This is a genomic window from Dyella terrae, from assembly GCF_022394535.1.
Classification (GTDB): Bacteria; Pseudomonadota; Gammaproteobacteria; order Xanthomonadales; family Rhodanobacteraceae; genus Dyella.
On the sequence record NZ_CP089414.1, the window covers coordinates 2,243,190 to 2,300,860 of the forward strand.

Here is a 57,671-nt window from a genome sequence, read left to right on the forward strand (position 1 = left end):
TCCGCCGGAGAGCCATGGAACGCCAGCATGTGCTCCTATAACAAGCAGTACTGCGACCGCCCGCAGGCCTTCTATATCGCCGCGATAGCCCAGCCGATATTCATCCGACTTCATGAAAACGTCATCCTCTCCCCCATTCAGTATCGAATAGTACCGATAGGGCGACGCACTCTGCCCAAAAGAGGCACTCTGCCAAAAATCGGTCCGCACTTTTCAATTGCCCCCAGGCTTCCGACAAGGCCATCATGAACACCATGACCGCCCCTCATGCCCTTCCCTCGACATCGTCCACCCCCGCAGACCCCATGGTCGTCAACTGCGTGGCTTATCGCTTCGATGGGCAGCGCATCGGCGACACCAGCCTCGATGACATCAGCGAAGTGCTTAAAGAACCCGACACCTTCGTGTGGGTGGGGCTGCACGAGCCGGACGAGACCTTGCTGCAGAAGCTCCAGGAAGAGTTCGATCTTCATGATCTTGCGATCGAGGATGCCCAGCACGCCCACCAACGCACCAAGATCGAAGCCTATGGTGATTCGCTCTTTGTCGTCGTGCAGACTGCACAGCTTGTCGGCGGGCATATCGCCTTCGGCGAGACGCACGTTTTTCTGGGGCCCCGCTATCTGGTCACAGTACGCCACGGCGCGTCGCTGTCCTACGCTCCAGCCCGACGTAACTGCGAGCATACGCCCGAACTCCTGGCACTCGGCCCCGCCTACGGTCTGTATGGCGTGCTCGACTTCATTGTCGACAACCTGCTCCCCATCGTGCGCGACTTCCGCGAAGAGCTGCAGGAGCTGGAGAAAGACATCTTCTCCGACACCTTCAAGCGCAGCACCATTCGTCGTCTGTACGACATGCAGCGTGACCTGATGACGTTGCGGCTAGCGGTGGCCCCTATGCAGGACATCATCAGCCAGTTGGTACGCCAGCACCCGCAACTCATTCCTGACGAACTGCGCGCCTATTTTCGCGACGTATACGACCACGTATTCCGCGTCAACGAATCGATCAGCGCCATGCGCGAAATGCTCGCCGCCGCCATCAACGTAAACCTATCCCTGGTCACCTTCGGCCAGAACGAGGTGATGAAACGACTGGCCGGCTACGCAGCCATGTTGGCCGCCCCTACTCTGATCACCAGCTGGTACGGCATGAACTTCACGCATATGCCCGAACTGGCTGAGCCATGGGCTTACCCAGTAATCATCGGCGTGGTGACTACATTGGTGGCCAGTATTTATTACGTTCTCAAGCGGGCGAAGTGGTTGTGAGTCTAACGAATACGCGGCACCGACTGACCTATGGGCTAGCCGCCATCACCTTGCTAGTGACCAGCCTCCTCTATGGGCCTGTCATCCACTTCAATTTCGTGTGGGATGATTGGCTGAGCTTTCACGATACACCTTGGTTGACCCAGGGTGATCAGTGGAAGCATTACATCCTGCGCGACTTCAACAACTGGGCGTACTACTTTAGGCCGCTCGTTGTAGGCTTCTTTACCCTGCAGGTTCGACTGTTCCATGACCTGCCCGGACCTATGCATGCTGTATCGCTTGCCCTGCACCTGATCGGCATAACCTTGGTTGGAGTTCTAGCGTGGCGCTGCGCCACGCTATCTGGCATGAACGCAACGCGCCGGACGTGGCTCGTTCCGCTTTGCATGGCAATTTACGGCCTACATCCAGCGCTTATCGAGACCGTCGCGTGGATCGGGTGCCAGTTCGAACTTGTATTGATAGTGCTTGTCCTTCTCAGCCTGATCGCAAATCTTGACATCCAGCACCCCGGACTACGCGCAGGCACAGTCGCGCTGACCTTCTTTCTCGCCGCATGCACGAAAGAGGCAGCCTTTTCGCTTCCACTTCTGCTGGTCTTGTTCGATTGGATCCTGTTCTCAGGCGGAGCGGGACAGCGCTTTGTCGCAAGCGTCGAGACCGTCATTCGACGCAACTGGCTCACCTATCTCAGGGATCATGCTTGCGGGCATCGGCTACCTGATTTTTCGGTCCTGGGCGCTCGGCACAGTTACAACGAATTTCCAATCGATATCCGCTACACCCTCAGACCATCTTTGGGAAATCAGCACCGTCTATCTTCGCTATGTGAAGATCATCCTCTGGCCGGTCTCCGGCATGGGGCCTATTCACCCCTATATCCCGCAGGTATTCCAGGGAACACCTTCCCCTGCCGACCTGCTGGTCATTGCCGTGGCGTTTGTCATTGTCGGAAGCGGGCTGTATTTCACCCTCCGACACAAATCGCCGACCGGCGCCATCATTGTCGGCGCTACAGCAGCGTTGCTTCCCGTTCTTCACATCATCCCAGTGGCATTCGATAAGAGCCTTTATCACGAACGCTATGCCGCTCTGTCGCTAGCCATCATGTGCGCCATGCTTCCCCTTATGCGCCGGCCTGCATGGCTGAAGCGGGCCAAACATGGAAGCGTTGCGAAATCCCTGATCGTCATCGTCATGTTCTTCTGGCTGACCTTTTCGATCATCGGTATACGCACCCTGCTTCCGAATTGGACAAACGATGAAACTCTATGGCGATGGGCGCTTTCATCCAATCCGCATGACGCCGATGCCAAGTTCAATCTTCTTTCGACCTATATAAGGAACAAGGATTACTCTGCTGCCCACAAGCTTGGCGACAAAGTGCTAGCTGACTCGTCCTCCTGCGACGAATGTATGCTCAAAATCGCAGAACTGGCGATCTTTCAGCACGAGCCCACCGGGGCCGCCATTGCACTCGAGCGTGTCCGTCATTCGCCCTCTATCGCGAAGAACAAAGACACGCTTCATACTTACTACCTGCTGACGGGTGAAATGCTTGCTCAACAAGGCAGCCTGGAGGATGCGGAAAACATCCTCCACGCTGCATTGTCACTGGCACCTCAGGACGCCGAAACAATAAACGCGCTGAACCTGGTTCTATCGCTGAGGAACCGAGCAACGCAAGCTAACCAATAAAAAGGAGTGGCGACCAGCGTCCGCCACTCCTTTGTCACGACCGTAGATTAGCAAGTCCGGATCAATGAGCCGAAGACGAACCTTCCGCCGTCCACTCCTTCAGCCACGCATTCACCGTCTCATGCCACTGCACGCTGTTCTGCGGCTTGAGCACCCAATGATTCTCGTCGGGGAAATGCAGCAGTTTGCTGGGAATGCCGCGACGCTGCAGCGCAGTGAATGCGCCAAGGCCCTGTGTATCGGGGATGCGGAAATCCTTGGCCGAGTGAACGACCAACATTGGTACGCGCCAATCCTTGACGTGGTTGACGGGGTTGAACTTCTCGTAGTTCTCGGGGTGCTCGTACTGCGTGCCGCCGTTCTCGCGTTCCTCGAACCACAGCTCTTCGGTGTCGTAGTACATGGCGCGCGCATCGAACACGCCGTCATGATCGACCAGACACTTCCACGGCTGGTTCCACACGCCAGCGATCCAGTAAATCATATAGCCACCGTAGCTGGCGCCCAGTGCGCAGGCGCGATCGCCATCGAGGAAGCCGTACTTGGACAGCGCGGCGCTCCAGCCGGCCTTGAGGTCTTCCAACGGCTTGCCACCCCAGTCACCCGAGATCGAATCGGTGAACGCCTGGCCGTAACCGGTTGAACCATGGAAGTTAATGGTGACCACGGCGAAGCCCTGGCCCGCGTAAGTCTGCGGGTTCCAGCGATAGCTCCACGCATTGTTCATGGCGCCCTGCGGGCCGCCATGGATGATGAAGGCGACCGGATACTTCTTGCCGGACTTGTAACCGACTGGCTTAACCACGTAGCCCTGCACGGTTTCGTTGTTCCAGCCCTTGAACGTGAAGAACTCGGGCTCACCCATCTGCGTCTTCTTGAGGCGCTCGACGTTGTAATGCGTCACCTGCTTGAGGCCCTTGCCCTGCAGGTCAGCCGTGTAGAGATCAGCCGAACGCTTCAGATCGTCACGCTGCACCAGCAACGACGACTTACCTAAGGAGTAGGCACCCACTTCGCCATTGGTGACGAGCGTGGTGACTTTGCCGCTGACAGCGTCCACGGCGAACAGAGGATGCTGGCCATTGTCGTCGGCAGTCACATAAAGCGTCTTGCCGTCCGCCGAAACCTGCATGCCGCCTGCAGAGCGATCCCAATTGGGCGCTACTTCGTGCTTCTGGCCGCTGGCAAGATCCAGCGCCATGATGCGGAAGCGGTCAGCTTCGGACACCGGCACCTTCATGGCCAGGTAGTACAGCGTCTTGCCATCCGGCGATGGCACCGGGAACGCATCCCAAGCCGGGTTGTCCGCTGTCAGGTTGCGCGGTGCTGCCGAACCATCCGCCGGCACACTGTAAACGTCAAAGTTGGTCGACCACGGCTCGCTGTTGCCTGCAATCCGCACATCGAAGTACACCGTCTTGCCGTCCGGCGAGAAGCTGAATTCGCCGTCGTCGCCGAACGGCTTGCTCGGCACGTCACCGTCGATGCCACGCGTGAGCAGCACCGGCTGTTCGGACGGGGCATCCATGTCCGCGATGAAGAGCTGGGCGCGCCGGCCATCGGCCCACGTATCCCAGTGGCGCACGAAGAGCTTGTCGTAAACTGTGCCCGAGGCCTTGTCTTTCTCGCGGCCGTCCAAACGCTCCTTGGTACAGGCAAGATCGGCGCAGTCGGTGAACACGCCAAAGGTGAGCAGTGCCTTCTTGCCATCCGGCGAGAGCTTGTAGCTGTCGACGTCGATCGGCGTATGCGTCACCTGCGTGGCGGTGGCTGATATACCTAGCGGGCGACGCCAGAGCTGTGACACACCGTCCTTCTCGGCTACGTAGTAGATCGCCGAGCCATCGGGCGCCCAACGCGGCGAAGAGGCCTTCTCCACCAGCTTGATCGGCGAGCCGCCCTTGGCGAGATCAAGCACATAGATAGAGGTGATGCCCTTGTTCGCGGCGTAGTCGGTGGCGCGCACGGTATAGAGCACCAGGTGGCCATCGGGCGAGAGCTGCGGATCGCCGACGCGATCCATCATCACCAGATCGCGGATACCGAAAGGATGGGTGCCATGGTTTTCGACCTCGGCCGCCACAGCAGAAGTACCGGCCAGCGCAAGCGCCAGCGCGACAAACAGGGGTTTCATGGGTAGGTTCCTGAGTGTTGCGAAAACATTGACGTTAAGAGCCCACGCCCCGCAGCGCAAGCACGCCGAAAGTACCCGGCAAACCCATCGAGTTCACGCGCATCCGGCCGATGGCAGCGTCCAATGTCGTGATGAGATCGCCTCGATCTCACAAAAAAACGAGAAAATCCCAGGTGCTAGTATCTCCCAGCCACCATCAACCCTCCCGGGTTGGCTGATTCAGCGTAACGGCTTCAAGGGGACAAGGATGAGCACGTCTACAACCGCCAACGCGCGGCGCTACTGGCTGATCGCATGGATTGGCGTCACCCTTTTGGCCCTTGGGCTACGCTGGGCTTATCTGTCACGCATGGAGGTCGATGGCCCCCTTCGAGGCGACGCGGGCCAGTACGTTTCCTATGCCTGGAATCTGGTCCACCACGGGGTGTTCTCGAAGAACGCCCCCGGTAGCGCGAACGTGGTACCCGACAGCTTTCGGGATCCCGGGTATCCCAGCCTTCTCGCTGCGCTGATGCTTGTCTCCGACGACTTCAGCCCTTGGTATCACCACGTCCTTCTGTTCCAGGGGCTGCTGGGCGCACTGACAGTCGCACTGCTGATGGCAGCAGCGCGACCCTGGCTAGGCATGAAGGGCGCCGTAGTCGCGGGTCTGTTGATGGCTATCTGGCCTCACAGCATCACGTTCACTGGCTATCTGCTGTCCGAGACAGCGACTGCCTTTTGGGTTGCCTTGGGGCTTTTTTTGCTGCAAAGAACCGCTACGCGGAACAGCTTGCCGATCATGGTCGGCTGCGGCATCGCCTTCGGTATCGCCGCGCTGACCAACGCCGTCATGATTCCGTTTGCGGCGATCTTGGCGAGCATCTTCTGGTGGCGGGGCAACTTCACACGCTCCATGGCGCTCGCACTGGCCATCGCCTCGCTGCTGCTGCCGATTGCATGGGGCGTGCGCAATGCACAGTTGCCGCCCGCCGAAAGCTCTTCGGGACGTGCCCTGTTGAATGCGATACAGGGTTCCTGGCCGGAGTACCACGCAAGCTATATCGCCAGCATCGAGGGTGACCCGAATGCCCAACGCGTTCAGGGCTCCATCCAGCACGAATACGATGTCGCGATGACGTCCCGATCCGCTGGCATGGCGCTTGTATCCGCCAGGATGGGAGAGCACCCGCTACGTTATCTCGGATGGTACGCGAGCAAACCCGCACTCTTATGGGACTGGGCCATCCGCATGGGCCAGGGAAATATCTATCAGTATGCAGCGCTCCACTCTCTGCTCAACGAACAACCGATACTCAAAGCACTTGTTGCGCTGTGCTGGGTGCTCAATCCATTGATCATGTGCCTGGCACTGGCGGGCGTGCTACTGGTGTGGATGAAAGAGCGGGGGCGCTCACCACTATCGCTGGCCGTCGCCGTTCTTGCGGTCTACGTCACTGTCGTCTACTCCCTGCTACAGGCCGAACCTCGCTACTCCATCCCGTTCCGGGGCATCGAACTCATACTCGCTGTCGAAGCCGTGAGGCAATGTCTCTGCTGGCGCGCGGCCCGAAACCGACGAGCCGGACTGTCAAATTGGTCGAGAACGGCTACCGACGATCCAACCACGATGTGACCCTCCAGAGCACTTCGAGACGGGGGTCTCAGAACGCACTGACGCGCAACGTCACTTTTTGCCCTTCACGAGCAAGCGGCACATTCGCACCGAGACGGGCTCGACAATCCTGCAAGAACGTCAGCTTTGTGAGGTTGCCCGGTCTCGTGACCGTATGCACAATCCTCACACCCGCAACATTGTGGGTCACCGCCAAAAGGCATCCGTGGCATGTAACGTGCTGCGGATGTCGGGAGCTTCCTGGTCGTTCCAGACCGCAGTAAGGGGGTCCGTTCCCGCCTAGGGGGAATCGGGACCGGGGCTCAGGGGGCACTACCGGTTAGCTAACCAAAACAGAGGAACCACCATGAAGAACGTGCAGAAGGGCTTTACCCTGATCGAACTGATGATCGTCGTGGCGATCATCGCGATCCTGGCCGCCATCGCCATCCCGCAGTACCAGAACTACATCACCAAGTCCCAGTTCTCCGAGTCGCAGACCATTGCTGACGGCCTGAAGACGCCGATCGTGGAGTACTACAACCAGACCGGCATCTGCCCCACCAACAGCACCACGGGCTTCGTTACGGCTGCCAGCTACAGCGGCAAGTACGTGCAGCAGGCCTCGCTTAGCGGCTCGGGCTCCGGCGCAACCCAGGCTTGCATCGTCACGGTTACCTTCAAGTCGACCGCCGGCTCGGTGTCCTCCCCGCTCATCGGCGAGACTGTCGCGATCACTGGCCAGGTCGGCAACGGCGGCGCCGTCACCTGGGCCTGCGCAAGCACCACCATCCTCGGCAAGTACATGCCCCAGGTCTGCCAGGGCAAGTAATCCGTCCGCAGATAGCTATCACATGCTGTACCAAAAACCCCTCCGTACGGAGGGGTTTTTTGTGTCCACATCTCGGAAGACTCGCCTTAATGCCTTTTACCTGCTCATGACAGCCCGACGCACCAGCTTCCTGCTCGTCGTCACCCTGCTTGCCTGCGCTGCGTTGTACTGGCCGGCCTTGCATGGCCCCTTTCTTTCGACGACTTCCCCAACCTCGCCGCCATGAACAGCATCGACCACCTGTCGAGCTGGCGCGAGTTGGGAATCTACCTGTCGCAACCACGAGAATTCCCCGGCCGCCCGCTAGCCATGCTGAGCTTTCTCCTTCAGCGAGGTGACTGGCCAGGCTCACCCTTCCCGTTCAAGTTGGTAAACCTTGGGCTGCACCTTATGTGCGGCTTACTCGTGTTCCAACTGACCCGGCGCTTGTCCCGATCATTTGGCAAGGACAATGACACGCCACCTCACGTGCGACAGCATGAAATAGCCGCACTTCTCGCCACGGCGGCCTGGCTGCTGAACCCGATGGAACTTTCCGGCGTGGTGTCGGTGATCCAGCGCATGACACTGCTGATGGCTTTGTTCGTGCTGCTGGGCCTGCTCGCGTACCTGCGAGGGATGCTGCGTGAGGATCTTTCGATATCGCGGCGCACCGCATGGATGATCATCGGTCTCGGACTCTGTACGTTGCTCGCCTTCCTATGCAAAGAGAATGGCGTCCTCCTGCCTGTCTATGCATTGACGCTAGACGCCACGGTGCTACGCAAGCCCGTAAATCGGCTGCCGAAACCACTGAAATGGCTACGACGCCTACTGATATGGCCCGCTACACTTTTCGTGCTGGGCTACCTCGCACACATAGGATTCATCGCCTGGGGCCAGCACTACGGTCGTGATTTCACGCTGGGCGAGCGCCTGCTCACCGAGCCACGTGTACTGGCCAGCTACTTGGTCAACACCTTCCTTCCCCGGTTTGGTATCTATGGGCTTTACCACGATGACTTCGCCGTTTCACACGGTCTGGCATCCACGCCGGCCACCCTTCCCTGCCTTGCATTGCTGATCGCGGCCCTTGTGGCCGCGTTCGCCTCATTGAAACGCCGGCCGCTACTGGCCATGGCTATCCTGTGGTACCTCGGCGGCCAGTTGATTGAAAGCACTACGGTGATGCTGGAGCTGTACTTCGAACATCGCAACTACGTACCACTGATCGGCCCGATGATGGCGATCGGCATGGGCTTGACACGGTTGCGCACACCGGTGCAACGCAAGCTCACCCAGTTGGCTTATGGCACTTGGCTCGCCGCTTGCTGCCTTGCGACGACCCTGAGTGCGCGGGTCTACGCATCTGAGAATCTGCTCGCCACGGCCTGGTCACATGCGCAACCGGGCTCTGCCCGTGCACAAATCTATCTTGCGGGCCGCCTGAGCCAGAACGGTCACTCGGCCAAGGCGCTAGAGATCATTTCAACCCTACAGACACGGGAGCCACAGAATGCCGGCCTCGCGGCCAACCGCGTCTACCTCCTCTGCCGCATGGGTACACTCAAGACCGGTGACCTGGACGAGTTGGATCATGTGCTGCGCCTCGCTACCTTCGACCGCGCCGCTTACGAGAACATCGAAACCCTGCGTGAACTGGCCACTACCAGACAATGCCCAGCCTTGGATGATGCTCGCTGGGTAAGCATGACTGGCATCATGCTGGATAACCCCGCCTATCGCGACAACAGCGTCTCCAACGGCTTTCTTCACTACCAGAGGCACCTCTGGGCCGTGCAGCACGGCGACCTGAACATGGCAATCAGCGAATTGGATGCCGTTTATCAGGCAGACCCTGATGCCAACATTCCCCGCCTACAGGCCAAATACTTGGTCAGCGCAGGCCTGCGTGCCCAGGCTATCGACGTGTTACGCGACACCGACGCTCGCCGCCTGCCTTTGCTGAGACGCCTGCTGGTGAACGACAAAGCTATCAATGAAGAGACCATCGTCGAGATAGAGCACATGAAATAGCGGCTGCCCCAACATCGTCTCTGGTAGTCCTGGCGCGCTTGCCAGGGCTACCGGATGCAGGACCATCTTCCGTCATCCATAATCGAAGCACTACAGGGGCTTCCAGCCCCAACCAACAGACAAGCAGATGGTCAACCAGGTAACTTCACCCTCTAACCATCGCCAGTGGCAAGGCTATGTGCTGCTTGCTCTAGCGCTTCTGCTCACCATCATCATCTATTGGCCAGGCCTCTCAGGTGGCTGGCTGTTCGACGACTTTCCCAACATCGTCAACAATCGCGGTGTGCAACCCAGCACGATCGATTTCAGGACTTTGGTTCATGCCGCCCTGTCGGCACCGGCCAGCGATTTAAAGCGGCCACTGGCATCGCTCAGCTTCGTTGCGAACTTTGTGGTCAGCGGGCTGGACCCGTGGAGCTGGAAAGTCACCAACTTAGCGATTCACCTGTCGAATGGCCTACTGGTGTTTGTTCTGGCGCGCATGCTGTTGCTTCGATCCGTAGCGTCCGTTCCCTCGAGCGTCAAACAGCAAACCACCACCGCAGCATGCATTGCCGGTGCATGGATGATCCTGCCCGTCAATCTCACTGCGGTGCTTTACGTTGTCCAACGCGAGGAAAGCCTGGCCAACCTCTTCGTCCTGCTGGGCCTTATCGGCTACATCGCAGGCCGGACGTCCATGCTGGCGCCAAATCCATCCGTCGCTCACACCGATCGATCGTGGCGTGGCATCGCCCTTTGCAGCCTCAGCATCATCGTGCCGACCTTTATCGGCGCACTGGCGAAGGAAACTGCCGTGATGCTCCCTCTGTATGCACTAGGCATCGAGTGGGTACTGTTTGCGTCGAAGCAGCAGCACGAGAATCCACCGCAGCATTCTCGTTTCGACTGGCGCATTGGCGCCCTGTTTATTGTCACGCTGCTGCTACCCATGGCTATCGGCTTAGCTTGGCTTGTACCCGGACTTCTAAACCCGGCTAACTGGGCAACACGTGACTTCACGCTTGGTACGCGCCTTTTGACGGAAGCACGCGTCGTTGTGTCTTACCTGCTGTGGACTGTGTTTCCAACGCCGCACATGCTGTCGTTCTATCACGACCAGTATCGTATCTCGTCCGGATTGCTGACTCCCTGGACCACCTTGGCCAGCATGCTGGCATTGACGGCATTGCTCGGGCTCGCCGTAGGTGTGCGCCGACGTTTTCCATGCGTTGCGCTGGGCATCCTGTGGTTTCTGAGTTGCCATCTTCTAACGGGCACCGTCCTTCCGTTGGAACTGGTCTATGAGCACCGGAACTATTTCGCCAGCGCCAGCGTCATGCTGGCTATCGTTCCGTTGTTGACCGCACCGGCTCCACCGAGGACGGGGAGTACCAGCAACCCCATCCCTTCAACAGGGGCACTGCCGCTCGCCCTGCCGCGCCATCTTCTGTTCGGCGGATTGGTCGTTTGCTGGGCGGCACTTACCTTAGTCACGTCCTATGCATGGGGAGACCCCTTGAGGCTGTCGCGCGACCTTGCTTCGCGCGGCCCTGACTCCCCTCGCGCCATGTATGAGCTTGGCCGCACTTACATCATCTACTCGAAATACGACCCTGCCTCGCCCTACACGAGCCTGGCCTACGACGCACTGGAAAAGGCCGCGGCTCTGCCCGAGTCGTCCATCCTTCCTCAGCAAGCGCTGATCTTCATGAACTCACGCATGCACCTTCCCCTGAAAGATCGGTGGTGGGACAGCATGATCACCAAGCTCAAGGCACGAAAGTCCACGGTACAGGATGAGAGCTCGCTGGAGGAATTGAGCTCTTGCCAGACCATCGGAGAATGCGACCTGCCCAAGCAGCGCATGCTGGAAGCCTATATGGCCGCCCTGTCCCACCCGAACCCGAGCGCCCGACTACTCAACATGTACGGTATGTACGCCTGGGAAGTACTGGACGATCACGCACTGGCTCTGCGGATGCTACAAGACGCTGTTGCTGCCAATCCGAAGGAACCAGCCTATCGCGTTACCCTGGTTCGCATGCTCACGGACATGAATCGCCTCGAAGAAGCTCGCCTGGCCCTAAACGACCTACAACCCTTCAACTTGGCAGGACATATGGACCAGGGCATCGGCAGGCTGAATGCTGCCATCGTGGCAAAAGAAAAAGGCAACACATCGCCTACGCAAAACGGCGCGGTCAAATAACACCCGACGAACGACGTTACCTCTTGCCCTTGTTCAGCCCTTCCAGCCGACATGACACCATTCGCAAACCATCTTGGCTCACCATGAAAACGATACGTACCAAAGCAGATCTTGCCCTGTACGGCGCCGAGCCAGCTTTCGCCCAACCGCTCCACGTGGGGCGCCCGAATATCGGCGACAGGACCGCTTTCATGAGTCGCCTGGATCAGGTATTGGACAATCAGTGGCTCACCAATAACGGTCCGATGGTGCAGGAATTCGAGCGGGAGATTGCCGAAAAACTGGGCGTGAAGCACTGCGTGGCCATGTGCAATGGCACCATTGCTCTAGAGATCGCCATTCGCGCGCTCCAGCTCGAAGGCGAAGTCATTGTGCCGTCGTGGACCTTCGTTGCCACCGCACACGCGCTGTATTGGCAAGGGATCACCCCCGTTTTCGCGGACATCGACCCCGCCACGCACAACCTGGACCCCGCTTCCGTACGATGCATGATCACACCACGCACGAGCGGCATCATCGGCGTGCATCTGTGGGGTCGGGCGGCACCGGTACGGGAACTGCAGGATATCGCCGACGAACACCGGCTCAAGCTGATGTTTGACGCTGCGCATGCCTTCGGCAGCACCTATCGCGGCGAAACCATCGGCCGATTCGGCGCTTGCGAAGTGCTGAGCTTCCATGCGACCAAGTCATTCAACACCTTCGAGGGTGGCGCCGTCGCCACCAACGACGACGAACTCGCCGACACCATGCGCCTGATGCGCAACTTCGGATTCTCTGGATACGACAACGTCATCCACCCGGGCACCAACGGAAAGATGGTCGAGGTATGCGCGGCCATGGGCTTGGCCAATCTCCTTAGCCACGAATCGGTGGTGGTGGCCAACCGGGAAAACTACGAGGCTTACCGACAGGCGCTCGCGAATATCCCAGGCGTGTCGTTGCTGCCCTATGACCCGACCGAACAGAACAGCTACCACTACGTGGTCATCGAGATAGCCCCCGAGTGTCCGGTCAGTCGGGATGATATCGTGGCAGCTCTGCACGCTGAGAACATCCTGGCCCGCAAATATTTCTGGCCCGGGGTGCACAAGATGCGACCCTATCGCGACCTGTTTCCCCATGCTCACCTAATGCTCTCGCAAACGGAGAAGGTGGCTGAATCTGTGATCATCCTTCCTACAGGCACCACCCTGCCCGAGTACGCCGTCAACACCGTTGCCGATATAATTCGAATCTGTATTTCGTCAGGCGTTACGGCCGCAAGCTCGGTCTCCTGAGCGTCGACGATGACACTATCGAAGTCATATCGGCGGGACCAGATACTTCGTTCTTGATCCGGCTCAGGGCCGCCAGCACCACAACCGACTGTCAGCGGGATACGTCCATGGAAAAGATTTCGCTCGTCGTCGTTGGTCCCGGGCTTATTGGCAAGCAGCACATCCGCCTGATCGGGGAGAACCCACGCTGCGAGCTCTGCGCCATTGTTGCCCCGGACCATGAAGCCAATCATGAGATCGCTCGCGCACAAGGCGTACCGATCTTCCAGTCACTCGAAGAATGTCTGCGCACTAAGGCCGTGGATGGAGTGATCATCGCCTCCCCCAACGAGTTCCATGCTGCACAGGCGGCTCTGTGCATCCAGGCCGACATTCCGGTACTCATTGAAAAGCCAATAACAGTGACGGTGGACGAAGGTGTGATCCTCGTCGATATGGCCGAACGCAGAAACGCCAAGGTAATGGTCGGTCATCATCGGGCGCATAGCCCGCTCCTGACGCTGGCGCGCGGCATCATTGAAGAAGGTCGCCTTGGACGCCTGGTAACCGTCATGGGCAGCGCCCAGTTTTACAAGCCTGCGCACTATTTCGAAGCAGGTCCTTGGCGTCGCGAGCCGGGTGGTGGCCCGATACTCATTAACCTGATTCATGAGATCGGCAATCTGCGCAGCCTGTGTGGAGAAATCACCGCAGTGCAAGCTATGTCGTCCTCGGCCGTGCGCCACTTTCCGGTCGAAGACACCGTGACGATCAACTTCGCTTTTGCCAACGGCGCACTCGGCACCTTCGTGCTCTCGGATACCGCCGCCACGGCGAAGAGCTGGGAGCAAACCTCGCGCGAGAATCCTGAGCTATCCGACCTACGCGGATGAAGATTGCTACATGATCGCTGGAACGGCGGGCTCCCTCGCCATACCCACGATGCGCCTCAAATCCTATGACAGCGACAAGGAGCCCTCATGGTGGGTTCCATTTCGCGAAGAGGTCCTGGACATTCGACGCGAAGACCCATTGACGCGCCAGCTTGAACATTTCGTGCAGGTCATTCAGGGACAATGCGCTCCGCTCGTTTCGGCGGCGGACGGTCTGCGCAATCTGATGGTGACGGAAGCGGTGCGCCATTCGGCCACAACACAAAAAACCGTATACCTCTGAGGCAATACACATGGCCAAGGTGCTGCTCGTTGACACCAACTTTTCTTCCGGACCGATCTACCGGGAACTCGCTTCTTTGGGGCATAACGTGCATGTCGTCGGGAACAACCCCAACGACTGTCTGGCCAAAGTTTCACCGAACTACCACAAACTGGACTACTCGAATCTCGACGCACTAAAGTCGCTGATCGACGGCGAGGGATTTGATTTCCTGGTACCCGGTTGCACCGACCGCTCGTACCTGTCCTGTGTAGCCGTCGGCAGCAACCAGTTCCCAGGGCTGGACCAGCCTGACAGCTGCGAAGCCATCTTCAACAAGAGCCGATTCCGCCAACTGGCGGAGCGCATCGGGCTTCCTGCGCCCCAGCGCTTCGCCGATGGCAGACACCCGCCGCATACCCCTGTCATCGTCAAACCTGTCGATGCATTCAGTGGAAAGGGGATCACCGTCCTGCGCGAGAATGACGAGCAGGGGTTCGAACGAGCGGTCGCATTAGCCCAGGTGGCATCCCCCAGTGGCGGGTATCTTGTTGAGGAATTTGTCGAGGGACAACTCCACAGTCATAGCGCATTTGTCCAGGGCGGCAAGGTCGTGCAGGATTTTCTGGTGTTGGAGGATGGCTCCGCCAACCCATTCGTCGTCGACACTAGCTGCGTTGTGCCAGATGCGCCCGCGGACATGCTGGCGCGTCTGCGCGCGTGCGCGGAAGACATGGCGGCCGAACTTGGCGCGGTCGATGGCCTGCTGCACACACAGTTCATCAGCCAGGGCAGCGATTTCAGGTTGATCGAAACGACACGACGCTGCCCGGGTGACCTGTACAGCCAGTTGATCGAGCTCAGTACAGGCTACCCATACGCACGAGCGTACATATTGCCCTTCCTTGGCCTGCCGATCGAGGAGCACTATGACAATCTGCGCTGGACCCCCATTCTGCGACACACCGTTACGCTGAAAGTAGCGCAAAGTTTCGCGTATCTGCATTTCAAAGCAGCCGTGCAGATCGAGCGCTGGGTACCCCTCAGCCTTGTCGGTGACCAGCTGAGCCCGAGCCCGCAAAGCCGCATTGGAGTGATGTTCTGCCGGGCCACCGACACACAAGAACTGGATCGCATTTATCAGACCGCCCTTCGGCGCGATCTGTACGAGATTCATGCCTGAGCGACCCTACAAATAACGGCCAGACACCCCGTGGCTCCCGTGGCCGGCTCGCGCAAGAGTGACACTCATAAGCTTCTCGCCCTGCTTCCCGGCTGATGCGCCAACCTGTCTGCGATACTAACCGCAACCATGATGCAGCACTCCCTGCTCAAGGCTGACCGGGTCGGCGTTGCTTTCTCTCAAGGTGACAACCGGTAGCCCTTCCCCGATGCCAAGCTGCTCCTATCCTTGCACCGGCCGGGGAGGTGAAAGGTTCGCCTTACGCAGGAACCACCAACAGCAACCCGCCATAAACACCTCCGTGGCCAGCAAGGACCAGGCAGCGCCTGCCGCCCCCATACGGGAATCCAGCAACAGATTGAGCACAATGATCAGCACAAATCCGAGGGCTTCTATACAGACTCGCGACATCTGTCGATCAAAAGCTGTCAGACCCGTCGCAGCGGCCTGATGCAACGCATACAAGACTGTCCAGGGTGCCAGCAACAGCAGGTAATGCGATGACTCTTCGAAGCTAGCCCCAAAAACCCGGGGCATCCAGGGTGAAACCAGCACGGCAAGCAAGGCGGCCATCACGGCGTAGCCCAGCCCGGACAGGGTGACAATAATCAGTGTTCTAGAGCCTGCCGGAGAACCGTGCTGCGCGAACAACCTCGGAAGTGCGGCACCTATCAGTGCAGACACCGGCAACACGAAGACGCTCATGACGCGGAAAGCTGCCGTGTAAGTGCCTGCCACCGTTGCACCGAGCATCTGCAGCAAAAGCACTTTGTCTACTTCCAGATAACTGGTGCTCACCAAGTTACCCACCGCATAACGAGAACCATCGCGCAACGTCGCGCGCATCGGCAACCGCCGCCGCCAGCTCGGCAAGCCACTTATGCTTACGATGACGCCATAGGCCACCAACGCGCCGATGACCGAGCCACCAAAATGCAAGCGCGCAACGTGTGTCGGCGTACCCTCTACGCCCAGCAGCAAACCCGCCACCACGCAAAGCAGCCTGGACACAGGTACCAGACACATGCATACGGCCCCTGCGGCGCCACGGTCCAGTGCAATGCAAAGACCGGTGGCTACCTGCGCTAGCGGCAACGCAACCAGCTCAGAGAGGGCCAACAAGCCCATTGAGGGGTAGTCAATGTGACCCGGCAATACAAGACTCACGCCGAGCATGAGCAGGCAGACCAACGCTGTTCCGGTCGTAAGCACCTGAAGGATAGCTTCTGCCCACGCGCCCTTGGATTCACTCGGGGTCCGAGCAACGCGCTGCGTCAGCACTACGGCAATGCCCCAGCCCGACAACGGTGAAATGAGAGTCGCAGCAGCCACGGATCCGGCAAATAGTCCGTAGCCACTCGCGCCCATCCAGTGGGAAAGTACGAGCAGGTAACCTGCTTGCACTACTGCACGTATGGCCAAGCCAATAGTGGACAAGAGCGCGTTACGCCCTAGCCGACCGACGCCCAGGCGGCCCAGTAGGCCTTTGAAGATTCCCACTTCCACTTAGTGGTCAACCCCTGGCATCAGCTGCTCGTCAGATGCAAGTCTTTGGCGACGCCATACCTTTCGGCGCAACCACATCGTTTGCCAACCGCCCTTGAGGAAAGCCAGAGGCCCAAAATGCGTCCGCATGTCGCGAAGGGCGAAGCGTGCCGTGCCGGCATCGCACGCACTGATGGCCCACAGTAGAAGCCCTACCGATACCTCCCAGCGATATGCCGTCGGATAGTCGGCCCTAGCACTGAAGAAATCACGCGCGTCGGTATCGAATTCGAGGCTCGATCGGAGAAAGTTCAGCCTAGCCTTTTTTCCCGAGCGTAGCGCAGAAAGTGGACTTTCCCGATAAACCGCCATCGCAGAAGGTACATAGGCCACCTTCCAGCGGGAGGTGACATAAGCCGCCAGTACCGTGTCGCCAAATCGATACTCGCGCCGAAACACGCCCGATGCCTTGCACGATACGACAGTACTGCGGCGCAGCAACACAGTGCACGTACGCAATATCTTGGGGAAGTGGAACGCACTAAAGAGACGCCCTTCCAGCAGCGTAAAAGGTACTCGGCGATGCACGGAATGGCGCCAATCTACCGTCCACCCGTTCGATCCGGGTCGACTGCGCAACCAGTCGGTATGCACGATGCCAACCTCCGGATCGTGGACGATGAGCGCCACCTGGCGAGCAAGCTTGTCACGGGCACACCAGTAGTCATCCCCTTCGCAGAACGCCACGAATTCGCCGCGCGCCGCATCGAAGGTACGCTGACCATTGGCGTTCATCCCAACATTAGCTGCAGAGTAAAGAATGCGGATAATGTGGGGATAACGGCGCTGGTACTCCAGCGCAATCGCGCGGGTGGCATCCTTTGACGCGTCCTCGCCGATGATTAGCTCGATAGGAAAGTCACACTGCTGTTTGACAACTCCTTCGATGGCCTCCGCTAGATAGTCAGCGTGGTTATAGGTGATCATCAAGACGCTCACCAGCGGCCTCGGAGGCAGCTTGTCGGCATCACTGATTTCCTCAACCTGATCGGGTGCTACTGCTGCCATGGAATCGAGTGGTATGCGTCAATGGAAGATGATACGCGCCGCGTGAGAACACTCGAGCCGTCGACATGAGAGGCATGGCTGACAACGGTAGGTACGGGCGAAAGCACCCGTCGATACGCCAGCATTGCCAAGCGCGAACCGCTCCTCATGCTGCCCCGCATTCTTTTGGCCGTCCATACTCAGCGAAGTAGTGGGCCATCGTGTACGAGGGACCTTCGTCATTCCAGACCATCGACGGCCTGCGCAAAGCCTTCACACTGTCCTCCAGCACGTATCGGAGTACGCCACCGGGTACGTCCTTCTCCATCAATGCATTAGCACCAAGCCCATCGGGTCGCTCCGTTCTGGCACGCATGACAATCGTGGGAATACCCAGCGCGGCAAGTTCCTCCTGGTTCGATCCACCATCGGTCAACACGCACGCCGACCCGGCAGCCATGCAGATGAAATCGCGATAGCCCATGCGTGGCAAGAGCTTGACTCGGCCAGATGCGGAAAGCCTGTCTAGATACCCTTCCGATATCAGTCGACCGCGCGTCGCTGGATGCAGCACGAAATTCACCGTGCGCACCTTCGCCAGGTTTTCCACCAGTTCTACCAAATGGCGCAATCGCCTGGATTCGTAGAGATTCTGGAAGCGGTGCAGTGATACAAGAACATAGGCATCGCTGGCGTCCTGCGCCATCGCCGATGCTCCTGTCAGACGCACGGCGTCAATGATAGAGTTTCCGCGCGTGTCGATCACTTCGCGATGGCCACGACGACGCATGAATTCGGCAGCCTCGGCGTTAGGACACATAGCGATATCCGTCATGCGAAACACCATGCGTCGCACCATTTCCTCGGGAAAGGGATCGAACACCCGTCCCGAGCTGAGGCCACTCTCGAGATGCACGACGGTAGCGCCACATCGCCTCGCCGCGTAGGCCGCGACTAGCGTCGAAAGGGTATCGCCATGGACCAGCACAAAAGCTCGGTCGGTGCTTTCCCTGATGAGTTCTCTAAGCTTGCGCTTCATGCCCAGGTAGGCCCGGGGGAGCCACCGCAACAGGGACAGAATGGTCGAATGCTCCTCCGCTTGCATGATCTGCTCCTGCGGCGAGCGAATACCAAACTCGTCGATCAGGTCTTGCATGGTCTCTCTGTGCTGTCCCGTCATAAGAAGCATCACCGGGAGCCCCTGTTTCTCGCAAGCAACGATCACAGGAGCAACTTTGATCAGCTGCGCCCTCGTGCCTACCGCAAAGATCAGCGACCTAGGCATGCTCAAGCGTCTCGACGGTAGGTCAGCGCCGTGATCTGCTCGGAGACAAGGCCAATCAGGAAGATGATGACCGCCGCGCTCCACATCAACGTGCTTCCGTTGGTGAGGCGCCCGTAGGCGAAGAAGGTGCGCAGGTAGTTGGCGCAGCCCAATGCGAAGAAGACTACGCTCGCGGGCGCGAACAACTTCAACGGCGAGTACAGGGTGGCGATTTTGAAGATGATGAGTAGGAAGCGGATACCATCCTTGAGCGGTTTGATATGGCTCTTGCCCACGCGCTGTGCGGCCTTGATCGGCACGTACGCCACGGCATAGGCACTGCGAAAAAATGCCATGGTGCTCGTCGTCGGATATGAAAAGCCGTTGGGAAGCAGGTGCAGGAATTCCCGGAACTTGCTGGCGCGGACCGCACGGTAGCCGGACGTCAAATCAGCTACTACGTGACCTGTCATGCGAGTGGCCAGCCAGTTGTAGATGGTATTGGCGACACCTCGTCCTACGCCCGCCTGACTACTCCAGTCGCGTGCACCCACCACCATGTCGTAGCCCTGCCCCAGCTTTTCCAGCAGGCGCGCAATGTCTGCCGGGTCATGCTGTCCATCGCCATCCATGAACACCAGCACGTCGCCGCTGGCAGCGCGGGTGCCACGCTTGATGGCGGCACCGTTGCCCATCGAATACGGCGAGGACAGACAGGTCACGCCTGCTGCCACGCAGATATTCCTTGTGTCGTCGGTCGAACCGTCATCCACCACGATGATCTCCGCTGCCGGCTGAGCCTGACGCAGGCATGGCAACAGATCCTTCAGCGCCGCCCCTTCGTTTTTGGCGGGCAGGATGATGCTTAGACGATTCAAGAGCGTGTCCCCGAGAGTGAGTCGGCATCATAACCTGAGCGCCGCGCCTGTCCGCGGGGCGTAGCTTCCCGCGCGAAATTGCGGGCACTGGGTCACATCACACCGTGCCTGACTTGACCAATGGAAAGGTCAGGTCACGATGACCGAATGAACAGCCTCGATAACCCGCTCGACGTCGCTGTCGGACATGGCGGGTGACGTAGGCAGGCTCACCGTCTGGCGCCCCAGGCGCATGGCCTCCGGCCACTGCTCCGGCCGCCAGCCGAAACGTTGCTGGTAATACGGGTGTTCCGGCACTGACAGATAGTGAACGCCTGTGCCGATGCGGCGTGTATTCATGGCATCCAGAAAGGCGTCGCGCTCCATGCCCGAGTGCTTGGCGTCGATCATCACCGTATAGAGATGATGGCCATGGCGGGTTCCTTCCTCGGGCGCCTCTGGCAGGCCAATCGGCAGAGAAACAAACGCTTCGTCGTAGCGCTGCCATATCTGGCGTCGGCGCTCCCAGCTCTTCTCCACCCGCGCCAGCTGGTGGATGCCAATCGCCGCCTGCAGATCCATCATGTTGTACTTGAAACCGCACTCGACCACTTGGTAGTGGCGATAGCCCTGGTCACCGAAACGATGCCACGCGTCCTTGCTCATGCCGTGCAGGGCGAGCACGCGGGCACGGGCGATGTGTTCCTCATCGCGGCCCAGGATCATGCCGCCTTCGCCGGTGACGACGTTCTTGGTGACGTAGAAGCTAAAGCAGCCGAAGTCCCCGAAGGTCCCAATGGGCTGGCCATGGAACTCCGCCTCGATGGCGTGCGCGCAGTCTTCGATGACCATCAAACGGTGCTTTCGGGCGATCGCCATGATCCGGTCCATGGCGCAGGGGCGGCCCGCGAAATGCACAGGGAGGATGGCACGCGTGCGCGGCGTGATGGCGGCCTCAATGGCATCCGGGTCGATGTTCTGGGTCACCGGGTCAACGTCAGCCAGCACCGGTGTTAGGCCCGCATGAAGAATGGCGTTGACCGTGGCGCAGAACGTCAGCGGGGTGGTGATGACCTCACTACCCGGCTCTAGGCCGGCAGCCACCATGCTCACGTGCAGGGCAGCCGTGCAGGAATTTACCGCCGCCACCTGAGAGGCCTGTACGCCACGCCATTGGGCAAAGTCCTTCTCAAACTGTGCTACGCGCGGCCCCGTGCCTAGCCAGCCTGAGCGCAGGCAAGCCTCGACCTCGGCGATCTCATCCTCTTCGATACGAGGGGCGCCAAAGACCAGAAAGGGCAAAGGGGTGTCAGGTTGCGTCACGAACGGTCCGGCTCTTCAAGGTGGCTGGTCTTTCTATCCCAAGCCCGCTGCGGCGTCCACGCCAACAGGCAGAAGGCACGCCCGTTGCATGCCCATGTTCTGGCGCCGGACCGCACGGTGATCTGTGCGCCCGATCACCCCCGGGGCCTATGCCCTGATCCTGGCGGGTGACCTACCCCCGCAACTGGGGTAAATTCCCTTCCTATCAGGGGGCTGGACCCGTATCGCTATGTCAACGCTAATGCAACCCTCGCTCGCGGGCCTCACCGGCCTTGCGCGCAGGCTGGTATCGGAAGACGTACTGCCCGAGGCGGACGTGCGCCGGGCGGTTGCCGAGTCAACCCAGAGCAAGACCTCGCTCGCGGCTTGGTTGCTGGACAACAGTCTGGTGGAGAGCGCGCGACTCACCCGTATCGCATCCGACGAGTTCGGCATGCCGATGATGGACGTCAGCGCGCTGGCCATCCCCAGCATGCCCGTGAACCTGATCAGCGAGGCGCTGATCAAGAAGCACCACGCCCTCCCCCTGTTCAAGCGCGGCAAGCGCCTGTTCGTCGGCATCGCCGATCCCATGCAGTCGCATGCACTGGACGAGATCAAGTTCCACTCCAATTGCATGGTGGAACCGATCCTCGTCGAACGTAGCCAACTGCTGAAGGTTATCGACACTGCTCTCACAGCCCTGAGCAACGCTGTACCCGACATGGGCAACAGCGAATTCGACGAGCTTTCGCTAGAAGGCGGCGACGAAGAAGCCGAATCCACCGGCATCGATGCCAACGCGAATGACGATGCACCCGTCGTCAAGTTCGTCAATAAAATCCTGGTCGATGCCATCAAGCGTGGCGCGTCCGATATCCACTTCGAACCGTTCGAAACGCAATACCGCGTGCGCCTGCGCATGGATGGCATGCTGCGCGCCGTCGCCAGCCCACCGATGAAGCTCGCCGCACGCATCTCGTCGCGCATCAAGGTGATGTCCGGCCTCGATATCGCGGAACGTCGCGTACCGCAGGACGGCCGCATCAAGCTCAACCTGTCCAAGAGCCGTTCGGTCGACTTCCGCGTGAGTACACTGCCCACGCTGTTCGGCGAGAAGATCGTGTTGCGTATTCTCGACGGCTCGGCAGCCAAGCTCGGCATCGACGTCCTGGGCTACGAGGACGCGCAGAAGCAGTTGTACGTTGACGCCATCCACAAGCCCTACGGCATGGTGTTAGTCACCGGCCCTACGGGCTCGGGTAAAACGGTATCGCTGTATACAGCACTCAACATCCTCAACACCAACGAGCGGAACATCTCGACGGTGGAGGACCCGGTGGAAATCCGCGTCGAGGGCATTAACCAGGTCCAGCAAAACGTCAAGCGCGGTATGACCTTCGCCGCCGCCCTGCGCTCCTTCCTGCGTCAGGATCCGGACGTGATCATGGTGGGCGAAATCCGTGACCTGGAAACCGCCGAGATCGCCATCAAGGCGGCGCAGACCGGCCATATGGTGCTGTCGACCCTGCACACCAACGATGCACCGCAGACGATCTCCCGCCTGATGAACATGGGTATCGCGCCCTACAACATCACCTCGTCAGTGACCCTAGTCATCGCCCAGCGACTGGCGCGCCGCCTGCACGACTGCAAGCGGCCGATCAACCTGCCGCCGCAGGTGCTGCTGGACGCCGGCTTTACCCAGGAAGAGATCGACGCCGGCCTAACCGTCTACGAGGCAGTAGGTTGCGACAACTGCAATGAGGGCTACAAAGGCCGCCTGGGTATCTACCAAGTGATGCCCATGCTGGAGGAAATCCAGAAGATCATCCTGCACGGCGGCAACACACTGCAGATCGGGGAGGCTGCCCGCAGGGCCGGCGTGAACGATCTGCGTGCCTCCGCCTTGCTCAAGGTCAAGAAAGGCGTGACCAGCCTGGCCGAGATCGACCGCGTCACCAAGGACTAAACACGCCGTCGGCGGCCATCTGCCACGTGGGATGGGCCGCCCATCGCACCGAAGTTGCGTCAGGTGCCACGAATTGGTCCAGGGGAATGACTTAAGCTGTATCGATTAGACGGTCGCCATCCTGAGGCGACCCGACCGTACCAGCAGGGGGAAATGCCATGGCTGCGGCCACCGCTAAGAACGTCAAGTCGCTTGGCGCCCAGCGCGCTGAGATCAGCAAGCTGACTACCTACGACTGGGTGGCGCTCGACAAGCGCGGCAAGCGCATGAAGGGCGACATGGCGGCCAAGAACGCCTCGCTCGTCAAAGCCGAGCTGCGCCGCCAGGGCATGAACCCGCAGACCGTGAAGGAACGGGGCAAGCCCCTGTTCGGTGCGGCCGGCAGCTCGGTCAAGCCTCGCGACGTCGCCATTTTCAGCCGCCAGATCGCCACCATGATGGCCTCCGGCGTGCCGATGGTGCAGGCATTCGAAATCATCGCGGACGGCCAGAAGAACATCCGCTTCAAGAACATGCTGACGGACGTCAAGCAGACCATTGAGGGCGGTTCCGCGCTCCATGAGGCGCTGGCCAAGTACCCCGTCCAGTTCGACGAGCTTTATCGAAATCTGGTCCATGCAGGCGAGGCGTCGGGTGTGCTCGACTCGGTGCTGGACACCGTGGCCACGTACAAGGAACGCACGGAAGCCATCAAAGCCAAGATCAAGAAGGCGCTTTTCTATCCGGTCATGGTGCTGGCCGTGGCACTGCTGGTCAGCATGATCATGCTGCTCTTTGTGGTGCCAGTGTTCGCTCAGACGTTCAAGGACGCCGGTGCGGAGCTTCCTGCACCGACGCAGATCGTGATCAGCGCCTCAAACTTCATGAAGTCTTACTGGTGGCTAGTGATTGGCGCCATTGTCGGCAGCATTGTCGCCCTGGTGATGGCCAAGAGCCGCTCGATCAAGTTCGCGCACTTCCTTGACCGCGTGATGCTGAAAGTGCCGGTCATCGGCAATATTCTCCGGCAGTCGGCCATTGCCCGCTTTGCGCGCACCCTCGGCGTGACCTTTCGCGCCGGCGTACCCCTGGTGGAAGCCATGGATGCCGTCGCGGGCGCCACGGGCAGCGTGGTCTACGGCGATGCGGTCAAGCAGATGCGCGAAGACGTGGCCGTCGGTCACCAGTTGCAGCTTTCGATGCGCCAGACAGGCCTGTTCCCGAACATGGTCGTGCAGATGACGGCCATCGGTGAAGAATCCGGTGCCCTCGATCACATGCTCTTCAAGGTGGCAGAGTTCTACGAGGAAGAAGTAAACAACGCGGTCGATACACTCTCCACCCTGCTCGAACCTCTGATCATGGTGATCCTGGGCGTGCTCGTCGGCGGCATGGTTATTTCGCTTTACCTGCCGATCTTCAAGCTCGCCAGCACCGTGTAAGCTCTCGTTGTCCGGGCCCCTCTCCCGCCGGGAGGGGGGCCTTTTTCATGCTCAGGCCTTCGGATTTACGCATGCTCGACATTCCTCTTTGGGGCTGGATCGCTGCCGCCGGTGTACTCGGCCTGGTGGTCGGCAGCTTTCTCAACGTCGTGATTCTTCGACTCCCCGAGCGCCTGATGGCGCAATGGCGATTGGATGCCTACGACACGCTTGCGATAGAACCCGAAAGCACTTCGCTGCCGCCGGGCGTCGTCCGCGAGCCGTCGCATTGCCCTCACTGCAAACACCCGCTCACAGCGAGGGACAACATCCCGCTCTTTGGCTGGCTTTTGCTGGGCGGACGTTGCCGCTACTGCAAGGCATCTATTTCGATTCAGTACCCGCTGGTCGAACTGTTGTGCGGCTTGGCCAGTGCGGTGATCGTGTGGAAGTTCGGGCCCGAGTGGACCGCGCTCGCCGGCTTGGTGTTCACGTGGATACTGATCGCGCTCGCCGGCATCGACTTTCGCACGCAATATCTGCCTGACCAGTTGAACTATCCGTTGCTCTGGCTGGGACTCCTGGCCAGTCTGCTGCCGCTGTTCGTGCCAGCAGGGTCCGCGATCATCGGTGCGGCGATCGGTTATCTGAGCCTTTGGAGCGTGTACTGGCTGTTCAAGCTGGTGACGGGCAAAGAGGGCATGGGATACGGAGACTTCAAGCTTCTGGCCGCACTGGGTGCGTGGATGGGGCCGGCGGCTCTGCTACCGGTGATCCTGCTCTCCTCACTTGTCGGCGCGCTGGTGGGTGGCGCATTGATCGCGTTCCGCAAGCACGATCGCGACGTTCCCATGCCGTTTGGTCCCTTCATCGCGATGGCCGGCTGGGTCTGGTTTGTCGGAGGACGCGAACTTACGGCTATCTATAGCCAGCTCACTGGGCTCCATTGAGACTCGATCAAATGACATTGTCGCGACGCATACCGTGGGCGCCGGCGGCGCTGATCCTGCTGCTCATGGCGCCCAATCTGGCGCGCTTAGGCTGGGAGCATGGCCCCGTGGTCTGGGTCAGTGCAATGGTGGTACCGGTGTTCTTGCTGGCCGCGCTTTTTGCGATCTTTGGTCGCTGGCCCTGGATCGCCTGTCTGTTACTTGCTCCCTTGGCGGCGCTGGCACCGGCCGAACTCTTCTATGTACTCAAGTACCACCATCCGAGCGTCTACAACGTCCTCGGCACCATAGCGGCCACCAACACCGCCGAAACCATTGGCTATTTCGGCATGCTGCTCGTTCCCGTCGCGCTATGCATGCTTGCTGCACTCGCATTGGCCGTGGTTGCTGCCATCCAAAGCTATCGACGCCAATGGCAGTGGCTTGGGTCCGTTCGCAACTGCATATTGCTCCTTTCGCTCGGGCTGCCTGCTGCGTTGTTTCTGTCCGGTGCACTGAAGCCGGGAAGCACTCGCCTGCAGGAGCGGGCCGAGCAGGGCTGGCAGGCTTTCCAGTCCCTCACGCCGACGGTGGAACCCGGCTATCCATTCGGTGCGATCGTTCGATTCGTGAAGTTTCGCCAGGATTGGGCATACGTTGCCGACTCAAGAGATCGACTGAAGGATTTTCGCTTCCATGCCGCACCCACGTCACGCACGACGCAAAGGCAGATCTATGTGCTGGTCATTGGCGAGAGCAGCTCACGGAGTCACTGGTCGCTGTTCGGTTATGAACGCCCGACCAACCCTGAACTCACGAAGCTGAGCCACGTCCTCCCTGTAACGAACATGCTCACCTCCTACGCAGCGACGCAGGAGGCCGTGCCCATCATTCTCACGCGCAAGCCTGTCACGAGTTTCCACGAGCTGGCGCAGGAGCCCACTATCCTCAAGGCCATGGCGGAAGCCGGCTTCGATACTTGGTGGATATCCAATCAGGTGGCGGTCGGCAAATACGAGTCGCCCGTGACCATCTATGCACTGGAGGCGAATCACACGGAGTACCTCAATCGTTCCACGTGGACATCCGACCAGAGCCTCGACGAAAAGCTCCTTCGCCCCCTGAGTCGGGCCATCGAGACGGGCACGAGCAACGAGTTCATCGTGCTGCACATGATGGGCAGCCATCTGCGCTATGACCTTCGCTACCCAGCTGACTTGGGCCAGTTTCACCCAACGCTGTCTGATCCACGTCCGAGCGGTGAACCAGACAACCGTAATATCAATAGTTACGACAACACCATCCTCTATACCGATCACGTCCTCGCACAGATCATCGGTATGCTGAAGAACAGCGGGGCGGTGACGGCACTCTGGTATGAGTCGGACCACGGCGAAGCCTTGGCCAGCCCGTCCTGCGATTACTCAGGCCATGGTTATGGCACCCGCGACGAGTTCCAGATTCCTGTCGTTTTCTGGTATTCGGATGCTTATGCCGAGACATTCCAGGATCACATCGACAACTTGTCACGCAATGCGCGTCAGCCGACCATCAGCGCCAATACGTTTGAATCGCTGATCGATATGGCCGACATTACCTTCCCCGGCCACGACCCGACGATGAGCGTTTTCAGCGCACAATGGGCATGGCGGCCCCGCATCGTGCATTCGGGCTGGGAGCTTGACTACGACAAGGCACAATTCAGTCCAAAATGTAACCTCGTCGAACCGATCGGATCCACCAGCGGCAAATGAGCGAGGTGCTTACACATAGGCATGGCTTCGTGGTGGCCCTGACCGGCGGCATCGCCGCAGGGAAGAGCTCGGTGTCGCGATGCTTCGAGACGCTGGGAATCCATGTCTATGACGCCGACGTCGCGGCAAGGGAAGTCGTCGCGCCAGACTCCGCAGGCCTCGCTGCGATCGTGGCCCATTTTGGTATCAGTGTGCTGAATGCCCAGAACCAGCTCGACCGGGCGGTGATGCGCGAACGTATCTTCGGCAACGAAGCGGAACGGCGTACGCTCGAAGCTATCACGCATCCCCGCGTGCGCCGCTGGTTGCACGATCGCGTCATGGCTGACCGCGGCCCGTACTGCCTACTCGCCATCCCGTTGTTCGCTGAAAACCATGAGCACTATCGCTGGGTGGATCGCGTCCTTGTGGTCGACGCCCCCGAATCACTGCAACTGCAACGCCTCATGCAACGCGATGGCATCGACGAAGCACTGGCGCGACGCATGATCGAACGCCAGGCGCGGCGCGAGCATCGGCTCTCACTGGCCCACGACGTGATCGAAAACGGCGGCGACGAAGCCGCGCTCGACCAGGCCGTGGCGGAGTTGCATGCGCGCTATCTGTCGCTCGCACAAGCGAAGCACTGAGCGCTCACCAAAAGCCGCGAATACCTGCCACGCCCTGCCCGCCAGCCTGCTGGGCCGTGTCAATCTGCGCCGAACTCATGCCGCCGAGTGCGTAAACCGGCAAGGCTGATTCATCGACCAGCACCTCGAACCTCGCCCAACCCATCGGCGCGGCGTCTGGGTGCGTCGTCGTCGAAGCGACGGGCGACAAGGTGGCGAAGTCAGCCACACCCAGTGCCCGACGCAGATCATCCGCGTGATGGCAGCTCGCACCAATCCGCTGGGTGGGTGGCAACGGCCTCGCGTGGAACGTCGAGAGCTGCGCGGCCTTTAGCTGCAGGCCTACGCCCTCACCTAACGCCAGCGCACCCTGGACGTCACCGCTCAACAGCAAATGCGTCCCTTGAGTGCGTGCCTCAGGCAGCAGCTCCGCCGCCAGCGCTCTCACCAGAGCCACCGGCCATTGGGGAAAACGCAGGAGGATCATCTGCTCGCCGGCAGCAATGGCGTGACGAACACGCTGCCGCCATTCGTCGCTTGCCGAGGGCGGCACATCCGCCGTGATGGCGTACCGCGTAGGCAACTGGAGCGCGCGGAGGATATACCGATCCGCCGGCGCGAGCAGGTCCAGGTCAACCGCATGCGGGTCGCACCACTGCAACGCCTGTCCATCCAGCGAAGCTGGCTCACCGCGCCACACACGCACGACGCGTGCATCCAACAGCAGCGAACGCTCGCCGTAGCGCCAAGGCACACGAATCAGCGATTCGCTGACGGTCGCCTCCACGCCGAGCTCTTCATGAAGTTCACGCACCAGCCCATCCGTTGGCGCCTCCCCGGCCTCCAGCTTTCCGCCGGGAAATTCCCGAAGGCCCGCCAGGTGCTTACCGGGCGGGCGCTGCGCTAGTAGTACGCGCCCCAGGGAATCGAGCATGACGCCGGCCATGACATGCATGGCACCGGCCGTCGTAGCGATCATGCGTTGACTCGCTCAGGCGTTGCGGATGTATTCGACCATGTCGAAGTCGTAGGCGTGGCTGTCATCTTTCTTGTGATGCACGCGAGAGACTTCGGTCCAGTCGCTGAAATGCACGCCCGGGAAGAACGTATCAGCCCCATCAACCGCTGCATTGACCCAGGTGAGATACAAGCGTCGCGCCTTGGGCAGGGCTTCGGTGTAGACCTCGCCGCCGCCGATCACCATCAGGCCCGTGCCACCCGCGCGTGCATAACCCTCGGCGAGCGAGCGCACCGTGACCTGTCCCGGGAATGGCGCCTCGTGTTTGCGGCTAAGCACCAGGTTGGTACGGTCAGGCAAGGGGCGACCGATGGCCACGGCCGTGTTGTAGCCCATCAGCACGTACTTGCCGAGCGTAAGCTCCTTGAACCAGCGCAGGTCGTCCGGCAGGTGCCAGGGCAACTGGCCCTTTCGGCCAATGGCGAAGTTCTCATCCAGCGCGGCAATCAGCGAAATAGCCATGGAAATCCTTGAATCATCGACGGTATTGACTCCCGCGCCACCAGCCAGGGGCCGTCGCGCGGCGCCGATCTTAGCAGGATGCGTGAACCATCCCGCTCAAATGACACCCCCGGAGCCCACGCCTGACCGTCCGCGCTGACTCTAATCCGCTTTTTTACACCGCAACCGGGGCCTTGATGGCGCCGTAGGGCTCGTAACCCACGATAGCGATGTCCTCGTAGCGGAAATCGAAAATCGAGCGCACGTCAGGATTGAGCTGCAACCGTGGCAGCGGCCGTGGCTCGCGGGTCAGTTGCAAGCGCGCCTGCTCCACGTGGTTGTTGTAAAGGTGCGCATCACCCAGCGTGTGCACGAAATCACCCACGCCCAGATCACACACCTGGGCGATCATGTGGGTCAGCAGCGCATAGCTGGCGATGTTGAAAGGCACACCAAGGAAGATGTCCGCGGAGCGCTGGTAAAGCTGGCAGCTGAGCTTGCCGCTGGCAACGTAGAACTGGAACAACGCATGGCACGGCATCAGCGCCATCTTCGGCAGCTCCCCGACATTCCACGCACTCACCACCAGCCGACGGGAATCCGGATTACGCCGGATCTCGTCCACTACCCAGCGGATCTGGTCTACCACGCCACCGTCGGCAGTGGGCCATGCACGCCACTGCTGCCCGTAGACCGGGCCGAGATCGCCATGCTCGTCAGCCCATTCATCCCAGATGCTGACGCCGTTGTCCTTGAGGTAGGCGATATTGGTGTCGCCCTGCAGGAACCAGATCAGCTCATGGATGATCGACCGCAAGTGCAGCTTCTTTGTTGTGACCAGCGGGAACCCTTCCGCCAGGTCAAAGCGCATCTGCCAGCCGAACACGCTACGCGTGCCCGTGCCAGTGCGGTCCGCCTTCTCCGCGCCGTGATCGAGCACGTGCTGCAGCAGGTCGAGATAGGCACGCACGGCTTACTCCTTGGTCGGTATCGAGACGTTGTACAGGCGCATGGTCGGCGCCTTGCGCGACATGACCACCAACACCAACCCGATGACGATCAACGGCAACGACTGGATCTGGCCCATGGTCAGCCAGCCCCACGCGAGGTAACCCAGCTGCGGGTCGGGCACGCGCACGAACTCTACGCCGAAACGGAAACAGCCATACAACAATGCAAACAGGCCGGAAATCAGGTAACGCGGACGCGGCTTTAGCGACACGAGGAACAACACGGTGAACATCACCACGCCCTCGAGCAGCATTTCATAGAGCTGCGAAGGGTGGCGCGGCAAGCCGCCGAACTGGGCCAATGCCGCCTGCCACTGCGGATGCGTGGCGGCCCAATCCACGTCAGCCGAGCGGGCGTTCGGGAAAATCATTGCCCAGGGTACGGAGCCCGGCTTGCCCCACAGCTCGCCATTGATGAAGTTGCCCAGGCGACCCAGCCCCAGCCCGATTGGCACCAGCGGCGCAACGAAATCGACTGTGTCGAAAAAATGCATATGGTTACGGCGCGACCACCACAGGCCGGCGGTGAGCACGCCGAGCAACCCACCGTGGAAACTCATGCCGCCATCCCACACGCGGAAGAGCGCCAGCGGGTCTTGCCATATCCAATGGATGTCGGCGTAGAACAGCATGTACCAGATACGCCCGCCGATGATCACGCCCATCATCACGTAGAACGCCAGGTCACCCAGCGCATCGCGGGTCACTGGCAGGCGGCCGTGCTGGCGGCGGTACTCGGCAAACAGCCACGCACCGAGGAAGCCAGTCAGATACATCAGGCCATACCAGTGAATCTGTAGCGGCCCCAGCTTGAAGGCGACGGGGTCGAAGGCAACGATAAAGGGCTGCGTCATGGGCAAGCAGGTAGCGACAAAGCGCCAGTGTAGCGGGCCGCGCACTCCTTAGGGATCGTGGCTGCGATCACCCACGAAAGGAGGGCGATCGTCGCGAGTCATGCGCCTCAACTCACTTTTTTGGCGCGGTCCCGCCGCACCCTCCACACTAAAACCAACTATCACCTGACTGTTGCAGCAGGCTTGCACCTACACGTCACTTTGTTTTAACTTCGGGATTACATCGCCTGTCCCCCAAGCCCGGCGATGCCACGGCACGCACCCCTTCCCCAAGGCTGGTCGCGCCATCCCATATCCAGATGTCCAGCCCTCGCGAGCTGGCTGATGGCTATTTTTTGTTCGGAGTTCCAACAATGAAGCAAAAGACACTGCTGGCTACTGCCATCGCCGCAGCGCTGGTGCTGCAGACGTGGTCGGTGGCCGCACAGGATGCTGCCCCCGCCCAAGCTGATCAGTCCTCAGCCAAGAGCCTGGAAACCGTCACCGTCACCGGTTCGCGCATTCGTAGCGTGGACGTGGAGACCTCTCAGCCGGTCTTCACCATGGACAAGGCCGCCATCCAGGCGACCGGTCTGACCAACGTCAACGACATCCTTGCCCGCATGCCGTCCGCCGGCACGCCGGACATCACCCCGCAGGACACGCTGTCCAACGGTGCTGACGTCGGTGGCCGCTACGTCAACATCCGCAACCTCGGTTCGCAGCGCACGCTGGTGCTGGTCAATGGTCGCCGCTGGAGCACCAGCCTGTCCGGCCTGACCGACCTGTCGACCATCCCGGTCTCGATGATTGAGCGCATTGACATCCTCAAGGATGGCGCCTCATCCATCTACGGTTCCGACGCCATCGGCGGCGTGGTGAACATCATCACCCGCGAGAAGTTCGACGGCGCCGAAGCCAACGTCTACTACGGCCAGAACGGCAAGGGCGACGGCGAGACGCAGAACTACGATTTCACTTGGGGCCACAGCACCGAGAAGAACTCGATCATCGTCGGCGCCTCCTACCAGAACGTCGACCCGATGTGGAACAAGGAGCGTCCTGAGACCTCCTACGCCCAGGGTCCGCGTCACCCGACCGCTGGTCTGGGTCTGGGCCAGTACGGTCGCGTGGTCGATCCGACTACCGGTGACCAGTACGTGATCAACCACGGTTCGACCGCCACCGGCGACCTGTCGAACTACCACCTGTACGATCCCACCAGCACGGCCGACAAGTACAACACGCAGCGGGATATGACCTTCCGCGCCGGCACCAAGCTGAAGAACCTGTACCTGCAGGATCGCTACAAGCTGACCGACAACATCACGCTGCATGGCGCTGCCAGCTACAGCACCCGTGACACGTCCAGCCAGCTCTCCGGCTACCCGTTCCAGTCGGGTTCGGCTGCCACGCCGATCCTGATCAGCGGTCAGAACGCCTACAACCCGTTCCCGGGTGAGGACGCCGAATTCTTCCGCCGCACGGTGGAAATGCCCCGCGTCACGGACACGCAGTCCAAGCTGGCGCACATCGACCTGGGCGTCGATGGCTACTTCCAGTTCCTGAATCACGATTGGAGCTGGGACGCGGGCTTCACCTACGACGCCAACCACATCCGCATGCGCACCGCCGGCAATATCTACCTGCCGAATGCACGCGCGGCTCTGGGCCCGACGACCATGATCAACGGCCAGGTGGCTTGCGCCAGCGCCGCCGATCGCGCCGCCGGTTGCGTGCCGTGGAACATCCTCGCCGGTCCGGGCGGCACCCCGCAGTCGGTGCTGAACTACGTGAACTACGTGGGCACCGATCGCCAGGCCAGCTACACCTCCGACTGGAGCGCTAACGTCTCCGGTGGTCTGTTCGACCTGCCGGCTGGCACGGTGAGCCTGGCTGTGGGCGTGGAGCATCGCGGTGAGAAGGGCGACTTCCGCCCGGACGCTAACGACGCTGCCGGCCTGACGTCCAACCTCGCCAGCGCCCCGACCTCCGGCGCATACAACACCAACGAAGCGTACGCCGAGCTCGACGTGCCGCTGTTGCGTGACCTGCCGGGTGCACAGGAGCTGGGCCTGAACGTCGCCAGCCGCTACTCGCACTACAGCAACTTCGGCAGCACCACGAACAACAAGTACAGCTTCCGCTGGCGTCCGTTCGCGGACCTGCTGGTCCGTGGTACCTGGGCTCAGGGCTTCCGTGCGCCGACCATCAGCGATCTGTACGGTGGCACCGGTCAGAGCTTCGAGACCTTCCTCGATCCGTGTGATTCCAAGTTCGGCGCTGCCGCCAGCAACTCCGCCGTGGCTCAGCGTTGCGCCGCCGCTGGCGTGCCGGCTGGCTACCGCCAGATCGACCAGACCGGCGCCCAGATCACCAGCTCGGCTGGCGGTCAGACGCCGACGGCCTTCCTGTCCGGTTCGAACCCGAACCTGCAGCCGGAAACCTCGATCACCCGTACGCTGGGCCTGGTCTACAGCCCGCATCAGGTCGAAGGCCTGGACTTCTCGGTTGATTACTACAACATCTACGTGAAGAACATCATCACCGGCGTCGATGCCAACGACATCGCCAACCTGTGCTATGTGCAGAACGATTCGTCGTACTGCAACCGCTTCACGCGCACCCCGGTCCCGACCTCCAACCTGGTGGCCGGTTCGATCAACAACCTCAACGAAAGCCTGACCAACCTCGGCACGCTGAAGACCGAAGGCTACGACGTCGGTATCCACTACCGTCTGCCGGAAACCTCGTTCGGTCGCTTCCGCATCGCTTCGGACAGCACCTACCTGACGAAGTACGAAACGGCCAGCGGCCCGGGCGCCACGCCGATCAACCACGTCGGCTACATGACCAGCAACACCAGCCTCTTCGGTGAAGACGGCATGTACCGCCTGCGTTCCAACCTGCAGTTGGATTGGGATTACCGCGAGTTCGGCGCAAGCTGGACGGTCCGTTACTACTCGGGCCTGAAGGACAAGTGCTACACCGCTACGGTGGAGTGCAACATGCCGAACTACACGACCCCGGGCCTGGGTGGTTACGGCGTGAGCCAGAAGGGTTCGGTGGCGTTCAACGACGCGCAGATCCGCTACACGGCTCCGTGGAAGGGTACGTTCTCGGTCGGTGTGAACAACATCTTCAACAAGAAGGGTCCGTACTACTACGCGGTCACGACCTCGGGCACCGGCAGCTCGCCGTACAACCCGGCGTTCGACATCGACCGTTACTGGTACGTGTCGTACAACCAGAAGTTCTAAGCTCGAAAGAGTGCAGTACTTCGAAAAGGCGGGCCTTCGGGCCCGCCTTTTTTCTTGGCAGCGAGAATGTCCCGTGTCGTGCGATTAGCTGGCAGAACCCAGAATGGGTACACGCTGCGACACAGACGTCTTTTTTTGCCAAAGCACGGCCCAATTAGCGGGTAGCGGCAAATCCATAGAGCGTGGGATAGCCCGCAAACAGGCTGCCCTCGTAGCTGTGCGACAACGCACTGCCGATACAGTCGGCTACGCGCTGGGCGGCATCATCCACATCAAGCGGAACAGGCTCAAACATCACAACATCAAATCTTCCACGAGTGAATGTCAGGTAGTACGGGAGCAACGTAACCTGCATCCGCTTGCCAAGGCGAAAAACACCATCGTGAATACGCGATGGGCGACCGAAAATGCTCACCCCCACCGTGTCCATCGGATACCTGTGCATTGAATAAGGTGCGGCATCGGCGAAAAGAACCGCCATCTTGTCGCGTACCAGCGAACGCGCAAACCGAATTCCCAGGCTATTGCGAACGCCGTCGCCCTGCGTGTGCAAAATCTCCAATCCCGGTGTCAACTTTTCATCGCTCCCGAACTGATCATGTGGCACGCCCGAGACGATCGCGACATTGACCACGCCAAGCGCTCGCTGCACTTCATGCACGGCAAGCACATTTGCGTACTGCGATACGTAATGGAAGGGAGAAAGGATCACCAGCCGCCCAGATTGCTCCATCCATAGCTGCGCGACCACACCAGCGATCCGGTCACCGACCGCGACGATATCCGGTAGATGCTCCACGCCTTGCGATTTCTGCTGCCCAAGATGGATACGTCGGTCGATCAGGTTCTCCAGAACGCCGCTCGACATGGCCGCCAGCCACTTGCCACGATCAAGCGAAAACAGGTCCCGGCCCGTTTCATATCGAACGATACCGTTCCAACGCCAGCGTACATCGACGATGCTTCGGCACAACCAACGTACCTTTGCCCAACGTGCGATCGTGGCAAATGAAACCCGTAAAAGCAGCCAGTTGTGATACGCGTAGATGCGCCTATGCCATCTACGCGCAAGACTCATCGCTATCATGCGCTGAGCGCGCCAGATCGCCTCCATGATTCGCCGCCATGTATCACCCCACCTGCCCCTACGCATGCACAAGGCCATCCTGCACAAGTCGTCCGGGCATCTCAGGAGATCCACTCTGAACGCGTGCCTCACAGTCGACCGGAGCATCCGCCGCGAATGCCTTGTCACCCTCGGGACATACAGGCTGTAGCTGACCGTCGATCAACTCGAAGCGCCTTTCGAAATGAGCGGCGAGGGCATGGTCATGCGTAATGACCACGACTGTTCGATCAAGGCCAGACCACGGTGCCCGGCGTTACTGCGGATGAAACCCGATAGTACGAAGCGCTGAGCGGGATGTTGAAGTTACCCCCCCCAAGCCAGAGTTGTAACCGGTCGCAGCGACCAGGGCGCCGAGCTCGACCGGGTGGTTGTTGGCATCACTGATCTGCAACCCGACACCGGTGGCAGAAGAGCTATTGCCAAGGCCAATGACGCCGGACTGGGCGTCAAGTACGCTGACCCCTGATGCTGCATTCAGGCTGTACTGAATCGAGTTCAGCCCCGGCGGGCAGCCGTTGACAGCAATGACGAATCGCGTCGCCTCCCCGGTACTGCCTATGCCGGCGAAGCTGCTGACTGGCATGGGCTTCAACGTCACGGGCACGTCTGGTGTTGTGCATGCGCCCGCTGAGAATGTGATCTGACCGCTCGTTGCCGAGTAGATGAAGGTCGTCGTGCCATCAAAGTTCTCGCTGAAATTGGGAATATCGGTTGCCTTGACGCTCCCTCCCGTAACGAGTCCGGTCTTTACGAAGGTGTAGACCATGGACGGTCCAGCAAACCAGTACCAACCATAGGGCGCTGCTGTTGCACCCGGAAAGTTCGCAATCGTATAGGTCGTGCTGCCGGGAATGGTCAAACCACCACGCTGTATGCGAACACCGATGCCGGCGACATTGGTGCCATAGAGTCCCGGACTGATTTGCGGCCATGGCGTGCTCGTCAGGACACCGTTGACGGTGCCGTTGGGTGTATTGCATTGCGCAATCCAGGTACTGGAGTTTGTCTGTGAACCCGCCGCGAGCATGGGGCCGTTGACAACGGCAATGGTGCTGCCGACCGGCATGTCGCGCGGGACCATGATTGTGGATCCCGGCAACACGAGGGTGAACGTCTTGGGATTGCCATTGAGGGTGCTACACCCGGTCGCCCAGAGGGCATTGCTGACAAACAATGCAAGAAGAAAAAGGAATCCCTGGAGCCACAACACACTGCCTCGACGTGGGGGAACCCAGCGAGTGGTGGGCTCCGATGAATCAAGGGACGGACCGCCTGGATGACTCGTCATTCTCATATTCCACTCCCCGAACATGGTTGTTTCGCTCCCAAGGTTGAACTGTCACACCCGTGGCCTTGCGTTGCATGGCTTCGCAAGTGAAGGCGCCCGAGCACTTGCCCACTTCTCCTCCGCCCCGATGAGCGCGGTGGCCAGCCCGGTCGGGACCGAAAAATCCTGCGACAGAATGTCGAAAGGAAGTGAGCATCTCGATGATAAATACACTTAACACGGACATGAAAGTGTACTTTTCGCTTTGGCAAGTAATCTTATTGCCATGCAAAGATTCGGTGATCGACTCAAGGCTGCCCGTGCCGCCAAGGGGCTATCGCAACGCGCCCTGGGCGTGAAGGCCGGAGTCTCCGGAACTTCGATCAAATATTGGGAAGACGGAACGACGGACCCGGAAAACATCCGGAACGCCGCACTTCAGGCGGCTGCGGACGCGTTGGGCGTCACCGTGGTCTATTTGAAGACGGGAAGGGACGCGTCAAGGCGTGTCGGCCCTGCCTCAAGCCGACACATCGTCAAGGATGACGCCAGGCTAATCTCCGTTATTTCCTACGTGCAGGCGGGCGAATGGCTCAAGATATCCGACCCTGCAAACCTTGACGGCCTGCGGCCTCTGGTCATTGGGGGAGGACTGGCAGAGCGTCTCAGCGAAACCGCGTTTGCTCTCGAAATTGAGGGTGAGGCGATGCTGGACGAATTTCGACAGGGCGATATTGTCATCGTCGACCCCGGCATCGCTCCGCTTCCAGGGGATTTTGTCGTCGCAAAGCTCGATAACGACACGCGCGCCATCTTCCTGAAGTATCGACCTCGCGGCGTTGATCAGGCCAATAACCCTGTTTTTGAGCTCGTGCCTCTCAATGAGGATTTTGAAATCATTCGAGTCTCAACGGACAACCCGGGCCGCGTCATCGGGACCATGATGGAGCACCGGCGGCATCGGCGGCGCTGAACCAGAAGTGCCTTGATATCGCCTTGTTTCTGGACAAATGCGACGCGCATGCTGCCCCAATACCGGGGGCCTTCCCGCCGGCTTTAGCATGCATTCGCGGTGGCCTCTGCCAATTTCCGTGCCCATCGTCCATTCCCTCTCGAGCACACAGAGAGCTCACTAGCTCGCGCTCAGAGCAAGATGGGCCTGTCTGGCAGCTCGTCCGGTGCGTCCTTGTCGTTACCAGGAAAATGCTTCACCAACAGAGCATGGGCTTCGGCAATACCTTCGAGGCTGCCCTTGCGCCAATTACCGCGCGCAAAACTAAGCAGCATGTGATCGCGAACCACATCCCACTCGGCCTGCGTGACTGCCACAGCGACGCCACGGTCGGCGATGATCACCACGCGATGTTCCGCCATCAGCACGTAGAACAGTACGCCGCTGTTGTGCTCCGTATCCCACACTTGCAATTGCGCGAACACCTGTCGCGCACGATGTTCCGCACTCAAACCCGCCAGTACCGCACTCGGTGCCAGTCGCGATTCGATCGCGAAGCAAACTTCGCCGCGGTGGTCGCGCTCGCCCCGGGCGATCGCCGTGGTCATATCGTCCAGCAGGCTTTTGGGGAAACGTCGGCGTAGCTGGAACCAGCCGTCGAACAGATTCATGAAGAGGCGTTGCCTATTCGACATGTCACCAGCTCCCCGATGATCCGCCACCGCCAAAACTGCCACCGCCGCCGCTGAAGCCACCACCACCGAGGCCGCCGCCACCGCCGCCGAAGCCACCGAAGCCGCCGCCCCCAAAGCCACCCCAACCACCGCCACCGATCGAACGCCCTCCTCCACCCGGCAACAGCATCAGCACGCCACCAATGAGCGCACCGAAGATGCCAGCGCCTGCAGACGCCGCGAGCAGCCACACCAGCGCACCGGTGAGCACTGCCCCTACCGGTGTACGCAGCCACACCGTGGTACGCCCGAAGATGCTGCGCAGGAAGATGGCGATGAAGACGCCGAACAGCAGCACATGCCCGAAGTCGATGCCTCGTCGATGTTCGCGGTTGCTACTCTCCACCGGCGGCGGCAACGCTTCACCGTTGACGAGCTGGGTGAGCGCACCTACTGCGTCACTGATGCCGCCGAAGTAATCGTTGGTACGGAATTTCGGCGCGATGTACTCGCGGATGATGCGTGCTGTCGCCGCATCCGGCACGGCGCCTTCCAGGCCGTAACCTACCTCGATGCGCACGCGGCGATCATTCTTCGCCACGAGCAGTAGCAGGCCATCGTCCGTACCCTTACGACCGATCTTGTTCGCCTCCGCAACGGCCAGCGAATACTCCTCGATCTCCTGCGGCTGCGTGGTCGGCACCATCAACACGACCAACTGTGCGCCCTTGGTCTTCTCCAGCGACACCAGCTGTGCGTCGAGCTGGTCGACCTGCTGCGGCGTCAGCGTGCCCGTGAGGTCCGTGACATGACGCGTGAGGGAGGGAACGGCTTCATCGGCATGCAACTGTGCCAGCGGCAGCAGAGCCACCGCCAGCACGAGCAGCAGGCGCGTTACGCGCCTAATCATCTCAGTGCGCCGAGGCTGCAGGCGCAGGGCTGCCGAAGTCGACCGTCGGCGCCGTGGAAATGGCCTTCTCGTTCTCCACCGAGAAATTCGGCTTCACCTGGTAGCCGAACATCTTCGCGGTGAGGTTGTTCGGGAAGGTGCGGATCATCGAGTTGTATTCCTGCACCTCTTTCACGTAGCGGTTGCGCGCCACAGTGATGCGGTTTTCGGTGCCTTCCAACTGCGCTTGCAGGTTCTGGAACAGGCCGTCGGCCTTCAGCTGCGGGTAGTTCTCGCTGACCACCATCAGGCGCGACAACGCGCTAGACAGCTCACCCTGCGCGGCCTGGAATTGCTTGAGCTTCTCCGGGTCGTTCAGATCGGCGGTCGACAGCTGCGTGCTGCCCACCCTGGCGCGTGCATTGGTCACCTCGGTGAGCACACGTTCCTCGTGCTGGGCATAGCCCTTCACCGTATTGACCAGATTGGGCACGAGATCGGCGCGGCGCTGGTATTGGTTGAGCACCTCGGACCAGGCTGCCTTCACCGCCTCGTCCTGGCGCTGGATGGCGTTATATCCGCAACCCGACAGACCGACGGCGACCAGCAGCAATACAAGGACACGAAGAAGTTTCATGGTGGCGCTCCAATCCAGTGGAGCACCATTGCAGCATTCCGTCGTGAACGACGCAATCTTGCGCGCTCTCAAAGGTCCGGCCGGCAAAGGCAAACGACGTCTCGACGAACCAATCAGAACCAGTGGGGCCAGAGGATGAGCCCCCAGGTCAGGGCGGTCATGGCCAGCAGCAGGAACACCGCGGCTGAGCCCATATCCTTGGCGCGACCGGCCAGCTCGTGGAACTCCGGGCTGACCTTGTCGACCACGGCCTCCACCGCCGAATTGAGCAATTCAGCGGATAGCACCAGCACAGGAGGCAGCACCAGGGCAATCTTCTCCAACGGGCCGTTGCCGAGCCACAGGCCCAGCGGTACCAGGATCACGGCAATGCAGACTTCCAACCGGAACGACGCCTCGTGGCGCCAGCCGGCCTGCAGCCCTTTCATGGACCACTTGAAAGCGTTCCAGATTTGCCGGGGTCCGCGAAAACCGCTGGCGGCCATGGTGTCGTCCTCTGTGAGATTGCGGCACGGCCGCGTCCGCCCATGGCGTGCATAAGACCGGAATTTTGCCATATCCGCCCCATGGCGGGCAGATCGCAGCTTTCTGCATGCGGCAGCGCAACGTTACCTGAATGACGAATCGGTTACGCTTGGCCACTTTGTGACCAAATTCCCGGTCAAGCGAGCCGGTCACCCCGCGTGGCCGTTGTATGAACCGCAGTACGGACAATTGAATGGCAATCCAGAATCCACCGGTCTCACAGACCCGCTCGTTCAGCACCGTGTTCCTGATCGAGATGTGGGAGCGCTTCGGCTTCTACGGCATGCAGGTGCTCATGGTCACCTACATGATGAAGAAGCTCGGCTTCGCCGACAGCAAAGCAAACCTCGTGTGGGGCGCGGCCGCCGCGCTGATCTATGCCACCCCCGCCATCGGCGGCTGGGTCGGCGACAAACTGATCGGCACGCGCCGCACCATGGTCACCGGCGCCGTCGTGCTGACGCTGGGCTACGCGATGCTGTGGATTCCCTCCAACAACCCGACGCTCACCTACCTTTCGCTCGGTGTGATCATTGTTGGCAACGGCTTCTTCAAGCCCAACGCCGGCAACCTCGTACGCAAAATCTACGAGGGCGACGACGTACGCATCGATAGCGCCTTCACCATCTACTACATGGCGGTGAACGTCGGCTCGATGGTCTCAATGACGGCCACGCCGTGGATTCGCGACTACGTCGGCACGCATTATGGCGACGCCATGGGTTGGCACACCGCGTTTGGTGCGTGCGCCGTGGGCCTTGTGCTCGGCCTGATCAACTACTCACTGATGCATCGCACGCTGGCGCACATTGGCTCGCCTGCGGACGAACAGCCGCTGCAGGGCAAGCGCGTGCTGGCGCTTGTCGCTGCGTCGCTGGTGATCGTCGCCGTGGCCGCGTTCATCCTGCAGAGCCTGCTGGCCGCAAAGATCTGCGTATACCTGGCCGGCGTCGTGATCCTGGGCATCTTCGTGCACCTGATCCGCAACGCAGAGCAGAGTGAGCGCGCCGGCCTGATCGCCGCGCTGGTTCTTACCGTGCAAACAATCTTCTTCTTCATTTTCTATGCGCAGATGGCGACCTCGCTGAACCTGTTCGCGCAGAAGAACGTCAACCTGATGCAGGACTTCAACCTGGGCTTCACCCAGTTCCACATCACCTGGATCCCAGAGCAGTACCAGAACCTCAACGCCATCTGGATCGTGCTCCTCAGCCCTGTGCTGGTAGCGATCTACAACACGCTAGGCCGCGCGGGCAAAGATCCGTCGGTGGCCACCAAGTTCGCCTTCGGTTTCGCCGCAGTCGCACTAGGTTTCTTCATGTATGGCTTCGGCGCGATGAGCGCAGTCGACGGCCAGGTGTCCTCGTGGACCATGATCTGGGGCTACGGCCTGTACTCGCTGGGCGAGCTGCTGGTGAGTGGTCTGGGGCTGGCGATGATCGCTCGCTACGTGCCGGCCCGCATGGGCGGCTTCATGATGGGTGCGTACTACGTGGCCGTCGGCATCTCTCAGTACCTGGGCAGCGTGGTCGCCAACCTCGCCGCCATGCCTGAGAACATCAGCAGCCCGGTCGAGTCGCTGAACATCTACGTCGGCCTATTCAACAAGCTCGGCTTCGTGGGCATTGCCTGCACGGTGGTCGCCGTGGTGATGCTTCCGCTGATGAGCAAGCTCTCGCGCAGCCACTCCGAAGCGCACACGCCGCTGCCGGCTGTGCATAGCGAAGAAGTCTGATCGACACCTACTCGCCCCGCTCGTCGGGGCGAGTTCTTTTGGGGACCAAGGCCTGCCCATCCAGGGCCTGCGCATAGTGACGCACCGCCCTGCCCCATTCCGGGGAGGCCAGCGCAAACCGGCTAGTATCGCGGCCATGAAGCGCCCCAGCACCCAGCAACGCATCGGACCCCGCACCCTCTTCCGCAGCCTCGCCTGGCTGCGCATCTGCGCCATCGCCGGGCAGAGCACCGCCGTGCTTGTCTGTGCGTTGTGGATGCGCATGGATATCCCACTGCTGCCGCTGATGGTCGGCATTGGCTTGCTCGCGGTCTTCGCGGTGTTTGCTGCATGGCGCCTCACCCAGCCGTGGCCCATCCGCCAGTGGGAAACCATTCTCCATGTCGGTGTCGACACGCTGGTGCTGGGCTACCTGCTGCACTTCACCGGTGGTGCTAGCAATCCGTTTATCACGCTGCTGCTGATTCCTATTGCGCTAAGTGCGGCGGCGTTGACAGTCAACGCCGTGTTCACTGTCGCCGCAGTGGTCGGCGCGGCTTACGCGGTCTTGCTGTTCTGGTACGTGCCGCTGCCGGTGCCCATGCATTCCACCAGCGGCTTTTCGCTGCACGTGCTCGGCATGGGCGTGAACTTCGTGATCATGGCCGTGCTGCTGGGCTTCTTCATCAATCGCCTTGCACGTGCCGTGCGCCTGCAGCAGTTGGAGATGCAACGCGTGCGCGAACGCGCACTGCGCGACGAGGGCATCCTGGCCATTGCCACGCAGGCGGCGGGTGCCGCCCATGAACTGAACACGCCGCTGGCCACCATGCGTACGCTGCTGCCCGAGCTTCGCCGCGAGCACGCGGGCGACACCGCGCTGGCTGAAGACCTTGAGCTGCTGGAAGGACAGGTCGATCGCTGCCGCACCATCCTTCGCGAGATGGTCGCCTTCGGCAAAGCGCAGCTATCGCAGGAACCGGAACAGCTCACCGTCGATAAATTCATCCACGGCTGCCTGGAACGGTTTCAATTGCTACGGCCAGAAGCAGATCTTGCGCTTGCGCTCGACCAGGAAGCCGCACGCACTGTACTGCGCACGCCGCCAGGCCTACGTCACGCGCTACTCAACCTGCTGAACAACGCGGCCGACGCCTCCGCCCTCAATCACTCGCAGGCGGTAGCACTCACCGTGCGTCGTGATGGCGGCTGGCTGGAACTGATCGTGGCCGACCACGGCCCCGGCTTTGCCGACCCTACCGGCGAACTGTCGGAACTAGGCCGCTCGCATAAGCAAACAGGACTGGGCATCGGACTGGCGCTGGCTGAGGCCACGGCCGAACGCCTGGAAGGCGAATTGATCGCACTCAACACCGGGCACGGCGCACAAATGCGCCTGAGATTGCCGCTGGCCGTGATTGCTGCGCCATAATCCCTGCGGCGGATAGCCACAGTGGCGCATGGCCACATGGGCATGCGTTGTCGCAGCGGCGAAAATGCCCACATCGGCAGAACGCCGAGGAGAACACCATGAGCGATCAACAACTACTCATCATCGACGACGATGCCACTTTCGCCCGCGTGCTTGCGCGTGCACTCAGCTCGCGCGGCTTCGACGTGATCACCGCCAGCAATGCCGACGAGGCCCGCGCACTCACCCGCCGCCACCAACCGCGCTACTGCGTGCTTGATTTGAAGCTGGGTGAGGAAAACGGGCTGCGCCTGATTCCGGAACTACAAGCGCTGGTGCCAGAAATCCGCGTGCTGCTGCTGACCGGCTACGCGTCCATTGCCACGGCCGTCGAAGCCATCAAGCGCGGCGCGCACGACTATCTCGCCAAACCAGTGGATGCCGATGCCGTGGTTCGCGCGCTGCTCGACGGCGATACCAATACCGGCGAAGACGACGTGATCGACGCGCCGGAAGCGCCTCTCGCACTACGTCGTCTGGAGTGGGAACACATCCAGCGCGTGCTGACCGAATGCGATGGCAACATCTCGGAAACGGCCCGCCGCCTGGGCATGCATCGCCGCACGCTGCAACGCAAGCTCAGCAAGCACCCCGTTCGCGAACGCCCCGAACACGAAGAGTAAGAAGCTCGGGCGCCGGGAAATAGACGAAGCACGTGACACCCTCCGTGCTTCTCTCCCTGCTAGCCGCCCGTCGACTCTGCTTCAGCCGGCAACGGCTCCGCAGTGCCATCGCTCTCATCGCCGTAGATCGCCACATGCGGCACACCGTCGGCACCGATCCAGCCGCGATACATACCATCGGTATTGAACGGCATCGACACGGTGCCGTTCGCATCCAGCGCAATGGCGCCGCCATTACCGCCCATCGACGGAATTTCCTGATTAATCACTTCGGCCGCTGCGCGACGCAACGGCACGCGCATCTGAGTCACGCGCATGCAGATTTCATGCGCGGCCACGGTGCGAATGTAGTACTCACCCCAGCCCGTGCCGGACACCGCGCAGCCTGAATTGGCGTACGTGCCCGCACCAATGATCGGCGTGTCGCCAACGCGCCCCCAGCGCTTGTCGTTCATGCCGCCCGTGGACGTGCCCGCCGCCAGATGCCCTTGTGCATCGAGCGCTACCGCACCCACGGTACCGAAGTGCTTGGCGGTTTCAACGTCGGAGTGCTTTTCCTGGTTCTCGTCTTCCTTGAGCGCCTTCTGCAGCTGTTGCCAGCGCTCTTCCGTACGGAAATAAGCCGGGTCAACCAGCGTGATGCCTACCTGCTTGGCGAACTCTTCCGCACCGTCGCCCACTAGCATCACGTGTTGTGATTTCTCCATGACCGCGCGCGCCAGCAAGATAGGATTCTTCACGCGATGCACGCCAGCCACGGAACCCGCTTCCAGCGTGGCGCCATCCATGATGGCCGCATCCATTTCGTTCTTGCCGTCGTGGGTAAAGACGGAGCCCTTGCCTGCATTGAAGTTCGGGTCGTCTTCGAGCACGGTGATGGCCGCGGACACCGCATCCACCGCGGTCTTGCCGGCTTTGAGTTGCGCGTAGCCGCTCTGCAGAGCCTGCGTCAGCGCGGCGCGCACAGCCTTTTCCTTGGCTGGGGTCATGTCGCGTTTGATCACGCCCGCCCCCCCCGTGGATCACCAGCACCGGCGAAGCGGCATGACACATGGACGCTATCCCCAGCGCCGCGATGGCGGCGACAAGACGGCTGGACTTCACGGACGGTACTCCCCACAACGTTGGTGGGGAGTATAGCCAGCCGTTGCTTCATGCTCATCCGGAAGCGCATGGATCGCATCAGAACGCGATTCCGCCGCCTTGCGACCTTCGTACAGCATGTGCGGTCACCATTCCGTCGTATCCTTGGAAGCTGGCTCTCCCCTGCAAGAAGGCATCGCAATGGACAAGGTTTATGCAAGCGCGGCGCAAGCCCTCGACGGCCTGCTGTTCGACGACATGACCATCGCCGCCGGCGGCTTCGGCCTCTGTGGCATCCCCGAGAACCTGATCGCGGCGCTACTGGCGGCCGGCACCAAGGGCCTGACCATCGTGGGCAACAATGCCGGCGTAGACGACTTCGGCATGGGTCCTCTGCTCAAGACCCGCCAGGTCAAGCGCGTCTATGCCTCCTACGTGGGCGAGAACAAGGAATTCGAGCGTCAGGTGCTGGCCGGCGAACTGGAGCTCCACCTGGTACCGCAGGGCACGCTCGCCGAGAAGCTGCGCGCCGGCGGCGCGGGTATCCCGGGCTTCTACACGCGCACCGCATTCGGCACCAAGCTCGCCGATGGCAAGGAAACCAAGATCTTCAACGGCAAGGAATACGTGCTGGAAGAAGCCATCCACGCTGACGTCTCTATCGTGAAGGCGTGGAAGGGTGATCGCCTGGGTAACCTGGTGTTCCGCAAGACCGCGCGCAACTTCAACCCGATGATCGCCACCTGCGGCAAGATCTGCGTAGCCGAAGTGGAAGAACTGGTGGACGTGGGCGAGCTCGAGCCGGATGGCATCCACGTGCCCGGCATCTATGTCGACCGCATCATCAAGGGTCCGTCGTACGAGAAGCGCATCGAGTTCCGCACCGTTGCCGGCGCTAACACCGGCAAGGAAAGCCCGATCCGCACGGCCATGGCGCAACGCGCCGCCAAGGAATTGCAGGACGGCTTCTACGTGAACCTCGGCATCGGCATTCCCACGCTGGTCGCCAATTACATTCCGCCGGGCATGGATGTCACGCTGCAGTCGGAAAACGGCCTGCTCGGCATTGGCCCGTTCCCGGATGATGCCCACGTTGATCCCGACCTGATCAATGCCGGTAAGCAGACCATCACCACCCTGCCCGGCTCGAGCTTCTTCTCCAGCGCGGAATCGTTCGCGATGATCCGCGGCGGCCACGTCGACCTGTCGATCCTCGGCGGCCTGGAAGTGTCGTGCACCGGCGATCTCGCCAACTGGATGGTGCCGGGCAAGATGGTGAAGGGCCCCGGCGGCGCGATGGACCTGGTTAGTGGCGTGCAGCGCGTCGTGGTGCTGATGGAGCACACCGCGAAGGACGGTTCGCCCAAGATCAAGGACCAGTGCGACCTACCCATTACCGGCAAGGAATGCGTGGACCTGATCATCACCGACCTGTGCGTGTTCTCGGTCGAGAAGGGCAAGGGCCTGACGCTGATCGAGCTGCAGGACGGCGTAACGTTGGACGACGTGAAGACGAAGACGGGCTGCGCGTTCGCGGTGAGCCCGTCGTTGAAGCAGTAAACCGCACTGCGGCCTTCCAACTTTTGTTGGAAGGCCGCAAACACCGGCGCGCTACGCAGGCACCGGCGTCGATTCCGGAAAGCGAATGCGCGCGATGTGACGACGCCCATCGTGCGTTTGCAGCTCAAGCGGCCATTGGAAACGCTCGCTGATGCGCTGAGCGATGGCCAATTCGAAACCGTGGCGGTTGGCCCGGCCATGTGAGTCGTCGTAGCGGTGCGTCACCGTCACCATGCCCGGCATCACAGTGATTGCCACCGTGCCTCCTTCCGCCTGCTGGCAGGCGTTACGGATCAACTGCCAGCACAACACGGCAAAAACACGTGGCGAACCGTGCAAAGCGAAACGCGCGGGCTCGTCGAGCTCCAGCGTTATCGGGCGGCCCTCCAGCATCTCCAGCACATCGGGCAGTTCGTGGCGGATCACGTCGTTGACGACGAAATCCTCCTCGGTGAGCCCATTATCCGATTCACGCGCCAGAATCAGTAAGGCCTCGACCAGTGCTTCCATTTCGCGCGTGGAGCGCTTGATGCGTTGCACGGAACGCTGTCCGAATTCACCCAGCGAGGAATCGTCCGCCAACATGTCGGCGGACATCTTGATCACGGTGAGCGGGCTGCGCAGTTCGTGACTCGCGTCGCGGGTGAAATTGCGTTCGCGCTGGTTGTATCCGGCAATGCGGTTGGCGAACTCATAAAGGCTGCTCGCCAGCGTAGCCACGTCGGCGTCGGTACGGCGCGAGATCTGATCAGGTCGCCACCCGTCGAGGCCGGTGGATTGCTCATCCCAGGCGCTTACCGCTTGCGCGAGACGACTGATAGGGCCCCATTCGCGCCGCGCGGCCAACCACGACAGCACACTGATGATGACAATGAGCGCGAGCACCGCGCCCATCGGGGCGACGTCATAGAAGCCCATCAGGCACGCGATCACGATGGCCAGCAACTGCAAGCCAAAGATGATCGCCATGCGCCTATGGTACCGCCCGCTGCGGAATATCCGCGCGGGCTTGGAACTGCCCCTGCTGGCCATAATCAACTCATGCGGACACGATCATGCCGGCTGTGAGGCCGAGGCCACCTCCGATTCAAGATCGGCAAGGCGATATCCGGCGGAGTGGATGGTATGCAGCAGCGGACGCTCGAACGGTTTGTCGATGACGCGGCGCAGGTTGTAGAGGTGGGAACGCAATGTATCGGAATCGGGCAGCGTGTCGCCCCAGATTTCGCGCTCGATGTCACGGCGACTCACCACGCGGGGCGATTCGCGCATAAGGATCGCCAGCAGCTTCAGGCCGATCGGCGACACAGTGAGCTCTTGCCCGCTGCGCACCAACCGCAACGTAGCTGTGTCGAGCGTCATATCGCCTACGGTCAGGATTTCCGTGGACACCTGGCGACGATCGCGACGGATCAGCGCGCGCAGGCGGGCTTCCAATTCGCGTACTTCGAAGGGCTTGACCAAGTAGTCGTCGGCACCCGCCTCGAGGCCGATAAGCTTGTCCTCAAGCGTATCGCGCGCAGTCAGCATGAGTACCGGCGTAGATTTCTTGGCGTCGCGCCGCAACTTGCGGCACACGTCCAAGCCATCCATGCCCGGCAGCATCAGGTCGAGCACGACCACGTCGTAGCTGTTGGAAACAGCCAGATGCAAACCACTGACGCCATCGGCCGCGTAATCGACCGAATATCCCCTTCGCTCCAGAAATTCGCCGACCATTTCTGCGATCTGGCGATTGTCTTCGACCAGAAGGATCAGTCCTGCTTGTTCGTCGCGCGAGCTCATCCGTACCTCCTGAAGCTGACTTCACAAAGGTGAACAGCTAACGACCGGCATCGTGAGGGCCATGTGAAGACAATGACGCCCGATTCACGCGCGGTTGTGATTATCATCACGTCTCGCGCGTTTCAACGCAAAAGCGGTGCCAAGCCCTTCCATACGTTGTCCAGCACCATGGGCTCGCCGGCAGCCACGGGGTGCAGGCCATCGTCCTGCATCAGCGCCGGCTTCAGCGCCACCCCGTCCAGCAGGAACGGGACCAGGGCCACGTTCTTCGTCTTGGCCAGGTCGGCATAAATGGCGCGCAGGCCGTCCCGGTACTGCGGGCCGTAGTTGACCGGCAGCTCGATACCCAGCAACAGCACGCGTGCGTGAGCCTTCTGTCCGGCATCGACCATGGCCACTAGATTCTCCTTTAGCTGGGCCAGCGGCAGGCCCCTAAGGCCATCGTTGGCGCCCAACTCGATCACCAGTACTGCCGGCTGGTTCTTCTCCAGCAACGCAGGAAGGCGATTGCGCCCGCTCAGCGAGGTTTCGCCACTGATGCTGGCATTGACCACGGTCCAACCCGGCTCCATCTTGGCTGAGACGGTCCCCCAGCAGATGAACCCAGCCGGCCTCGACTGGAATGTTGTGTGCGGCGGACAGCGAATCGCCCAGCACGAGTACGGTTTTCGGCGGCGTCGCCTGCGCGGCGCCGATGACGGCACCCCACAGCAAGACCAGGCAGCAAAGGAAACGACGCATGAGTGGTAATGCCTCCGCAATGTCCGAGAGCCCACAGCCCGGCTCTAAGGGTGTCCTCTTGGACGCGGTCGATGTTAGCAAGTCAGTCCAGGGCCCCGAGGGGCGGCTCGACATCCTGAGTGGCGTGTCGCTGCAGGTGCGCGAGGGCGAGAGCTTCGCCATCGTCGGCGCGTCGGGTTCGGGCAAGACCACCCTGCTTGGCCTGCTTGCCGGTCTGGACACGCCCTCCAGTGGCCATATCGCCCTGGACGGCCACCCACTCGAACGCTTGGACGAGGAGGCGCGCGCCGACCTGCGCCGACGTTTGGTCGGCTTCGTGTTCCAGTCGTTCCATCTGTTGCCTGCCCTGACCGCCGAAGAAAACGTCATGCTGCCGCTGGAACTCGAAGGCCGCGATGACGCACGGGCCCGTGCCCGTGAAGCGCTGGAAGCCGTCGAGCTGACGCCGCGACGCCGGCACTACCCGGCCCAGCTATCGGGCGGCGAACAGCAGCGCGTGGCGATCGCCCGTGCCTTCGTGCACAGCCCCCGCCTGCTGTTCGCGGACGAGCCCACTGGCAACCTGGACCAGCGCACCGGACAGCACGTGAGCGACCTGTTGTTTTCGCTCAACCATGATCACCGCACGACACTGGTGCTGGTCACGCACGATCCGCGGCTCGCCGCGCGTTGCGCGCGGCAGGTGACGTTGGACAACGGCCGTGTGGTCACGGCTCCACGCGCATCCGCGGCGGTGGCGCCGTGATGGCGGCTACCTTCACCGGGTGGCGCGCATGAGGCTGCTGACGCTATCCCTGCGCACCTTGCGTCGCGAATGGCATCTACCCGAGCTACGCACGCTTGGCGCCTCACTGGTGCTTGCCGTGGTGGCGCTGGGCGTGGTCGCCACACTGGCCGCGCGCATGGAACGTGGCGTACTCGCCAGCGCAGCCGAGCTGATCGGCGGCGACCTTGGCATCAGCGCACCGCAATCGTTGCCGCCGGACTATGCAGCGCAAGCGCACCAACGCGGCCTGCAGGTCACGCAGGGCGCGAGCTTCCCCAGCGTGGCCTTCGCGCATGAGCAAAGCCAACTGCTCGACGTGCTCGCTACCGACAACGCTTATCCGCTGCGCGGCACGATGGAGCTGGCACAAGGCACCGGTGACACCACCGCAGGCCACGGGCCGGCAGCAGGTGCGGTCTATCTCGACCATCGCGCGCTGGTCGCCTTGGGCCTGAAGGTCGGCGACAGCCTGCAGTTGGGCGGGCGCGACCTGCGCATCGCCGCGGAACTGGTGCGCCTGCCCGATGGTGGTGAACTCGTGGCCATGGCGCCGCGCGCACTCATGAACATCGGCGATGCCGAGCAGGCCGGCCTACTCGGCGTGGGCAGCCGCGCGCGCCATCGGCTGCTGGTGGCAGGCCAGCCTTCCCCAGTACAGGACTGGCGGACCTGGGTGGAAGCCCAGACCCTGCCGCAAGGCGCGGAGCTAATCACGCCGGAGCAAACTCAGGAACGCATGCGCAGCGCCTTCGACCGCGCCAGCGCCTTCCTGCGCCTCACGGCACTGCTTTCCGCGTTGCTGGCCGGCGTCGCCATTGCGCTGGCCGCACAGCGCTATGCGCGTCGCAAGACCAACGAAGTGGCACTGCTGCGCGCACTCGGCACGCCACGCCGGCAAGTGCTGGGCCTGCTGGTCGGCACGCTGGGCTTGCTCGCCGTGCCTTCCGTGATTGTCGGCGCCCTGCTAGCGCTCGGTATGGCGCAGATCACCTGGGGCTTTGCCAGCGAACTGTTCTCTGCCATCCCGACCACGCTGCCCCTGGAGCCCGCCATCGCCGCTGCCGTCATGGGCTTGGCGGTGCTCGCCGGCTTTGCGTTACCGCCGCTAGCGCGGCTTGCGGAGGTGCCACCGGTCGCTGTCTTCCGCGAAAGCGCGGCGCGACGCGTGCGCCGTTTCGATGCGCTGTATCTCGTACCTGCCCTGGTAGCGCTGTTACTGATCTGGAGCCAGAGCGGCTCGGCCAAGCTGGCAGGCATCCTTGCCGTGAGCCTGCTGGGTGTGGCCGTGGTCGCTGCCCTGCTCTCCGCCTTGCTGCTTTGGACAGCGCGACGCGTGGCGCCTGGAGCGCATCCTGCGCTACGCCTTGGGCTTGCTGCACTGGCTCGCCGTCGCGGCATGAGCTTGCTGCAGGCCACGGCACTGAGCCTGGGGCTGGTCGCGCTGTTGCTGCTGGCTATCGTTGCACCGGCCTTGCTCGAAGGTTGGCGACGCGAACTGCCGGCCGACACACCCAACTGGTTCGTGCTCAACCTGCAGGACGATCAACGCGAAGGTTTCGAGCAGGCTCTTGCACGCATCGGCGGCCAGAAGCTCAATATGGCCCCGCTTGCCGTGGGCAAGCTCACGGCCATCAACGGCCAGCCCATTGATCAGATGCACTTCAAGGACGAGCGCGCCAAGGACTGGTCCGACCGCCAACTGCGCCTGTCCTGGGCCAGCGATCTGCCACCGAGCAACGAGGTGATCGCCGGGCAATGGCACGGCGAGCATCCGGCCGACGCCGAAGTATCCATCGACACGATGTGGCGCGACATGTACGGCCTGAAGGTCGGCGACATGATGCGTTTCAACGTGGGCGAAGGCAGCATCGACGCGCGGGTAGGCAGCATCCGCAAGGTGGATTGGACGTCGTTCCGGGTGAATTTCTTCCTGGTGTTCGATCCGGCGCATGCCGCCTCGTTGCCACATACGTGGATTGCCAGTTTCTACCTTCCGCGTGGACACGCCGAATCCCTGGCGCAACTCAGCCGTGATTACAGCAACCTCAGCCTGATCGACGTCGACGCCATGCTCGACCGCGTGCGCGAGATCGTGAATCAGGTAAGCGGTGCCGTGCGCTGGGTGCTTGCTTTCAGCCTGCTCGCAGGCGCACTGGTACTTGCTGCCGCACTCGCGTCCAGCGCGCAGGAGCGTCGCCACGAAGCCGCCCTGCTGCGCACGCTGGGCGCGCGCCGCACGCAGCTGCGCATGGCGGCGGCCTGCGAATTCGGGCTGCTGGGACTCGTGGCGGGCCTCACTGCCGCATTCGGTGCGGCGGGCACCGGGCTGTGGCTAGGACATGCCATCTTCCACATCGAACATTTCGTTCCGCCACTGGGATCGCTGCTGCTGGCTGCCCTCGCTGCCGCCGTCGTGGTGATGATGCTGGGCCTGATTGGCACGGCGCGCGTCAGCCGCACATCGCCCATGCAGCTGCTAAGGGAAGCCTGAGTGCATTGGATCAAACGTGTTGCGCACGAACACCTGCTCATTGGCTTTGGGTTGCTGGCCATCGTGCTGGCGATCGTCGACCCGCATCCGCTGGCCACTTACCAGCGCTGGCTGCAACTGCCAACGTTGGCCGGCCTGCTGGGGTTGATGATCTGTATCCAGGGCATCCGTGACAGCGGTCTGGTGCAACATGCCGCCGCAGCGCTGGTCGAGCGCGTGCACTCGTTGCGTGGCCTGGGCGTGTTGCTGGTAAGTGCAACGGCGTTGCTCTCAATGGTGCTCACCAATGACGTGAGCCTGTTCCTGCTGGTGCCACTGACGCTCGCCATCGGCACCATCTCCAATCTGCCCGTGATGCGCACGGTGGTGTTGGAGGCGCTGGCCGTCAACGCGGGTTCCACGCTCAGCCCCATCGGCAACCCGCAGAACCTGCTGTTATGGCAATACACGCATCTGCCCTTCATGGAGTTCGTGCAGAAGATGCTGCCGGCGTTCGGCACCATGTTTATCCTGCTGCTTCTGCTGACCGTGGCGTGGATGCCGCGTGGCCGCGTGATCCTGCATGCCAAGGACATCGATGGCCATCCGGTATCGACCCCGCAGGCGATCCTGTCGGTGCTGGCGCTGGGCAGCATGGTGCTGATGATGGAGCACAACCACGCGGTGCTCGGTGCGCTGCTGCTGTTCGTGCCCTTCGCCCTGCTGGAGCGCGGCACGCTGCGCCGTGTGGACTGGTTTTTGCTGGCAACGTTTGCAGCAATCTTTCTGGGCTTGGGCCATTTTGCCGAGCTCGCGTGGGTACAACGCGGGCTGGAAAGCCTCGATCTGGAACATCCGCTCACGCTTTACGCCAGCGGCATCCTCGCCTCGCAGCTAATCAGCAACGTTCCGGCTACCGTGCTGCTGCTACGCCACGCACCTGACCCGATGGCGCTGGCTGTCGCGGTGAACGTGGGTGGTTTCGGCGTAGCCATTGGCTCACTCGCCAACCTGATCGCTCTGCGCCTTGCGAGGCAGCCGCGCGGTGCGCGGCTGCTGCATGTGGTGTCCATACCGTTTCTGCTGGTGTGCGCGCCGCTGGTCTATTTCGTGTATCACTGGATCAGCTGATCAGCCAGCGCGGCGCGTACCCCGTCAGTCGTCGCGGTCGTGCGGCACGCTCACCTTACCCTTGACACCGGAATGGCTAACGTCGCCGCTACCTTTGGCGCCCAGCGTGAGGTCGCCTTGCACATCGCGCACCACCAGGTCGCCCGAACCCAAGGTATCCACGCGCACGTTGCCGCTCACGTTGCGGAGACCGACGTCGCCCGAACCAATGCTGCCCACGCGGGCATCGCCACGGACGCCATTGACCTTCAGGTCGCCGGAGCCGATGGAGCCGGCATCGAGGCTACCCACGTCATTCGCGTCGATATCACCCGAACCCACGCTCAAGGCGAGCGGGCCAGCGATCTTGCTGACGTGCAGGTCACCCGAACCCACCTGCGTGCTCAATCGCTGCAGGCCCATCGCCCAGGCATCACCCGAACCGATATTGAGCACGACCGGCATCTGTACGGGCACCTGCATGTCCAACTTCAGGCTGGTCGAACTGTGGCCAAACAGCGAGATATTGATGTGCGAACGACCGCCGACCTCCACGATCAGGCGATCGCCCTCGCGGCGCTGGGTCACGGTCAAGTCATCCAGCAACTTCGGATCGGACGCACAGGCACGCCCCGTCACAATGCCCCCGCTGCCACTCGCGCCGGAGAGATGCAGGTCATAGCTATGCAGGTCCACCTCTACCTCGCGCACACCCTGAAGATCGAGCGTGAGATTGCGCGGGGCTTGGTACTGGCAGTCATCGGCGTAGGACGCCAGTGGAGCGAGCAACAGGATTGCTAGGATCAGACGGCGCATAGATGGTTCCTCATTGGCTGGATAACGCTTTGATGGCCCAGGACGACAAAAGGTTTAGAGGCTACAAACAGGCTCTTGCAGACCCCATCGTCAACCCGCGCCGCCAAACGACGTTTGAGACTTCACGAACCGACGTGGAGTCACCCTGCCATGCAGCGCAAAACATTGCTCGCCACCGTACTCGTCCTGGCGGTTATCGGAGCGGCCTCGCTGGTTATCGCCCAAGACGGCGCGCCGAGCGCACCGCCGGCCAAGAACGCAGCTGGCAAGACGGAACCCATGGCGCATGACGGTATGGCCGACTTCATGGGTGGTCCGGACTTCGGTGGCCCTGGTCCGGGCCCGGGCTTTGGTCGCCCCGGTTTTGGCCGCATGGGCTTCGACGCACCCGAATCACCGGTGATCGGCGACCTCACCGCCCTGGAGCGCCTGTACCGGGAAAGCGGTCGCACCAAGGAGCTTCCGGCCCTTTACAACGACGTGCTGTCCAAGTCGCAGGACCCACGCGTGCGCACCTATGCGTATCACCAGTTGGCCCGCGTGCAGTCGGCGCCAGCCAACACCGACCAAGCCATTGCCACGCTGCGCAAGAGCCTCGACGAGAACCTGAGTAACGAGGCGAAGAAGCGCGCCGAGCTCGACAAGATGCGTAGCGATTGGGAACAGCGCCACAGCCAGGCCAAGCCGGCGCCCCAATCCTAAGAAATCAGATAACAAGAAAAGCGGCACTGCCGTTAGGCAGCGCCATGCCCTGAGGCACGGGAACCCCAGAGCCCGTGCCTCCTTTTTATCCTTCGCTGAAGCTACCTCAGGCGACCGGTTTTTCCTGCTGCTTGGCGCGTTGCCACAGCATTTCCTGGCAGGCTAGATCCTGCTCGGGCAGGGGCTTGCCATCGGCATGCGCCAGTTGCTCCATCGCGCGGAAGCGTCGTTCGAACTTGGCGTTCGCATGGCGCAATGCCTGGGAGAAATCCACGCCCGCATGCCGGGCAAGATTCACCACGACGAACAGAACGTCACCGATCTCGTCCTGCAGACGATGCCTGTCGCGACCGTTGGCGAACTCGGCGCGTACCTCGCCGACCTCTTCCAGCAACTTGTCCAGCACGGGCTGTTCATCGGGCCAGTCAAAGCCGACCCGAGCAGCGCGTTCCTGTAATTTCAGCGCTCGCTTCCATTCGGGTAGTCCGCGTGAAACGCCGGCCAGCGCGCTGTCGTCGTGCTCTTCGCCCTTGGCGGCGCGTTCGGCGGCCTTGATATCGTCCCAGGCCTGCTTCTGCGCATCGAGATCGTCATAGCGCTCATCACCGAAGACATGCGGATGACGCCGCCGCATCTTCTCGCTGATCGCATGCGCCACGTCGGAGAACTCGAACAAGCTCGCCTCTTTCGCCATCTGCGCGTGGAAGACCACCTGTAACAACAAGTCGCCCAATTCATCGCGCAGGTCATGCCAATCCTTGCGATCGATGGCATCCGCCACCTCGTACGCCTCTTCGATGGTGTACGGCGCAATAGTGGAGAAATCCTGCTGCACGTCCCAGGGGCAACCGTTCTTCGGATCGCGCAGGCGCGTCATGATCGCGAGCAGGTCGTCCATGTCGTGTCGGCGCGCGTCGCTCATGAGGCGTCCATATCCGCCGACTGCAAGCGTGCTTTCCAGTCGATGGAGACGTCGCCTACGGCGATGAATTCCGGATTGATCAGCGAATCGCCACGGTTGTAGCGCAACGGCTCACCCGCAAGGTCGAGTACGGCCCCACCGGCTTCCTCCAGCACGCTCTGCGCTGCCGCAGTATCCCATTCACTGGTAGCGCCTCGACGCAAATAGACGTCCGCATCGCCACGCGCTACCACGCAGAATTTCAGCGATGAGCCCAGCGGCGTCGACGCGTAGTCGTCACCGATCAACTGCTGCAGCAAAGCCGCGCCCGAGCCACCGTGCGAGCGGCTGCCAGCTACGGTGGCGGGCTCCGCCATACGTCGCGTACCGATACGCTGCCAGGCACCACCCGTCTCGCGCTGCAACCAGGCACCCTCGCCGCGTGCCGCGACATAGAGCTCGCCGGTGACCGGCGCCAGCACCACGCCAAGCACAGGCTGATGGTTCTCGATGAGTGCGATGTTCACGGTGAACTCGCCATTGCGCTTGATGAACTCGCGCGTGCCGTCCAGCGGATCGACCAGCCAATAGCGTTGCCACTCGCGACGCTGCGACCACGGTGCGGCGCGGGCCTCCTCGGAAATCACCGGAAGGATGTCATCCAGCGTAGCAAGACCCGCCGTAATCACGCGTTGCGCGGCAAGGTCAGCGGCGGTGACCGGCGAATGATCCTGCTTGCGTTCGACTTCGAAGTCTTCACCATAAACAACGAGGATGGCCTCGGCGGCGTCACGGGCGATCGCAGCGATCTGCTGCAGCAGCTTGGAAAAGGGGGCTTGAGTCATGTCGGCGAAAAGCGGCCCGCAAGATACTCGCGTGCCATAAAGAGGGCTGCAATGGAACGGCCTTCGGTGACGTCGTCCCGCGCGATCAGCACGTGCAGATCGGCGAGCTTCCATGGGACCACTTCCAGCTCTTCGGGCTCATCACCCTCGAGGCGTTCCGGGTATAGATCCTGCGCGAGCACCACGTGCGCCATGTGCGTCATGTACGAAGGCGACAACGACAGGTTGTGCAGAATTTTGAGCTTGCGCGCGCCGTAGCCGACCTCCTCCTTGAGTTCGCGGTCAGCCCCCTGCTCCACGGTCTCGTCACGATCAAGTCGCCCCTTGGGCAAGCTTAGTTCGTACCGTCCCACGCCGGCGCCGTACTCGCGCACAAGCAGCACGGTCTCGTCATCGATCATCGGCACGATGATGACGGCGCCGAGTCCACCGCCCTTCAGGCGCTCATAGGTGCGGCGCTCTCCGTTGGAGAACTCCAGGTCGAGCTGCTCG

48 protein-coding genes and 2 pseudogenes (2 of these 50 cut by a window edge) are annotated in these 57,671 nt (G+C 61.2%); 25 read left to right on the forward strand and 25 right to left on the reverse strand.

The window, feature by feature from the left end; translation table 11 throughout:
• A protein-coding gene (locus DYST_RS09635) for an acyltransferase family protein (RefSeq protein WP_239951558.1) crosses the window boundary here: on the reverse strand, positions 1–114 show its 5' portion. The gene continues 1,857 nt to the left of window position 1, outside the view; the window shows 114 of its 1,971 coding nt (coding positions 1–114); the start codon lies at positions 112–114; the stop codon falls past the left edge of the window.
• Positions 115–245: 131 nt separating this feature from the next.
• Between DYST_RS09635 and DYST_RS09640 the strand changes: the two genes are divergently transcribed.
• The gene (locus tag DYST_RS09640) at positions 246–1,274 is read left to right on the forward strand and encodes a magnesium and cobalt transport protein CorA (protein WP_239951559.1); all 1,029 of its coding nucleotides are present in this window, start codon (positions 246–248) and stop codon (positions 1,272–1,274) included.
• Positions 1,275–1,976: 702 nt separating this feature from the next.
• Positions 1,977–2,975: a tetratricopeptide repeat protein gene (locus DYST_RS09645; RefSeq protein WP_239951561.1), complete on the forward strand. Its 999-nt coding sequence runs from the start codon at positions 1,977–1,979 to the stop codon at positions 2,973–2,975.
• Positions 2,976–3,036: 61 nt separating this feature from the next.
• Here DYST_RS09645 and DYST_RS09650 read toward each other — a convergent pair whose 3' ends face one another.
• A complete protein-coding gene (locus DYST_RS09650; protein ID WP_239951563.1) occupies positions 3,037–5,109 on the reverse strand; it encodes an alpha/beta hydrolase family protein in 2,073 nt (690 codons plus the stop codon).
• Between DYST_RS09650 and DYST_RS09655 the strand changes: the two genes are divergently transcribed.
• The 8 genes from DYST_RS09655 to DYST_RS09685 all read left to right on the forward strand — a co-directional run bounded on the left by DYST_RS09655 (position 5,108) and on the right by DYST_RS09685 (position 15,339).
• On the forward strand, positions 5,108–6,724 hold the full coding sequence (locus tag DYST_RS09655) for an ArnT family glycosyltransferase (RefSeq protein ID WP_239951565.1): 1,617 nt from the start codon (positions 5,108–5,110) through the stop codon (positions 6,722–6,724). The genes DYST_RS09650 and DYST_RS09655 overlap by 2 nt on opposite strands.
• A 346-nt stretch (positions 6,725–7,070) precedes the next feature.
• Positions 7,071–7,535 carry a pilin gene (locus tag DYST_RS09660; RefSeq protein ID WP_239951567.1) on the forward strand — a complete coding sequence of 155 codons (465 nt, stop codon included), beginning with the start codon at positions 7,071–7,073 and terminating at the stop codon, positions 7,533–7,535.
• A 222-nt stretch (positions 7,536–7,757) separates the two neighbouring features.
• The gene (locus DYST_RS09665; protein ID WP_239951569.1) at positions 7,758–9,551 is read left to right on the forward strand and encodes a hypothetical protein; all 1,794 of its coding nucleotides are present in this window, start codon (positions 7,758–7,760) and stop codon (positions 9,549–9,551) included.
• Between the two features lie 127 nt (positions 9,552–9,678).
• Positions 9,679–11,742 carry a tetratricopeptide repeat protein gene (locus DYST_RS09670; RefSeq protein WP_239951571.1) on the forward strand — a complete coding sequence of 688 codons (2,064 nt, stop codon included), beginning with the start codon at positions 9,679–9,681 and terminating at the stop codon, positions 11,740–11,742.
• A 191-nt stretch (positions 11,743–11,933) separates the two neighbouring features.
• Positions 11,934–13,022 carry a DegT/DnrJ/EryC1/StrS family aminotransferase gene (locus tag DYST_RS09675; RefSeq protein ID WP_239951572.1) on the forward strand — a complete coding sequence of 363 codons (1,089 nt, stop codon included), beginning with the start codon at positions 11,934–11,936 and terminating at the stop codon, positions 13,020–13,022.
• Between the two features lie 107 nt (positions 13,023–13,129).
• Entirely contained in the window at positions 13,130–13,894 is a 765-nt protein-coding gene (locus tag DYST_RS09680) for a Gfo/Idh/MocA family protein (protein ID WP_275666951.1), read from the forward strand.
• 10 nt (positions 13,895–13,904) lie between these two features.
• The gene (locus DYST_RS23990) at positions 13,905–14,177 is read left to right on the forward strand and encodes a Gfo/Idh/MocA family oxidoreductase (protein ID WP_275666952.1); all 273 of its coding nucleotides are present in this window, start codon (positions 13,905–13,907) and stop codon (positions 14,175–14,177) included.
• A gap of 10 nt (positions 14,178–14,187) precedes the next feature.
• Positions 14,188–15,339, forward strand: coding sequence for an ATP-grasp domain-containing protein (locus tag DYST_RS09685; RefSeq protein ID WP_239951574.1), 1,152 nt, complete (start codon positions 14,188–14,190; stop codon positions 15,337–15,339).
• A 222-nt stretch (positions 15,340–15,561) separates the two neighbouring features.
• Here the strand turns inward: DYST_RS09685 and DYST_RS09690 are convergent, their stop codons facing one another.
• The 5 genes from DYST_RS09690 to DYST_RS09710 form a co-directional block, all read right to left on the reverse strand.
• Entirely contained in the window at positions 15,562–16,845 is a 1,284-nt protein-coding gene (locus tag DYST_RS09690) for a lipopolysaccharide biosynthesis protein (protein WP_239951576.1), read from the reverse strand.
• A complete protein-coding gene (locus DYST_RS09695; protein ID WP_239951577.1) occupies positions 16,846–17,892 on the reverse strand; it encodes a glycosyltransferase family 2 protein in 1,047 nt (348 codons plus the stop codon).
• Between the two features lie 145 nt (positions 17,893–18,037).
• A complete protein-coding gene (locus tag DYST_RS09700; protein WP_275666953.1) occupies positions 18,038–19,156 on the reverse strand; it encodes a UDP-N-acetylglucosamine 2-epimerase in 1,119 nt (372 codons plus the stop codon).
• A 2-nt stretch (positions 19,157–19,158) separates the two neighbouring features.
• A complete protein-coding gene (locus DYST_RS09705; RefSeq protein ID WP_239951579.1) occupies positions 19,159–20,013 on the reverse strand; it encodes a glycosyltransferase family 2 protein in 855 nt (284 codons plus the stop codon).
• 129 nt (positions 20,014–20,142) lie between these two features.
• Positions 20,143–21,315 (reverse strand): DegT/DnrJ/EryC1/StrS family aminotransferase, encoded by a 1,173-nt coding sequence (locus DYST_RS09710; RefSeq protein WP_239951580.1) that lies wholly within the window; start codon positions 21,313–21,315, stop codon positions 20,143–20,145.
• A gap of 229 nt (positions 21,316–21,544) precedes the next feature.
• On the opposite strand from DYST_RS09710, the gene pilB reads away from it, so the two are divergent.
• From pilB to coaE, 5 genes are all read left to right on the forward strand, one after another.
• The gene (gene pilB, locus DYST_RS09715) at positions 21,545–23,266 is read left to right on the forward strand and encodes a type IV-A pilus assembly ATPase PilB (RefSeq protein WP_239951581.1); all 1,722 of its coding nucleotides are present in this window, start codon (positions 21,545–21,547) and stop codon (positions 23,264–23,266) included.
• Positions 23,267–23,424: 158 nt separating this feature from the next.
• Positions 23,425–24,687, forward strand: coding sequence for a type II secretion system F family protein (locus DYST_RS09720; RefSeq protein WP_239951582.1), 1,263 nt, complete (start codon positions 23,425–23,427; stop codon positions 24,685–24,687).
• A 71-nt stretch (positions 24,688–24,758) separates the two neighbouring features.
• Positions 24,759–25,616 carry a prepilin peptidase gene (locus DYST_RS09725; RefSeq protein ID WP_239951583.1) on the forward strand — a complete coding sequence of 286 codons (858 nt, stop codon included), beginning with the start codon at positions 24,759–24,761 and terminating at the stop codon, positions 25,614–25,616.
• Positions 25,617–25,627: 11 nt separating this feature from the next.
• A complete protein-coding gene (locus tag DYST_RS09730) occupies positions 25,628–27,349 on the forward strand; it encodes a sulfatase-like hydrolase/transferase (RefSeq protein WP_239951584.1) in 1,722 nt (573 codons plus the stop codon).
• Positions 27,346–27,978: a dephospho-CoA kinase gene (gene coaE, locus DYST_RS09735; RefSeq protein WP_239951586.1), complete on the forward strand. Its 633-nt coding sequence runs from the start codon at positions 27,346–27,348 to the stop codon at positions 27,976–27,978. Before DYST_RS09730 ends, coaE begins: the two co-directional genes overlap by 4 nt.
• A gap of 4 nt (positions 27,979–27,982) precedes the next feature.
• On the opposite strand, the gene DYST_RS09740 is transcribed toward coaE, so the two are convergent.
• The 4 genes from DYST_RS09740 to lgt form a co-directional block, all read right to left on the reverse strand.
• Positions 27,983–28,936 carry a Nudix family hydrolase gene (locus tag DYST_RS09740; protein WP_239951588.1) on the reverse strand — a complete coding sequence of 318 codons (954 nt, stop codon included), beginning with the start codon at positions 28,934–28,936 and terminating at the stop codon, positions 27,983–27,985.
• A 12-nt stretch (positions 28,937–28,948) separates the two neighbouring features.
• Complete coding sequence (locus DYST_RS09745) at positions 28,949–29,437, reverse strand: dihydrofolate reductase (RefSeq protein WP_239951589.1); 489 nt, start codon at positions 29,435–29,437, stop codon at positions 28,949–28,951.
• Positions 29,438–29,591: 154 nt separating this feature from the next.
• Positions 29,592–30,386 carry a thymidylate synthase gene (locus DYST_RS09750; RefSeq protein ID WP_239951591.1) on the reverse strand — a complete coding sequence of 265 codons (795 nt, stop codon included), beginning with the start codon at positions 30,384–30,386 and terminating at the stop codon, positions 29,592–29,594.
• A 3-nt stretch (positions 30,387–30,389) separates the two neighbouring features.
• Positions 30,390–31,280, reverse strand: a complete 891-nt coding sequence (gene lgt / locus DYST_RS09755; RefSeq protein WP_102301247.1) for a prolipoprotein diacylglyceryl transferase — start codon at positions 31,278–31,280, stop codon at positions 30,390–30,392.
• Positions 31,281–31,633: 353 nt separating this feature from the next.
• On the opposite strand from lgt, the gene DYST_RS09760 reads away from it, so the two are divergent.
• Positions 31,634–34,519 carry a TonB-dependent receptor plug domain-containing protein gene (locus tag DYST_RS09760; protein WP_239951593.1) on the forward strand — a complete coding sequence of 962 codons (2,886 nt, stop codon included), beginning with the start codon at positions 31,634–31,636 and terminating at the stop codon, positions 34,517–34,519.
• A 154-nt stretch (positions 34,520–34,673) separates the two neighbouring features.
• On the opposite strand, the gene DYST_RS09765 is transcribed toward DYST_RS09760, so the two are convergent.
• Positions 34,674–35,633 carry a hypothetical protein gene (locus DYST_RS09765; RefSeq protein ID WP_239951595.1) on the reverse strand — a complete coding sequence of 320 codons (960 nt, stop codon included), beginning with the start codon at positions 35,631–35,633 and terminating at the stop codon, positions 34,674–34,676.
• 268 nt (positions 35,634–35,901) lie between these two features.
• Positions 35,902–36,858: a fimbrial protein gene (locus DYST_RS09770; protein WP_239951597.1), complete on the reverse strand. Its 957-nt coding sequence runs from the start codon at positions 36,856–36,858 to the stop codon at positions 35,902–35,904.
• Between the two features lie 343 nt (positions 36,859–37,201).
• Between DYST_RS09770 and DYST_RS09775 the strand changes: the two genes are divergently transcribed.
• A complete protein-coding gene (locus DYST_RS09775; RefSeq protein ID WP_239951599.1) occupies positions 37,202–37,888 on the forward strand; it encodes a helix-turn-helix domain-containing protein in 687 nt (228 codons plus the stop codon).
• Positions 37,889–38,058: 170 nt separating this feature from the next.
• On the opposite strand, the gene DYST_RS09780 is transcribed toward DYST_RS09775, so the two are convergent.
• The 4 genes from DYST_RS09780 to DYST_RS09795 all read right to left on the reverse strand — a co-directional run bounded on the left by DYST_RS09780 (position 38,059) and on the right by DYST_RS09795 (position 40,552).
• The gene (locus tag DYST_RS09780) at positions 38,059–38,562 is read right to left on the reverse strand and encodes a TPM domain-containing protein (protein ID WP_239951601.1); all 504 of its coding nucleotides are present in this window, start codon (positions 38,560–38,562) and stop codon (positions 38,059–38,061) included.
• A 1-nt stretch (position 38,563) separates the two neighbouring features.
• Positions 38,564–39,451, reverse strand: coding sequence for a TPM domain-containing protein (locus DYST_RS09785; RefSeq protein WP_239951603.1), 888 nt, complete (start codon positions 39,449–39,451; stop codon positions 38,564–38,566).
• Between the two features lies 1 nt (position 39,452).
• A complete protein-coding gene (locus DYST_RS09790) occupies positions 39,453–40,067 on the reverse strand; it encodes a LemA family protein (RefSeq protein WP_102302144.1) in 615 nt (204 codons plus the stop codon).
• Between the two features lie 113 nt (positions 40,068–40,180).
• Positions 40,181–40,552 (reverse strand): diacylglycerol kinase, encoded by a 372-nt coding sequence (locus DYST_RS09795; protein ID WP_102302143.1) that lies wholly within the window; start codon positions 40,550–40,552, stop codon positions 40,181–40,183.
• Between the two features lie 233 nt (positions 40,553–40,785).
• On the opposite strand from DYST_RS09795, the gene DYST_RS09800 reads away from it, so the two are divergent.
• From DYST_RS09800 to DYST_RS09810, 3 genes are all read left to right on the forward strand, one after another.
• Positions 40,786–42,327, forward strand: coding sequence for a peptide MFS transporter (locus DYST_RS09800; RefSeq protein ID WP_239951605.1), 1,542 nt, complete (start codon positions 40,786–40,788; stop codon positions 42,325–42,327).
• A 136-nt stretch (positions 42,328–42,463) separates the two neighbouring features.
• Entirely contained in the window at positions 42,464–43,738 is a 1,275-nt protein-coding gene (locus DYST_RS09805; protein WP_239951607.1) for an ATP-binding protein, read from the forward strand.
• Between the two features lie 98 nt (positions 43,739–43,836).
• Positions 43,837–44,400 carry a response regulator transcription factor gene (locus tag DYST_RS09810; RefSeq protein ID WP_239951609.1) on the forward strand — a complete coding sequence of 188 codons (564 nt, stop codon included), beginning with the start codon at positions 43,837–43,839 and terminating at the stop codon, positions 44,398–44,400.
• Positions 44,401–44,459: 59 nt separating this feature from the next.
• Here DYST_RS09810 and DYST_RS09815 read toward each other — a convergent pair.
• Positions 44,460–45,453 (reverse strand): annotated as a pseudogene (locus DYST_RS09815) (isoaspartyl peptidase/L-asparaginase family protein).
• Between the two features lie 231 nt (positions 45,454–45,684).
• Here DYST_RS09815 and DYST_RS23995 point away from each other — a divergent pair.
• Entirely contained in the window at positions 45,685–47,043 is a 1,359-nt protein-coding gene (locus DYST_RS23995; RefSeq protein ID WP_275666954.1) for a 3-oxoacid CoA-transferase, read from the forward strand.
• Between the two features lie 51 nt (positions 47,044–47,094).
• On the opposite strand, the gene DYST_RS09830 is transcribed toward DYST_RS23995, so the two are convergent.
• The 3 genes and pseudogenes from DYST_RS09830 to DYST_RS09840 all read right to left on the reverse strand — a co-directional run bounded on the left by DYST_RS09830 (position 47,095) and on the right by DYST_RS09840 (position 49,569).
• Positions 47,095–48,012 carry a sensor histidine kinase gene (locus DYST_RS09830; RefSeq protein WP_239951611.1) on the reverse strand — a complete coding sequence of 306 codons (918 nt, stop codon included), beginning with the start codon at positions 48,010–48,012 and terminating at the stop codon, positions 47,095–47,097.
• Between the two features lie 84 nt (positions 48,013–48,096).
• On the reverse strand, positions 48,097–48,828 hold the full coding sequence (locus DYST_RS09835; protein WP_102302134.1) for a response regulator transcription factor: 732 nt from the start codon (positions 48,826–48,828) through the stop codon (positions 48,097–48,099).
• Positions 48,829–48,950: 122 nt separating this feature from the next.
• Positions 48,951–49,569: pseudogene (locus DYST_RS09840) on the reverse strand (arylesterase).
• A 19-nt stretch (positions 49,570–49,588) separates the two neighbouring features.
• On the opposite strand from DYST_RS09840, the gene DYST_RS09845 reads away from it, so the two are divergent.
• The 3 genes from DYST_RS09845 to DYST_RS09855 are packed head-to-tail and all read left to right on the forward strand — an operon-like array spanning position 49,589 to position 53,936.
• The gene (locus DYST_RS09845) at positions 49,589–50,314 is read left to right on the forward strand and encodes an ABC transporter ATP-binding protein (RefSeq protein WP_239952095.1); all 726 of its coding nucleotides are present in this window, start codon (positions 49,589–49,591) and stop codon (positions 50,312–50,314) included.
• A 28-nt stretch (positions 50,315–50,342) separates the two neighbouring features.
• Positions 50,343–52,826: an ABC transporter permease gene (locus DYST_RS09850; protein WP_239951612.1), complete on the forward strand. Its 2,484-nt coding sequence runs from the start codon at positions 50,343–50,345 to the stop codon at positions 52,824–52,826.
• Positions 52,827–53,936, forward strand: coding sequence for an SLC13 family permease (locus DYST_RS09855; RefSeq protein WP_239951613.1), 1,110 nt, complete (start codon positions 52,827–52,829; stop codon positions 53,934–53,936). It abuts the gene before it with no gap.
• 24 nt (positions 53,937–53,960) lie between these two features.
• On the opposite strand, the gene DYST_RS09860 is transcribed toward DYST_RS09855, so the two are convergent.
• A complete protein-coding gene (locus tag DYST_RS09860; RefSeq protein ID WP_239951614.1) occupies positions 53,961–54,731 on the reverse strand; it encodes a GIN domain-containing protein in 771 nt (256 codons plus the stop codon).
• Between the two features lie 150 nt (positions 54,732–54,881).
• Here DYST_RS09860 and DYST_RS09865 point away from each other — a divergent pair, with 150 nt between their 5' ends.
• A complete protein-coding gene (locus DYST_RS09865; RefSeq protein ID WP_239951615.1) occupies positions 54,882–55,433 on the forward strand; it encodes a hypothetical protein in 552 nt (183 codons plus the stop codon).
• Between the two features lie 106 nt (positions 55,434–55,539).
• On the opposite strand, the gene mazG is transcribed toward DYST_RS09865, so the two are convergent.
• The 3 genes in view from mazG to nudE are tightly spaced (each overlapping or abutting the next) and all read right to left on the reverse strand, a layout consistent with a single transcriptional unit that may run on beyond the window.
• Entirely contained in the window at positions 55,540–56,355 is an 816-nt protein-coding gene (gene mazG, locus DYST_RS09870) for a nucleoside triphosphate pyrophosphohydrolase (RefSeq protein WP_239951616.1), read from the reverse strand.
• On the reverse strand, positions 56,352–57,179 hold the full coding sequence (cysQ, locus tag DYST_RS09875) for a 3'(2'),5'-bisphosphate nucleotidase CysQ (RefSeq protein ID WP_239951617.1): 828 nt from the start codon (positions 57,177–57,179) through the stop codon (positions 56,352–56,354). Before cysQ ends, mazG begins: the two co-directional genes overlap by 4 nt.
• Positions 57,176–57,671, reverse strand: the 3' portion of a protein-coding gene (nudE, locus tag DYST_RS09880; protein WP_102302125.1) for an ADP compounds hydrolase NudE. The gene runs 62 nt beyond the window's last position; 496 of the gene's 558 nt are visible here — the last part of the coding sequence; its start codon lies beyond the right edge, outside the window; the stop codon is at positions 57,176–57,178. Before nudE ends, cysQ begins: the two co-directional genes overlap by 4 nt.

What these genes read in the sequence shown, in the direction of transcription:
- DYST_RS09640 (WP_239951559.1), top strand. Translation starts at nt 246, where the DNA reads ATGAACACCATGACCGCCCCTCATGCCCTTCCCTCGACATCGTCCACC.
- DYST_RS09645 (WP_239951561.1), top strand. Translation starts at nt 1,977, where the DNA reads ATGCTTGCGGGCATCGGCTACCTGATTTTTCGGTCCTGGGCGCTCGGC.
- DYST_RS09655 (WP_239951565.1), top strand. Translation starts at nt 5,108, where the DNA reads ATGGGTAGGTTCCTGAGTGTTGCGAAAACATTGACGTTAAGAGCCCAC.
- DYST_RS09650 (WP_239951563.1), bottom strand. Translation starts at nt 5,109, where the DNA reads ATGAAACCCCTGTTTGTCGCGCTGGCGCTTGCGCTGGCCGGTACTTCT.
- DYST_RS09660 (WP_239951567.1), top strand. Translation starts at nt 7,071, where the DNA reads ATGAAGAACGTGCAGAAGGGCTTTACCCTGATCGAACTGATGATCGTC.
- DYST_RS09665 (WP_239951569.1), top strand. Translation starts at nt 7,758, where the DNA reads ATGAACAGCATCGACCACCTGTCGAGCTGGCGCGAGTTGGGAATCTAC.
- DYST_RS09670 (WP_239951571.1), top strand. Translation starts at nt 9,679, where the DNA reads ATGGTCAACCAGGTAACTTCACCCTCTAACCATCGCCAGTGGCAAGGC.
- DYST_RS09675 (WP_239951572.1), top strand. Translation starts at nt 11,934, where the DNA reads ATGAGTCGCCTGGATCAGGTATTGGACAATCAGTGGCTCACCAATAAC.
- DYST_RS09680 (WP_275666951.1), top strand. Translation starts at nt 13,130, where the DNA reads ATGGAAAAGATTTCGCTCGTCGTCGTTGGTCCCGGGCTTATTGGCAAG.
- DYST_RS23990 (WP_275666952.1), top strand. Translation starts at nt 13,905, where the DNA reads ATGATCGCTGGAACGGCGGGCTCCCTCGCCATACCCACGATGCGCCTC.
- DYST_RS09685 (WP_239951574.1), top strand. Translation starts at nt 14,188, where the DNA reads ATGGCCAAGGTGCTGCTCGTTGACACCAACTTTTCTTCCGGACCGATC.
- DYST_RS09695 (WP_239951577.1), bottom strand. Translation starts at nt 17,892, where the DNA reads ATGGCAGCAGTAGCACCCGATCAGGTTGAGGAAATCAGTGATGCCGAC.
- DYST_RS09700 (WP_275666953.1), bottom strand. Translation starts at nt 19,156, where the DNA reads ATGCCTAGGTCGCTGATCTTTGCGGTAGGCACGAGGGCGCAGCTGATC.
- pilB (WP_239951581.1), top strand. Translation starts at nt 21,545, where the DNA reads ATGTCAACGCTAATGCAACCCTCGCTCGCGGGCCTCACCGGCCTTGCG.
- DYST_RS09720 (WP_239951582.1), top strand. Translation starts at nt 23,425, where the DNA reads ATGGCTGCGGCCACCGCTAAGAACGTCAAGTCGCTTGGCGCCCAGCGC.
- DYST_RS09725 (WP_239951583.1), top strand. Translation starts at nt 24,759, where the DNA reads ATGCTCGACATTCCTCTTTGGGGCTGGATCGCTGCCGCCGGTGTACTC.
- DYST_RS09730 (WP_239951584.1), top strand. Translation starts at nt 25,628, where the DNA reads ATGACATTGTCGCGACGCATACCGTGGGCGCCGGCGGCGCTGATCCTG.
- coaE (WP_239951586.1), top strand. Translation starts at nt 27,346, where the DNA reads ATGAGCGAGGTGCTTACACATAGGCATGGCTTCGTGGTGGCCCTGACC.
- DYST_RS09740 (WP_239951588.1), bottom strand. Translation starts at nt 28,936, where the DNA reads ATGATCGCTACGACGGCCGGTGCCATGCATGTCATGGCCGGCGTCATG.
- DYST_RS09745 (WP_239951589.1), bottom strand. Translation starts at nt 29,437, where the DNA reads ATGGCTATTTCGCTGATTGCCGCGCTGGATGAGAACTTCGCCATTGGC.
- lgt (WP_102301247.1), bottom strand. Translation starts at nt 31,280, where the DNA reads ATGACGCAGCCCTTTATCGTTGCCTTCGACCCCGTCGCCTTCAAGCTG.
- DYST_RS09760 (WP_239951593.1), top strand. Translation starts at nt 31,634, where the DNA reads ATGAAGCAAAAGACACTGCTGGCTACTGCCATCGCCGCAGCGCTGGTG.
- DYST_RS09765 (WP_239951595.1), bottom strand. Translation starts at nt 35,633, where the DNA reads ATGGAGGCGATCTGGCGCGCTCAGCGCATGATAGCGATGAGTCTTGCG.
- DYST_RS09775 (WP_239951599.1), top strand. Translation starts at nt 37,202, where the DNA reads ATGCAAAGATTCGGTGATCGACTCAAGGCTGCCCGTGCCGCCAAGGGG.
- DYST_RS09780 (WP_239951601.1), bottom strand. Translation starts at nt 38,562, where the DNA reads ATGTCGAATAGGCAACGCCTCTTCATGAATCTGTTCGACGGCTGGTTC.
- DYST_RS09785 (WP_239951603.1), bottom strand. Translation starts at nt 39,451, where the DNA reads ATGATTAGGCGCGTAACGCGCCTGCTGCTCGTGCTGGCGGTGGCTCTG.
- DYST_RS09790 (WP_102302144.1), bottom strand. Translation starts at nt 40,067, where the DNA reads ATGAAACTTCTTCGTGTCCTTGTATTGCTGCTGGTCGCCGTCGGTCTG.
- DYST_RS09795 (WP_102302143.1), bottom strand. Translation starts at nt 40,552, where the DNA reads ATGGCCGCCAGCGGTTTTCGCGGACCCCGGCAAATCTGGAACGCTTTC.
- DYST_RS09800 (WP_239951605.1), top strand. Translation starts at nt 40,786, where the DNA reads ATGGCAATCCAGAATCCACCGGTCTCACAGACCCGCTCGTTCAGCACC.
- DYST_RS09805 (WP_239951607.1), top strand. Translation starts at nt 42,464, where the DNA reads ATGAAGCGCCCCAGCACCCAGCAACGCATCGGACCCCGCACCCTCTTC.
- DYST_RS09810 (WP_239951609.1), top strand. Translation starts at nt 43,837, where the DNA reads ATGAGCGATCAACAACTACTCATCATCGACGACGATGCCACTTTCGCC.
- DYST_RS23995 (WP_275666954.1), top strand. Translation starts at nt 45,685, where the DNA reads ATGGACAAGGTTTATGCAAGCGCGGCGCAAGCCCTCGACGGCCTGCTG.
- DYST_RS09830 (WP_239951611.1), bottom strand. Translation starts at nt 48,012, where the DNA reads ATGGCGATCATCTTTGGCTTGCAGTTGCTGGCCATCGTGATCGCGTGC.
- DYST_RS09835 (WP_102302134.1), bottom strand. Translation starts at nt 48,828, where the DNA reads ATGAGCTCGCGCGACGAACAAGCAGGACTGATCCTTCTGGTCGAAGAC.
- DYST_RS09845 (WP_239952095.1), top strand. Translation starts at nt 49,589, where the DNA reads ATGTCCGAGAGCCCACAGCCCGGCTCTAAGGGTGTCCTCTTGGACGCG.
- DYST_RS09850 (WP_239951612.1), top strand. Translation starts at nt 50,343, where the DNA reads ATGAGGCTGCTGACGCTATCCCTGCGCACCTTGCGTCGCGAATGGCAT.
- DYST_RS09860 (WP_239951614.1), bottom strand. Translation starts at nt 54,731, where the DNA reads ATGCGCCGTCTGATCCTAGCAATCCTGTTGCTCGCTCCACTGGCGTCC.
- DYST_RS09865 (WP_239951615.1), top strand. Translation starts at nt 54,882, where the DNA reads ATGCAGCGCAAAACATTGCTCGCCACCGTACTCGTCCTGGCGGTTATC.
- mazG (WP_239951616.1), bottom strand. Translation starts at nt 56,355, where the DNA reads ATGAGCGACGCGCGCCGACACGACATGGACGACCTGCTCGCGATCATG.
- cysQ (WP_239951617.1), bottom strand. Translation starts at nt 57,179, where the DNA reads ATGACTCAAGCCCCCTTTTCCAAGCTGCTGCAGCAGATCGCTGCGATC.